Source organism: Hymenobacter plasmatis (assembly GCF_020711255.1).
GTDB lineage: Bacteria > Bacteroidota > Bacteroidia > Cytophagales > Hymenobacteraceae > Hymenobacter.
This window is the reverse complement of the sequence record NZ_JAJFAW010000020.1, coordinates 1-55689: the sequence shown is the minus strand read 5'-3', so window position 1 is coordinate 55689 and position 55689 is coordinate 1. Positions and strand designations below refer to the sequence as shown.

At 55.7% G+C, this 55689-nt stretch carries 62 protein-coding genes and 4 tRNA genes (1 of these 66 only partly in view); 61 read left to right on the top strand and 5 right to left on the bottom strand.

Translation table 11 applies throughout. The features are described from left to right. The 6 genes from LJ738_RS14810 to nadD form a co-directional block, all read left to right on the top strand. Nucleotides 1-388: the 3' portion of a glycosyltransferase family 2 protein gene (locus LJ738_RS14810; protein WP_227787172.1), read on the top strand. Its footprint begins 377 nt before the window's first position; 388 of the gene's 765 nt are visible here — the last part of the coding sequence; its start codon lies beyond the left edge, outside the window; it ends in the stop codon at nucleotides 386-388. Continuing rightward, complete coding sequence (locus LJ738_RS14805) at nucleotides 385-1428, top strand: glycosyltransferase family 9 protein (protein WP_227787171.1); 1044 nt, start codon at nucleotides 385-387, stop codon at nucleotides 1426-1428. The genes LJ738_RS14810 and LJ738_RS14805 overlap by 4 nt, the downstream gene beginning before the upstream one ends. 310 nt (nucleotides 1429-1738) lie before the next feature. Beyond that, nucleotides 1739-2383, top strand: a complete 645-nt coding sequence (locus LJ738_RS14800; protein ID WP_068191683.1) for a sigma-70 family RNA polymerase sigma factor — start codon at nucleotides 1739-1741, stop codon at nucleotides 2381-2383. Between the two features lie 78 nt (nucleotides 2384-2461). Continuing rightward, nucleotides 2462-2761, top strand: a complete 300-nt coding sequence (locus LJ738_RS14795; protein ID WP_227787170.1) for a hypothetical protein — start codon at nucleotides 2462-2464, stop codon at nucleotides 2759-2761. A 28-nt stretch (nucleotides 2762-2789) separates the two neighbouring features. After that, a complete protein-coding gene (gene gmk / locus LJ738_RS14790) occupies nucleotides 2790-3374 on the top strand; it encodes a guanylate kinase (RefSeq protein ID WP_227787169.1) in 585 nt (194 codons plus the stop codon). Continuing rightward, nucleotides 3371-3955, top strand: coding sequence for a nicotinate (nicotinamide) nucleotide adenylyltransferase (gene nadD, locus LJ738_RS14785; protein WP_227787168.1), 585 nt, complete (start codon nucleotides 3371-3373; stop codon nucleotides 3953-3955). Before gmk ends, nadD begins: the two co-directional genes overlap by 4 nt. Before the next feature lie 111 nt (nucleotides 3956-4066). Here nadD and frr read toward each other — a convergent pair whose 3' ends face one another. From frr to LJ738_RS14770, 3 genes are all read right to left on the bottom strand, one after another. Beyond that, nucleotides 4067-4630: a ribosome recycling factor gene (frr, locus tag LJ738_RS14780; protein ID WP_227787167.1), complete on the bottom strand. Its 564-nt coding sequence runs from the start codon at nucleotides 4628-4630 to the stop codon at nucleotides 4067-4069. Nucleotides 4631-4730: 100 nt separating this feature from the next. Further along, nucleotides 4731-5531 (bottom strand): UMP kinase, encoded by an 801-nt coding sequence (gene pyrH, locus LJ738_RS14775; protein ID WP_227787166.1) that lies wholly within the window; start codon nucleotides 5529-5531, stop codon nucleotides 4731-4733. Nucleotides 5532-5571: 40 nt separating this feature from the next. Continuing rightward, entirely contained in the window at nucleotides 5572-6075 is a 504-nt protein-coding gene (locus LJ738_RS14770; protein WP_068191693.1) for an acyl-CoA carboxylase biotin carboxyl carrier protein subunit, read from the bottom strand. A gap of 98 nt (nucleotides 6076-6173) precedes the next feature. On the opposite strand from LJ738_RS14770, the gene LJ738_RS14765 reads away from it, so the two are divergent. The 53 genes from LJ738_RS14765 to LJ738_RS14505 all read left to right on the top strand — a co-directional run bounded on the left by LJ738_RS14765 (nucleotide 6174) and on the right by LJ738_RS14505 (nucleotide 48234). Further along, nucleotides 6174-8762 (top strand): M1 family metallopeptidase, encoded by a 2589-nt coding sequence (locus LJ738_RS14765; protein WP_227787165.1) that lies wholly within the window; start codon nucleotides 6174-6176, stop codon nucleotides 8760-8762. Between the two features lie 170 nt (nucleotides 8763-8932). Then, a tRNA-Tyr gene (locus LJ738_RS14760) sits at nucleotides 8933-9015 on the top strand. 18 nt (nucleotides 9016-9033) lie between these two features. After that, a tRNA-Gly gene (locus LJ738_RS14755) sits at nucleotides 9034-9106 on the top strand. A gap of 14 nt (nucleotides 9107-9120) precedes the next feature. Next, nucleotides 9121-9192: transfer RNA gene (locus LJ738_RS14750), tRNA-Thr, on the top strand. 167 nt (nucleotides 9193-9359) lie between these two features. Then, nucleotides 9360-10550, top strand: coding sequence for an elongation factor Tu (gene tuf / locus LJ738_RS14745; RefSeq protein WP_068191696.1), 1191 nt, complete (start codon nucleotides 9360-9362; stop codon nucleotides 10548-10550). 148 nt (nucleotides 10551-10698) lie between these two features. Beyond that, nucleotides 10699-10769: transfer RNA gene (locus LJ738_RS14740), tRNA-Trp, on the top strand. A gap of 64 nt (nucleotides 10770-10833) precedes the next feature. Further along, entirely contained in the window at nucleotides 10834-11028 is a 195-nt protein-coding gene (gene secE, locus LJ738_RS14735) for a preprotein translocase subunit SecE (RefSeq protein WP_068191698.1), read from the top strand. Between the two features lie 12 nt (nucleotides 11029-11040). Continuing rightward, entirely contained in the window at nucleotides 11041-11607 is a 567-nt protein-coding gene (gene nusG / locus LJ738_RS14730) for a transcription termination/antitermination protein NusG (RefSeq protein ID WP_068191701.1), read from the top strand. A gap of 121 nt (nucleotides 11608-11728) precedes the next feature. Then, entirely contained in the window at nucleotides 11729-12172 is a 444-nt protein-coding gene (rplK, locus tag LJ738_RS14725; protein WP_068191703.1) for a 50S ribosomal protein L11, read from the top strand. Between the two features lie 19 nt (nucleotides 12173-12191). After that, entirely contained in the window at nucleotides 12192-12890 is a 699-nt protein-coding gene (gene rplA, locus LJ738_RS14720; RefSeq protein ID WP_068191704.1) for a 50S ribosomal protein L1, read from the top strand. Nucleotides 12891-12905: 15 nt separating this feature from the next. Beyond that, entirely contained in the window at nucleotides 12906-13454 is a 549-nt protein-coding gene (gene rplJ, locus LJ738_RS14715; RefSeq protein WP_068191706.1) for a 50S ribosomal protein L10, read from the top strand. A gap of 68 nt (nucleotides 13455-13522) precedes the next feature. After that, nucleotides 13523-13903 (top strand): 50S ribosomal protein L7/L12, encoded by a 381-nt coding sequence (gene rplL, locus LJ738_RS14710; RefSeq protein WP_068191708.1) that lies wholly within the window; start codon nucleotides 13523-13525, stop codon nucleotides 13901-13903. A 275-nt stretch (nucleotides 13904-14178) separates the two neighbouring features. Continuing rightward, complete coding sequence (rpoB, locus tag LJ738_RS14705) at nucleotides 14179-18048, top strand: DNA-directed RNA polymerase subunit beta (protein ID WP_227787208.1); 3870 nt, start codon at nucleotides 14179-14181, stop codon at nucleotides 18046-18048. A gap of 388 nt (nucleotides 18049-18436) precedes the next feature. Next, nucleotides 18437-22792: a DNA-directed RNA polymerase subunit beta' gene (gene rpoC / locus LJ738_RS14700; RefSeq protein ID WP_227787164.1), complete on the top strand. Its 4356-nt coding sequence runs from the start codon at nucleotides 18437-18439 to the stop codon at nucleotides 22790-22792. Nucleotides 22793-23088: 296 nt separating this feature from the next. Further along, a complete protein-coding gene (locus LJ738_RS14695; RefSeq protein ID WP_035567389.1) occupies nucleotides 23089-23412 on the top strand; it encodes a DUF3467 domain-containing protein in 324 nt (107 codons plus the stop codon). A gap of 180 nt (nucleotides 23413-23592) precedes the next feature. After that, complete coding sequence (gene rpsL, locus LJ738_RS14690) at nucleotides 23593-24024, top strand: 30S ribosomal protein S12 (protein WP_068191715.1); 432 nt, start codon at nucleotides 23593-23595, stop codon at nucleotides 24022-24024. 89 nt (nucleotides 24025-24113) lie between these two features. Next, nucleotides 24114-24581 (top strand): 30S ribosomal protein S7, encoded by a 468-nt coding sequence (gene rpsG, locus LJ738_RS14685; RefSeq protein ID WP_035567919.1) that lies wholly within the window; start codon nucleotides 24114-24116, stop codon nucleotides 24579-24581. Nucleotides 24582-24690: 109 nt separating this feature from the next. Then, nucleotides 24691-26829 carry an elongation factor G gene (fusA, locus tag LJ738_RS14680; protein ID WP_227787163.1) on the top strand — a complete coding sequence of 713 codons (2139 nt, stop codon included), beginning with the start codon at nucleotides 24691-24693 and terminating at the stop codon, nucleotides 26827-26829. A gap of 39 nt (nucleotides 26830-26868) precedes the next feature. After that, nucleotides 26869-27174: a 30S ribosomal protein S10 gene (gene rpsJ, locus LJ738_RS14675; protein ID WP_035567915.1), complete on the top strand. Its 306-nt coding sequence runs from the start codon at nucleotides 26869-26871 to the stop codon at nucleotides 27172-27174. A gap of 95 nt (nucleotides 27175-27269) precedes the next feature. Then, the gene (locus LJ738_RS14670) at nucleotides 27270-28538 is read left to right on the top strand and encodes an O-antigen ligase family protein (RefSeq protein ID WP_227787162.1); all 1269 of its coding nucleotides are present in this window, start codon (nucleotides 27270-27272) and stop codon (nucleotides 28536-28538) included. 158 nt (nucleotides 28539-28696) lie between these two features. Continuing rightward, complete coding sequence (gene rplC / locus LJ738_RS14665) at nucleotides 28697-29317, top strand: 50S ribosomal protein L3 (protein ID WP_068191721.1); 621 nt, start codon at nucleotides 28697-28699, stop codon at nucleotides 29315-29317. An 8-nt stretch (nucleotides 29318-29325) separates the two neighbouring features. Continuing rightward, nucleotides 29326-29964, top strand: coding sequence for a 50S ribosomal protein L4 (rplD, locus tag LJ738_RS14660; protein ID WP_227787161.1), 639 nt, complete (start codon nucleotides 29326-29328; stop codon nucleotides 29962-29964). Next, entirely contained in the window at nucleotides 29964-30251 is a 288-nt protein-coding gene (rplW, locus tag LJ738_RS14655; RefSeq protein ID WP_227787160.1) for a 50S ribosomal protein L23, read from the top strand. The genes rplD and rplW overlap by 1 nt, the downstream gene beginning before the upstream one ends. A gap of 52 nt (nucleotides 30252-30303) precedes the next feature. Next, a complete protein-coding gene (gene rplB / locus LJ738_RS14650; RefSeq protein WP_227787159.1) occupies nucleotides 30304-31131 on the top strand; it encodes a 50S ribosomal protein L2 in 828 nt (275 codons plus the stop codon). A gap of 3 nt (nucleotides 31132-31134) precedes the next feature. After that, nucleotides 31135-31413 (top strand): 30S ribosomal protein S19, encoded by a 279-nt coding sequence (gene rpsS, locus LJ738_RS14645; RefSeq protein ID WP_068191730.1) that lies wholly within the window; start codon nucleotides 31135-31137, stop codon nucleotides 31411-31413. 1 nt (nucleotide 31414) lies between these two features. Continuing rightward, nucleotides 31415-31837: a 50S ribosomal protein L22 gene (gene rplV, locus LJ738_RS14640; protein WP_227787158.1), complete on the top strand. Its 423-nt coding sequence runs from the start codon at nucleotides 31415-31417 to the stop codon at nucleotides 31835-31837. Nucleotides 31838-31843: 6 nt separating this feature from the next. After that, nucleotides 31844-32719 (top strand): 30S ribosomal protein S3, encoded by an 876-nt coding sequence (gene rpsC, locus LJ738_RS14635; protein WP_227787157.1) that lies wholly within the window; start codon nucleotides 31844-31846, stop codon nucleotides 32717-32719. Nucleotides 32720-32823: 104 nt separating this feature from the next. Further along, nucleotides 32824-33249 (top strand): 50S ribosomal protein L16, encoded by a 426-nt coding sequence (rplP, locus tag LJ738_RS14630; RefSeq protein WP_035567899.1) that lies wholly within the window; start codon nucleotides 32824-32826, stop codon nucleotides 33247-33249. A gap of 1 nt (nucleotide 33250) precedes the next feature. Beyond that, a complete protein-coding gene (gene rpmC, locus LJ738_RS14625; RefSeq protein WP_227787156.1) occupies nucleotides 33251-33463 on the top strand; it encodes a 50S ribosomal protein L29 in 213 nt (70 codons plus the stop codon). Nucleotides 33464-33468: 5 nt separating this feature from the next. Next, nucleotides 33469-33768, top strand: coding sequence for a 30S ribosomal protein S17 (gene rpsQ / locus LJ738_RS14620; protein WP_227787155.1), 300 nt, complete (start codon nucleotides 33469-33471; stop codon nucleotides 33766-33768). Between the two features lie 9 nt (nucleotides 33769-33777). Beyond that, nucleotides 33778-34146 carry a 50S ribosomal protein L14 gene (rplN, locus tag LJ738_RS14615; protein ID WP_035567895.1) on the top strand — a complete coding sequence of 123 codons (369 nt, stop codon included), beginning with the start codon at nucleotides 33778-33780 and terminating at the stop codon, nucleotides 34144-34146. A 3-nt stretch (nucleotides 34147-34149) separates the two neighbouring features. Next, on the top strand, nucleotides 34150-34494 hold the full coding sequence (rplX, locus tag LJ738_RS14610; protein ID WP_227787154.1) for a 50S ribosomal protein L24: 345 nt from the start codon (nucleotides 34150-34152) through the stop codon (nucleotides 34492-34494). Between the two features lie 15 nt (nucleotides 34495-34509). Then, on the top strand, nucleotides 34510-35058 hold the full coding sequence (rplE, locus tag LJ738_RS14605) for a 50S ribosomal protein L5 (RefSeq protein ID WP_227787153.1): 549 nt from the start codon (nucleotides 34510-34512) through the stop codon (nucleotides 35056-35058). Nucleotides 35059-35070: 12 nt separating this feature from the next. After that, the gene (rpsN, locus tag LJ738_RS14600; RefSeq protein WP_035567891.1) at nucleotides 35071-35340 is read left to right on the top strand and encodes a 30S ribosomal protein S14; all 270 of its coding nucleotides are present in this window, start codon (nucleotides 35071-35073) and stop codon (nucleotides 35338-35340) included. A 362-nt stretch (nucleotides 35341-35702) separates the two neighbouring features. Beyond that, nucleotides 35703-36101, top strand: coding sequence for a 30S ribosomal protein S8 (gene rpsH / locus LJ738_RS14595; RefSeq protein WP_068191741.1), 399 nt, complete (start codon nucleotides 35703-35705; stop codon nucleotides 36099-36101). Nucleotides 36102-36128: 27 nt separating this feature from the next. Then, nucleotides 36129-36683, top strand: a complete 555-nt coding sequence (gene rplF, locus LJ738_RS14590; RefSeq protein WP_227787152.1) for a 50S ribosomal protein L6 — start codon at nucleotides 36129-36131, stop codon at nucleotides 36681-36683. Nucleotides 36684-36692: 9 nt separating this feature from the next. Further along, nucleotides 36693-37043: a 50S ribosomal protein L18 gene (gene rplR / locus LJ738_RS14585; protein ID WP_227787151.1), complete on the top strand. Its 351-nt coding sequence runs from the start codon at nucleotides 36693-36695 to the stop codon at nucleotides 37041-37043. 90 nt (nucleotides 37044-37133) lie between these two features. Next, the gene (rpsE, locus tag LJ738_RS14580) at nucleotides 37134-37625 is read left to right on the top strand and encodes a 30S ribosomal protein S5 (RefSeq protein ID WP_035567955.1); all 492 of its coding nucleotides are present in this window, start codon (nucleotides 37134-37136) and stop codon (nucleotides 37623-37625) included. A gap of 5 nt (nucleotides 37626-37630) precedes the next feature. Further along, a complete protein-coding gene (rpmD, locus tag LJ738_RS14575) occupies nucleotides 37631-37810 on the top strand; it encodes a 50S ribosomal protein L30 (RefSeq protein WP_092676456.1) in 180 nt (59 codons plus the stop codon). Nucleotides 37811-37824: 14 nt separating this feature from the next. After that, complete coding sequence (gene rplO, locus LJ738_RS14570; protein ID WP_068191750.1) at nucleotides 37825-38274, top strand: 50S ribosomal protein L15; 450 nt, start codon at nucleotides 37825-37827, stop codon at nucleotides 38272-38274. Nucleotides 38275-38289: 15 nt separating this feature from the next. Continuing rightward, nucleotides 38290-39609: a preprotein translocase subunit SecY gene (gene secY / locus LJ738_RS14565; protein ID WP_227787150.1), complete on the top strand. Its 1320-nt coding sequence runs from the start codon at nucleotides 38290-38292 to the stop codon at nucleotides 39607-39609. A gap of 6 nt (nucleotides 39610-39615) precedes the next feature. Continuing rightward, entirely contained in the window at nucleotides 39616-40398 is a 783-nt protein-coding gene (gene map / locus LJ738_RS14560) for a type I methionyl aminopeptidase (protein ID WP_227787149.1), read from the top strand. Between the two features lie 5 nt (nucleotides 40399-40403). Beyond that, entirely contained in the window at nucleotides 40404-40622 is a 219-nt protein-coding gene (infA, locus tag LJ738_RS14555; protein WP_035567874.1) for a translation initiation factor IF-1, read from the top strand. Nucleotides 40623-40643: 21 nt separating this feature from the next. Further along, on the top strand, nucleotides 40644-40760 hold the full coding sequence (gene rpmJ / locus LJ738_RS14550) for a 50S ribosomal protein L36 (RefSeq protein WP_046246595.1): 117 nt from the start codon (nucleotides 40644-40646) through the stop codon (nucleotides 40758-40760). 108 nt (nucleotides 40761-40868) lie between these two features. Then, nucleotides 40869-41246 (top strand): 30S ribosomal protein S13, encoded by a 378-nt coding sequence (rpsM, locus tag LJ738_RS14545; RefSeq protein ID WP_046246596.1) that lies wholly within the window; start codon nucleotides 40869-40871, stop codon nucleotides 41244-41246. A gap of 87 nt (nucleotides 41247-41333) precedes the next feature. Further along, nucleotides 41334-41726: a 30S ribosomal protein S11 gene (gene rpsK / locus LJ738_RS14540; protein WP_035567868.1), complete on the top strand. Its 393-nt coding sequence runs from the start codon at nucleotides 41334-41336 to the stop codon at nucleotides 41724-41726. A gap of 26 nt (nucleotides 41727-41752) precedes the next feature. After that, nucleotides 41753-42358, top strand: a complete 606-nt coding sequence (rpsD, locus tag LJ738_RS14535; RefSeq protein ID WP_068191757.1) for a 30S ribosomal protein S4 — start codon at nucleotides 41753-41755, stop codon at nucleotides 42356-42358. Nucleotides 42359-42448: 90 nt separating this feature from the next. Continuing rightward, on the top strand, nucleotides 42449-43438 hold the full coding sequence (locus tag LJ738_RS14530; protein WP_227787148.1) for a DNA-directed RNA polymerase subunit alpha: 990 nt from the start codon (nucleotides 42449-42451) through the stop codon (nucleotides 43436-43438). Between the two features lie 180 nt (nucleotides 43439-43618). Next, entirely contained in the window at nucleotides 43619-44218 is a 600-nt protein-coding gene (gene rplQ / locus LJ738_RS14525; RefSeq protein WP_227787147.1) for a 50S ribosomal protein L17, read from the top strand. 273 nt (nucleotides 44219-44491) lie between these two features. Continuing rightward, nucleotides 44492-45763: a phosphopyruvate hydratase gene (gene eno / locus LJ738_RS14520; protein WP_227787146.1), complete on the top strand. Its 1272-nt coding sequence runs from the start codon at nucleotides 44492-44494 to the stop codon at nucleotides 45761-45763. Between the two features lie 279 nt (nucleotides 45764-46042). Then, a complete protein-coding gene (locus tag LJ738_RS14515; protein ID WP_227787145.1) occupies nucleotides 46043-47128 on the top strand; it encodes a T9SS type A sorting domain-containing protein in 1086 nt (361 codons plus the stop codon). Nucleotides 47129-47342: 214 nt separating this feature from the next. Then, complete coding sequence (locus tag LJ738_RS14510; RefSeq protein WP_227787144.1) at nucleotides 47343-47591, top strand: FtsB family cell division protein; 249 nt, start codon at nucleotides 47343-47345, stop codon at nucleotides 47589-47591. A gap of 91 nt (nucleotides 47592-47682) precedes the next feature. Continuing rightward, nucleotides 47683-48234: a hypothetical protein gene (locus LJ738_RS14505; protein ID WP_227787143.1), complete on the top strand. Its 552-nt coding sequence runs from the start codon at nucleotides 47683-47685 to the stop codon at nucleotides 48232-48234. Here LJ738_RS14505 and LJ738_RS14500 read toward each other — a convergent pair. Together LJ738_RS14500 and hscA are read right to left on the bottom strand one after the other, a co-directional pair. Next, complete coding sequence (locus tag LJ738_RS14500; protein ID WP_227787142.1) at nucleotides 48202-49527, bottom strand: O-antigen ligase family protein; 1326 nt, start codon at nucleotides 49525-49527, stop codon at nucleotides 48202-48204. The two genes, LJ738_RS14505 and LJ738_RS14500, sit on opposite strands and share 33 nt — an antisense overlap. Nucleotides 49528-49575: 48 nt before the next feature. After that, nucleotides 49576-51450, bottom strand: a complete 1875-nt coding sequence (gene hscA / locus LJ738_RS14495) for a Fe-S protein assembly chaperone HscA (RefSeq protein ID WP_227787141.1) — start codon at nucleotides 51448-51450, stop codon at nucleotides 49576-49578. 373 nt (nucleotides 51451-51823) lie between these two features. On the opposite strand from hscA, the gene LJ738_RS14490 reads away from it, so the two are divergent. Beyond that, nucleotides 51824-54013, top strand: coding sequence for a DUF4331 domain-containing protein (locus LJ738_RS14490; protein WP_227787140.1), 2190 nt, complete (start codon nucleotides 51824-51826; stop codon nucleotides 54011-54013). Between the two features lie 386 nt (nucleotides 54014-54399). Continuing rightward, a partial coding sequence (locus LJ738_RS14485; RefSeq protein WP_227787139.1) for a DUF4331 domain-containing protein occupies nucleotides 54400-55689 on the top strand: 1290 nt, incomplete at its 3' end.

Here is a 55689-nt window from a genome sequence, read left to right as displayed (position 1 = left end):
CGACCGCAAGCTGCGCCTCTACGACCGCCGCCTGGGCCGCTGGACCGGCCTGCTCCTGCACGAGCGCTACGAAGTGGCCGCCGGCCACACCACCGGCCAGCTCACTGGCGACGCCCTGCACTACAGCTACCATTCCATTGCGCAGCACGTCAGCCAGCTCAACAAGTTCACCAGCATCACGGCCCAGGAGCTGGCCCTGCGCGGCAAAACCAACGTCACCCTGTTTCACCTGCTGCTCAAGCCGCTCTGGAAATTCGTGCACGGCTACTTCTTCCGGCTGGGCTTACTGGATGGATTTGCCGGCCTCTGCATTGCGGGCATTTCGGCCTGGGGCGTTTTCCTGAAATTCGCGAAGCTGAAAACCCGCACCGAACGCGCCGAAGCATGAGCCAGACCTTCCTCGTGTCCCGCACCGATGCCATCGGCGATGTAGTGCTGACCCTGCCGGTAGCGGGCCAGCTCAAGCAGCACTTCCCGGGCTGCCGGGTGGTGCTTATCGGGCGCACCTACACCGCTCCCGTAGCGGCCGCCTGCCCGTGGGTCGATGATTTTCTGAATCTGGATGAGTTGCTCCAGCAGCCCGAGCCCGGGCAGGTGGCCACCCTGCAGGGCTATGCTGCCGCTGCCATCATCCACGTGTTCCCCAACCGCATCCTGGCCCGGCTGGCGCTCAAGGCCAAAATCCCCGTGCGCATCGGCACCCGCAACCGCTGGCAGCACTGGCTGACCTGTAACCGGCTGGTGGCCCTGAGCCGCCGGCACTCGCCCCTGCACGAAGCCCAGCTCAACCTCCTGCTGCTCCAGCCCCTGGGCGTGGCCCCGTTGCCCAGCCTCCTCGATGTGGCGAACCTCGTGCAGCTGCGGCCAGTTGAGCCGCTGCCTGCGCCGTTTCGGCAGTTGCTGCAAGCGCGCCAGCCGGGCCAGCTCAACGTCATCCTGCACCCGCGCAGCCGGGGCAGCGCCCGCGAATGGGGTCTCGACAACTTTGGCCACCTGGCCCAACTGCTGCACCAAGCCGGCCACCGCGTATTCCTCACCGGCACGGCGGCGGAAGGGGAGGAGCTCCGCGACTGGCGGCACCAGCACGCGGCCGCCCTCACCGCCGACCTCACCGGCCAGCTCAACCTGCCCCAGTTTATCTCCTTCATTGCTGCCGCCGATGGGCTGGTGGCGGGCAGCACCGGCCCGCTGCACCTGGCCGCCGCGCTGGGCCGGCACGCGCTGGGGCTGTATCCGCCCATTCGGCCCATGCACCCGGGCCGCTGGGGGCCACTGGGGCCGCACGCCGGGTTCATGGTCTTCGACAAGCCCACCTGCGACGACTGCCGCACCCAGCCCGCCGCCTGTAGCTGCATTCGGGCCATTGAGCCGGTGGCGGTGGCAGCGCGCGTATTGACGTGGCAACCGTTACTTTTGAAAGATGAATAAAGCGCATTAAGTAACAAACAATAGCTATTCTGCTTCGTTTGCTTGGTTGCTGCGGCTTGGCGCGCAACCTACCCGGCGCCCTAATCCGTACATCGGGCAGCGCTGCACGTGCAAAGCGCGGCTATTTTGGGCGGTTTGCCGGTGGTAGGCGCCCGGTGGCGGGCAGCAGGCCGGGGTTGCGTAGCAAGGGGTAGAGCCGGCGCGAAGCAACCCGGCCAGCCACCGCAGCCGAGTTGCAGTTTGAGCCAAATTTGTCCCAATCCCTTATTATTTCGTAGGTTTCGACCCACAATTTCCCCCGCCCACCTGTATGAGCGATTCTCCCGAACGGGTTAAGCTGAGCAAAGAGGAAAAGGACCGGCGCTTTCAAGCCGAGCTAATGCCTGTGCTCGACCCGCTCTACAACTTTGCCTATCGCCTCACCCTCGACGAGGATGATGCCAACGACTTGGTTCAGGAAACCTACCTGAAGGCGTACCGCTTTTTTGAGTACTTCGAGCCCGGCACTAATGCTAAGGCCTGGCTTTTTCGCATTCTTAAGAATTCGTTCATCAACGACTTCCGCAAGAAAAGCAAGCAACCGGCCAAGGTCGATTACAGCGAGATAGAGGGCTATTACAACCCCGACGACGTAGAGGCCGAGGGCGAAGTAGGCGCTTCGTCGTCCGACATGCGCCAGCAATCGGCCCGCGATTTAATCGGCGATGAAGTGGCCAGTGCGCTAAATTCTTTGCCGGTAGATTTTCGCACCGTAATCATCCTGTGCGACCTAGAGGGATTTACATATGAGGAAATGGCCAAAGTGCTTGATATTCCGATAGGTACCGTCCGTTCGAGACTGCACCGGGCCCGCAATTTCCTCAAGGATAAATTGGAGAAATATGCGCAGTCAATGGGATATGGCAATGATGGAATAGACGACGATGCGGAACTAACCGAGCCCGATAATAATTAACCTCCCCAGCAAGAGGATGCTACCGCAGCTCTGCATTTCATTCCATTGTCACTCACGCCCTTAAACCAATTTTCAATTATGGACCAATCTGCTACTACTAAAACCAATACGTCGGCTCCCGTTGCCATCGCCCCCGACAACGGCCCCGACTGCGAACGTGTGAATACTGTATTAGACCAACTCATCGAAGGCCAGTCCGTGACCGCGGAAGACGAGGACTACCTCTACGACCACGCCAGCGACTGCTCGCCCTGCTTCGACGACATCAAGAAGCAGCACATCTTCATCAATTTCCTGAACCAGGGTGTGTCGCGCCGGCCCATTCCGGCCAACCTGCAGGATTCAATCTTGGCGCGCGTGCATGCCGAAATGGCCTAATCCCGGTTGCTGTGGCTAGCTTTGCGCGATGCAAGGCAAAATCATTGTGTTTTCGGCACCTTCGGGCGCCGGAAAAACCACCATCGTGCATCGGCTTATGGAGCGGCTGCCCGAATTAAGCTTTTCCATCTCGGCTTGCACCCGTGACCGCCGCGGTCGCACCGAGGCCAACGGCAAAGACTATTATTTTATTTCCGTGCAGGACTTCCAGGACAAGATTCGTCACGACGAATTTGTGGAATGGGAGGAAGTGTACGAAGGTGCTTTCTACGGCACGCTAAAGTCCGAAATTGAGCGCATCTGGGACAGCGGCAAGCACGCCATCCTCGATGTCGACGTAAAAGGCGGCCTCAGCATCAAAGAGTTTTACAAAGACCGGGCCCTGGCGATTTTCGTCCGCCCCCCGTCCATTGAAGTCCTCGAGCAGCGCCTGCAGGCCCGTGCCACCGACTCCCAATCCAGCATCTCTTCGCGGGTATACAAGGCCAATTTCGAGTTGGCGTTTGAGGACCGGTTCGACGTAACCGTGGTCAACGACGACCTCGACGAAGCCACCGACCAGGCCGAAAAGCTGGTCCGCCAGTTCATCAGCACCGAGCCCGCCATCGTATGAGCGGCCGGGCGCGGATAGGCTTGCTGTTCGGGTCGTTCAACCCCGTGCACGTTGGCCACCTCATCCTAGCCGAATACTTCGCCACCCGCACCGATTTGGCCGAAGTCTGGCTCGTGGTCTCGCCGCATAGTCCCTTCAAGGAAGTGGCCGACCTGCTGCCCGATACCGAACGCCTGCGCCTGGTTGAGCTGGCCCTGGCAGGCAACCCGCACCTGCGCGCCGAGGACATTGAGTTTAGTCTGCCGCGGCCCAGCTACACCATTGCCACGCTCGACGCCCTGCGCCGGCGCCATCCCGCCCTCGAGTTTGTGTTGCTGATGGGCGCCGATAACCTGCCTGGCCTGCCGCGCTGGCAGGAATCGGCGCGTTTGCTTTCCGAGGTCGACATATACATCTACCCGCGCCCCAATGTTGAGCTGCCTGAACTGACGCCTTTTCCCCGCGTTCAGGTAATGGCAGCGCCGCTGCTGGATATCTCGGCCACCTACATCCGCGAAAGCCTGCGCGCGGGCCATAGCATCCGCTACCTGGTCCCAGCCGCCGTTGAGGCAGCCCTCTTGGCTCTGCAACCGTCCGTCTAGCTGCCTGAGTCCCGAAATTGAGCTATGTTGATTCCAGTAAAGAGATTTTAAACACAAAAAAGCCCCAGCTGCCTGACGCAGCCGGGGCTTTTTGATTATTCGCCATCCAAATCAGATGGTCATAATCTCCGTTTCCTTCTTGCTGAGCGTCCGCTCTACTTCGGCAATGTAGGTGTCGGTCGTCTTCTGTACCTTCTCTTCGGCGCTCTTGATGGCATCCTCCGAAGCACCTTCTTTCAGCAGTTTGCGCAGGGCCTCGTTCACATCCTTGCGAATGCCCCGGACCCGCACTTTGCCGGCTTCCGATTCGTTTTTGGCTTGTTTCACCAGCTCACGGCGCCGCTCCTCCGTCATGGCCGGAATGTTCAGGCGTACGCCGTCGGCGTCGGTTACCGGGTTCAGACCCAGGTCGCTGTTCTTAATGGCCTTGGCCACTTCGTTTACCATGTTTTTCTCCCACGGCTTGATAAGGAGCGAGCGAGCATCCGGAGCCGTGATGGTGGCAATCTGGCTGATGGGGGTGGGGGAGCCGTAGTAATCTACACGCAGGCCGTCGAGCATAGCCGGCGAGGCCTTGCCAGCCCGGATGCGGCTCATTTCCACGTTCACGTGGGCCAGCGCCTTGCCCATTGACTCAGCGAGGTCGTCGAGATAAAACTGAATTTCTTCGTCCATTTTGGTTTAGTTGTCAGTTGTTGGTTGTCAGTTGTGAGGAACAGCCAGCCAATTAGTAGTGCAAACTAACAACTGACAACCAACAACTGACAACTAAAAATTACGCCTGCTCCGGCTGGTTGCCCACCAGGGGCTGCAGCAGGCTGCGCTTGGGGTCCAGTACTGGCTTGCGGCCGTCGCGGGGGCCGTCGCCACCTCGGCTCACCAGCGTGCCCATCGACTCGCCGTCGAGCAAGCGCTGCAGGTTGCCGGGCGTGTTCATGTCAAACACGATGATGGGCAGGTTATTCTCTTTGCAGAGCGTGAAGGCCGTCATGTCCATCACGTTCAGATTCTTTTTCAGCACCTCGTCGAAGGTGATTTCATTGTAGCGGGTGGCCGTGGGGTCTTTCTCTGGGTCGGCGGTGTAGATGCCGTCCACGCGGGTGCCTTTCAGCACCACGTCGGCCTCAATCTCAATGGCCCGCAGCGAGGCAGCCGAGTCGGTAGTGAAATAAGGCGAGCCAATGCCGGCTCCGAAAATGACCACGCGGCCTTTTTCCAGGTGCCGCACGGCGCGCCGCCGGATGTAGGGCTCGCACACCCGCTGAATGGTGAGGCCCGACAGCAGGCGCGTGCTCACTTCCAGCTTCTCCAGGGCGCTTTGCAAGGCCATGGAGTTAATCACCGTAGCGAGCATGCCCATGTAGTCGCCCTGCACGCGGTCGAGGCCAAAGGCCTCCGCCTCTACGCCGCGGTAAATGTTGCCGCCGCCAATCACGACGGCCACCTGCACGCCCGTGGCGGCCACGGATTTAATTTCGGAGGCATATTGCATCAGCCGCTCGGCATCGATGCCGTACTGCTGCTGGCCCATCAGCGCTTCGCCGCTGAGCTTGAGGAGGATGCGGTGGTATTTCAAGTCGAAAGGATTGAGTAAGCGGGGATAATTAATTAGTGAGCTATGAAAACTGCACCAGTACCTGGCCTTTTTGCACGTTGTCGCGCAGGCTCACTTTGAGGCTGCCAACGGTGCCGTCGGCGGGAGCTTTCAGAATATTTTCCATCTTCATAGCTTCCAGCACTAGCAGTGGGTCGCCTTTTTGCACCGTCTGGCCGGGCTCCACTCGGATATCGACGATGAGGCCGGGCATGGGAGCCTTCAACTCGTTTACTTTCGCAGCGGCGGCGTTGCTCATGCCCAGGCGCTCGAGCAGCAGGTCGAACCGGTCTTTGGCGTTTAGCTCAATGCGCTGGCCGTTTATCTTCAGCACAATATTCTTGCTGGCGTAATCCGCCGACACCACCTCCGCATTATACGAACGACCTTCGTGCAGCACGTGAAACCGGCCTTCGCCCAAATCCGCAATATCCCAGGCAAATGCCTGGCCGTTGAGCGTAACAGTGTCGACGGCGCGGTAGTCAACTTCCCAGAGTTGTTCGGGGCTGGTGCTGATGTGAAGCATCTGAAGCGGATAGGGTGGGATGGAAGCGGGGGGTTAAAGGTAGCCCAAATCTCAAATTAATTCAGAAATTGAGGCGTTTTTCGCCCGTCCTTGTTGGCATGAAGTATTTGGTCCCAGGCTTCACCAGCCTGCTGTTGTTTATTCATTTACTGGCAGTAGCCCAATCTCCGGGGGCAGGTGTGCGCAAGCCGGCGGCCAAGGCATTGGCGAATAAAAAGACTGTTCCGGCGGTTGCGCCAGCGCCCGCACCCGCCGGCCTGGTGGTGCCCTCGTGGCTGCCCGCGGAAGCCCCGCTCCAGCCCGCCGCCACCATCCTGACCGATGTGGTAGACACCAAGCTCGACGTGCGCTTCGACTACAAGAAGCAGCAACTGCTGGGTACGGCCGTGCTCACGCTGCGCTCCCACTTCTACCCGCAGTCCGAAGTCGCGCTCGATGCCAAGGGCTTCGATATTCAGAAAGTTGAGCTAATAGGAGACAAAAAGAACAAGGGACTCAACTATAATTACAACCGGCGCAAGCTCGTAATAGCCCTGGACCACCCGTATCCGCGCACCACGCCCTACCAGGTGCGCATTGTGTACGTGGCCAAGCCCAACGAGCTGCCCCAGGGCGGCTCGGCAGCCATCACCTCCGACAAGGGCTTGTACTTCATCAACCCGTTAGGCCTGGAAAAGAACAAGCCCCGCCAAATCTGGACCCAGGGCGAGACGGAGTCCAATTCGTGCTGGTTTCCCACCATCGACAAGCCCAACCAGCGGATGACCCAGGAAATCAGAATGACGGTGGAAAAACAGTTCAAAACGCTTTCCAACGGTTTGCTGGTCTCTTCCAAAGCCAACGCCGATGGCACCCGCACCGATACCTGGAAGCTAAACGAGCCCCACGCGCCCTACCTGGCCACCATGGTCGTCGGCGACTTTTCCGTCGTGAACGATTCCTGGCACGGCAAGCCCGTCGATTATTATGTGGAGCCCCAGTACGCCGCTACTGCCCGCGCCGTGTTCGGCCACACGCCCCAAATGCTGGATTTCTTCTCCAAAAAGCTGGGCGTTGAGTACCCGTGGGAAAAGTATGCGCAAGTGGCCGTGCGCGACTACGTGAGCGGCGCCATGGAAAACACCACCGCCACCACCCACGGGGCCAGCATCCAGGCCACCCGCCGGGACCTAATCGACGCCAACTACCAAAGTGGCGAATCCACCATCGCCCACGAGCTGTTTCACCACTGGTTCGGCGATTACGTTACGAGCGAATCCTGGGCCAACCTGCCCCTGAACGAGTCGTTTGCCGACTATTCCGAATTCCTGTGGGCAGAGTACAAGTTCGGAGCCGATGAAGCTGGCTTGGTGCAGGAAATCAAACTCAATAACTACCTCGAAGAAGCCCAGTCCAAGCGCGAGCCGCTTATTCGCTACCGCTATGCCAACCGGGAGGACATGTTCGACCGCCACTCCTATGACAAGGGCGGGCGCGTGCTGCACATGCTGCGCAAGTATGTGGGCGACGAAGCCTTTTTTACGTCCCTGAACCATTACCTCGTTCAGAACAAGCAAACGCCCGTCGAAATCTCCAAGCTGCGCACGGCCTTTGAAGAAACGACCGGCGAAGATTTGATGTGGTTTTTCAATCAGTGGTTTCTCCAGCGCGGGCACCCGGAGCTGCGCATCACCCACTCGTATACCAACGGCCAGGTAACCCTGCGGGTGCAGCAGATGCAGGACACCCTGTTTCAGCCCGTTTTCCGCCTGCCCGTCACCGTAGCCGTCTGGACCAATAACAATCAGCCCACCGAGCACCGCATCACCGTCACCAAAGCCAACCAGACCTTCACCCTGCCCGCCAGCCAGAAGCCCAACCTAGTGAAATTCGACAACGAAAGCCAACTCCTGGCTCAATTTGACGAGGAGCGCACCCAGGACGAGCTGATATTCCAGTTCTACCATGCGCAGGGCTACCAGCAAAAAGCCGAGGCCATGGAGCTTCTGCATAATAAAACCACGGAGCTAAGCGTGAGCAGCCTGCTGCGCAATGCCCTAAACGATAAGTTCTGGGCTGTTCGTAGGGCGGCGCTCAGCCACCTGCGCCGTTACCGGGGCCCTGAGCCGGAAGGCATGCGCAAGGATATCCAGCGCCTGGCCACCACCGACGCCAATCCGCGCGTCCGGGCTCAGGCCATCAATACCCTGGCCAGCTTTCCCGATGGCACTTTCGGTCCCATTTTCAGCGCCGCCATCGGCGACAGTTCGGCCCTAGTCGCCGCCGCGGCCGTCGAGTCTTTGGCCAAGAAGCCCGACGTAAACACCAGCCAACAAGTAGCCGCGCTCGACAATACCTCGAGTAGCCCGCTAATGCTGGCCCTGGCAAATTATTATGCCACCAATGGTGGCTTGGACCAATACGCATGGTTCTTGCGCCGTCTGCCCGACGTGGCCGAAAGCGACCTGTACGCTTACTTCCAATCATTCGGCACGCTCATGACCCACATCCCGTCCGTAGAGCGCGACAAAGGCTTGAAAGTCTTGGAGGATTATGCCCGGACTGCTCCGCAGTACTACGTGCGTTTGGGGGCCTACCGTGGCTTAGCCCTGCTCGTGCCCACGACTCCCGAATTGAAGGCCAAGCTTCAAAATATCCGCGAAAAGGAAACCGATGACCGGCTCAAGGCATTTTATAACCTCATGTAAATGCCCGTAGAGGCACTTTTCTGAAAAAAACCACACCTTTTTTTGCTTCACCGCTTGCCTGGTGTCAGAAAAGCCTTAATTTTGCGACTCCTTACGAAACACTACTACTTCGGTAGCCGGTAAAACGAAAGGGATTTGCTTTCTGGCAATCGGCCAGCAAGCACCAAATTGGGGAGGTTCCAGAGCGGCCAAATGGGACAGACTGTAACTCTGTTAGTGTAAACTTTCGAAGGTTCGAATCCTTCTCTCCCCACTTTTATTGAGGCCAACTGCGGGAGTAGCTCAGCTGGTAGAGCGGCAGCCTTCCAAGCTGCAGGTCGCGGGTTCGAACCTCGTCTCCCGCTCATTTTTAGCATAAGCCGTTTTAGCTCAGTGGTAGAGCACTTCCTTGGTAAGGAAGAGGTCATGGGTTCAAATCCCATAAATGGCTCAGATTACAATACAAGTCCCGCCGCCTATATTTTCGGGCAGTGGGCACGGTTCTCTCAGGTAAGCGACGCACAGTTTTCTATTTCGTAGGGGCTGAGTCTCGCTTTCTTGTTGTAGGGTCGGATTTATCTTCAAATTCACTTCACCACCTCTTTTTTACTCTTTACAATGGCTAAAGAAAATTTCGACCGGTCCAAGCCGCACGTAAACATCGGTACCATCGGCCACGTCGACCACGGCAAAACGACCCTGACCGCTGCTATCACCATGGTGTTGGCAAACCAGGGCCTGGCCGAAAAGCGTGACTTCTCTTCGATTGACAATGCTCCCGAAGAAAAAGAGCGTGGTATCACCATCAACACCGCTCACGTAGAGTACTCGACCAAAAACCGTCACTACGCCCACGTTGACTGCCCCGGTCACGCTGACTATGTGAAGAACATGGTTACCGGTGCTGCCCAGATGGACGGCGCTATCCTAGTAGTAGCTGCTACCGACGGCCCCATGCCCCAGACCCGTGAGCACATCCTGCTCGCTCGTCAGGTAGGTGTTCCTCAGCTGGTGGTGTTCATGAACAAAGTGGACATGGTGGATGACCCCGAGCTCCTCGAGCTGGTGGAAATGGAAATCCGCGAACTCCTCTCGTTCTACGACTTCGACGGCGACAACATTCCGGTTATCCAGGGTTCGGCCCTCGGCGGCCTGAACGGCGATGCCAACTGGGTTCCCAAAATCAACGATTTGATGGACGCGGTTGACTCGTTCATTCCGATTCCTGCTCGTCTGACCGACCTGCCCTTCCTGATGCCTGTAGAGGACGTGTTCTCGATTACTGGCCGTGGCACCGTAGCTACCGGTCGTATCGAGCGCGGTATCATCAACTCGGGTGAGCAAGTTGACATCCTCGGTATGGGCGCTGCCCCAGGCCTGAAGTCGACGGTAACGGGTGTGGAAATGTTCCGCAAAATCCTTGACCGTGGCGAAGCTGGTGACAACGTAGGTCTGCTCCTCCGTGGTATTGAAAAAGAAGCCATCCGTCGCGGCATGGTTATCTGCAAGCCCGGTTCGGTAACTCCTCACCAGAAGTTCAAGGCTGAAGTTTACGTTCTCTCGAAAGAGGAAGGTGGCCGTCACACCCCGTTCTTCAACAACTACCGTCCGCAGTTCTACCTGCGTACCACCGACGTTACCGGCATCATCACCCTCCCCGAGGGCGTTGAAATGGTAATGCCCGGCGACAACATCACCATCACCGTTGAGCTCATCAACAAGGTGGCAATGGAGAAAGGCCTCCGCTTCGCTATCCGTGAGGGTGGCCGTACGGTAGGTGCTGGTCAAGTAACGGAAGTTCTCGACTAAGCTCCGGCTTATCAGTAAAAAAAGCCGCTCTCGTATTCTCGGGAGCGGCTTTTTTACGCTGAAACAGAAGGGCATATTTGTTTTGTCCGCTGTTTCTCTTACCTTTGCACTCCCTTTGGCGAAATGCGCTAAGCGGGAATGCCAATAAACGAGTGTAGTTCAAGGGTAGAATAGAGGTCTCCAAAACCTTTGATGGGAGTTCGAATCTCTCCACTCGTGCAATCTGGGCCAGTTGGCCCGCTCCATGTCGTTTTCAGCGGCAACGCTGTTTTTTCCTCAACCAATGGACAAACTGAGCAATTATTTCCGCACTACCATCGAGGAAATGCGCTACAATGTAACGTGGCCTTCGACGACGGAACTGCAAAAAAGCGCCGGTCTCGTGCTGATTGGTTCGCTCGTGTTTGCCGTAGTGGTAGGCGTTATGGACATCAGCTTTGAGACGGTACTTAAAGCTTTTTATAACTCGTTTCGCTAATCAACAATCAAGATGGGCGAATTGAAATGGTACGTGGTACGCTCCGTGAGCGGCCAGGAAAAAAAAGCCAAAAACTACCTCGAAACAGAGCTCGGCCGGCATAACCTGACCGAACTGGTGCCGCAGGTGCTGATTCCGGTAGAGAAGGTTTTCGAAATGCGCAACGGCAAGAAGCGCGTGCGCGAGCGGAACCTCTACCCCGGCTACATCATCATCCACGCCGACCTCGGCCACGGTGAAGTTGACCACATCATCACCAGCACGCCTGGTGTGATTGGTTTCCTCGGCGACAAAGACAAGAAGGACGCTGCTAACAACAAGCCCGTTCCCCTGCACATCTCCGAAGTGAACCGTATCCTCGGCATTGTGGACGAAGCCGAGCAGCAGACCACCGCTACCCTCGACAAGCCTTATGTAGTAGGCGAACTCGTGAAAGTAGTAGATGGTCCGTTCAACGGTTTCTCCGGCAATGTGGACGAAGTATTCGAAGAGCGCAAGAAGCTCAATGTAGTCGTGAAGATTTTCGGCCGCTCGCAGCCGGTAGAACTCAGCTATACCCAAGTAGAAAAAGAGGTGTAACCCTCTCTCGATTATACCACGCCGGCTAATTGCTCCGGGTCGGCGGGGCTTCCAACTAGGAGTTTATATGTACTGAGGCAAGCGCGAGTTACGACGCAGGAGCCGCAGCCAACACAATCAAATGGCCAAAGAAATCAGAGGTTATCTGCGTCTGCAGATAAAGGGAGGCGCCGCGAATCCTTCGCCGCCGGTAGGACCTGCACTTGGTAGCAAAGGCTTGAACATCATGGAATTTTGCAAGCAGTTCAATGCTCGCACCCAAGATAAAGCCGGCCAAGTTTGTCCTGTACTCATCACCATGTACACCGACAAGTCGTTCGACTTCGTGGTGAAGACGGCACCGGCTCCGGTGTTGCTCATGGAAGCTGCCAAGTTGCAGAGCGGTTCGAAAGAGCCCAACCGTAACAAAGTAGGCTCCGTGACGTGGGACCAAGTCCGCACCATCGCCGAAACCAAAATGGCTGACCTGAACGCCTTCAAGGTGGAAGCAGCTATGAAGCAGGTGGCTGGTACGGCCCGCAGCATGGGTATTACCATCAAGGGCGACTCTCCTTTTGCTGAATAATTAAAAGGAAAAACGACAGATGGCAAAAATCAGCAAAAAGCGCAAGGAAGCCCTTGCCAAGCACGACCTCACGGAAGTGCGCAGCCTCCTAGAGGCCGCCAAAGTGGTGAAGGACATTACCTACACCAAATTCGATGCTTCGGTAGATATTGACGTTCGCCTCGGCGTGGACCCCCGCAAAGCGGACCAGATGGTTCGTGGCGTGGCTACCCTGCCCCACGGCACCGGCAAAGTTGTGCGTGTACTGGCTCTGGTTACTCCCGACAAGGAGGCCGAAGCTTTGGCCGCCGGCGCCGACTTCGTGGGTCTGGACGACTATATCGCGAAAATCGAGAAAGGCTGGACCGACATCGACGTAATCATCACCATGCCCGCCGTAATGGCTAAGGTAGGTCGCCTGGGCCGTGTGCTCGGTCCCCGTGGTCTGATGCCGAACCCGAAGTCTGGTACCGTTACGACCGACGTAGCCAAGGCTGTACAGGAAGTGAAAGCTGGTAAAATCGACTTCAAAGTTGACAAAACCGGTATCATTCACTGCTCGGTGGGTAAAGTATCGTTCGACGAGAAAATGCTGGCCGAAAACGCCCTGGAGGTAATCCAGACGTTGGGTCGCCTGAAGCCTTCTTCTTCGAAAGGCACCTACATCCGCAGCATCACCTTGAGCAGCACGATGTCGCCCGCCGTTCCGGTGGACAGCCAAGTAAACTCCGCTAACTAATTAACCCAACCAAACATGACCAGGGAAGAAAAACAAGCCCTCGTGGATGAGTTGAGCGGAAAATTCCAATCGCACAACTCGTTCTACATTGTCGATGCTTCGGTAATGTCGGTAGCGAAAATCAACGATTTCCGTCGTCTGTGCTTCAACCGCGGTATGGAATACAAGGTGTACAAAAACACCTTCATCCGTAAGGCGCTGGACACCCTCGGCCACGATACTTCGGAGATGGATGCTGCGCTGAAAGGCTCTTCGGGCGTGTTGTTCTCTACGGAGAGCGGCTCGGCTCCCGCAAAGCTGCTGCGTGACTTCTACAAAGCTCAGGCTTATCCCCGTGGTGTTGAGCCCAAGCCCGTGCTGAAAGGCGCTTATGTGGATGCCAGCATCTACATCGGCTCGAACCAGCTCGAAGGTTTGACCACCATCAAAGGCAAGCAGGAACTGCTCGGTGAACTCATCGGCCTGCTGCAATCGCCTGCCAAAAATGTTATCTCGGCTCTTCAGAGCGGCGGCAACAAACTGGCCGGTATCCTCAAAACGCTTTCCGAAAAAGAGGCCGCCTAAGCGCCAATCTTCTTTTTCGACTTCAACAATAAATTTTCAACAACACATTTTTTTAACAATCTACAGAAATGGCAGATTTGAAAGCATTCGCTGAGCAGCTTGTAAACCTGACGGTGAAAGAAGTAAACGAATTGGCAACCATCCTGAAGGACGAGTACGGCATCGAGCCCGCTGCTGCTGCTCCCGTAATGATGGCCGGTGGTGGCGCTGCTGCCGCTGACGAGGCTCCCGAGGAGAAGACGTCGTTCGACGTTATCCTGAAGGCTGCCGGTGGTGCCAAGCTGGCTGTAGTTAAGCTGGTGAAGGACCTGACCGGCCTCGGCTTGAAAGAAGCCAAGGAATTGGTTGACGGTGCTCCCAAGCCCCTGAAAGAAGGCGTAACAAAAGACGAGGCTGAGTCGCTGAAGAAGCAGCTCGAAGAAGCCGGTGCTGAAGTAGAAGTTAAGTAATTTCTGCTCCTGAAGCATCTCCGGACCCGCTTCGAATAAGGATTAGACCTGGCAACTTAGCCAGGTCTTTTCCTGTTTGTGGTGTGTCAAAAGCGCGAGCTTTCTAGTTCGCGCTTCTTTGCGTCAGCTAATGCCACTGTTATTGTGCGCGTTAGGGAGTGCGGGTTCTGCCCCGCATTGCTGACCAGCCGCCACCCCGGCTTCCTTTTTTACGCTTCTGTGTCCATCTTTTAATCCCCATCGCATTGGCTACACCGAAAGCAAAGACGGCCGCCCTGAAGAAAACGGCCGCCGAGCGAATCAATTTCGCCAAGATTAAGAAGGTTATTGAATATCCGGACTTCCTGGACGTGCAAGTACGCTCGTTCCAGGAATTCTTTCAGTTGGAAACCGCTGCTGAGCGTCGTTCTAACGAAGGATTGTTCAAAGTGTTTGCCGAGAACTTTCCGATTTCCGACTCGCGCGAAAATTTCGTGCTCAACTTTATCGATTATCACGTCGACCCCCCGAAATATTCGGTTGACGAGTGCATCGACCGCGGCCTGACCTACTCGGTTCCCCTGAAGGCCAAGCTCCGGTTGATTTGCAATGATAAGGACAACGAGGACTTCGAGACGATTGAGCAGGAGGTGTTCCTCGGAAACATCCCTTACATGACCGTGAAGGGTTCGTTTGTTATCAACGGCGCCGAGCGGGTTATCGTATCGCAGCTGCACCGTTCGCCGGGCGTATTCTTCGCCCAGAGCAAGCACACCAACGGTACCAAGCTTTATTCGGCCCGTATCATTCCGTTCAAGGGTTCGTGGATTGAATTTGCCACGGACGTGAACAACGTGATGTACGCGTACATCGACCGGAAGAAGAAATTCCCGGTGACGACGCTGCTTCGCGCCATCGGCTACGGCACCGACAAAGACATTCTCGACCTGTTCGGTTTGTCAGAGGAAGTAAAGGCTGACAAGAAAAATCTCAAGAAAATCGTGGGCCGCAAGTTGGCTGCCCGGGTGCTGCGCACCTGGACGGAAGACTTCGTGGACGAGGACACCGGCGAAGTAGTATCCATCGACCGCAACGAGGTGTTGCTCGAGCGTGATGCTACCATCGAGGACGCCGACATCGACGTGATTTTGGAGGCCGGCGCCAAGTCGGTAATCCTGCACCGTGAGAACGTGAACATTGCGGACTTCGCAATTATCTACAACACGCTGCAGAAGGACAACTCCAACTCGGAGAAGGAAGCCGTTGAGCAGATTTACCGCCAACTCCGTAATACGGAAGCGCCGGACGAAGAAACTGCTCGCGACATCATCCAGAAGCTGTTCTTCTCAGACAAGCGCTATGACCTCGGCGAGGTGGGCCGCTACCGGATTAACAAGAAGCTGCAGATTGGCATGGAGCAAGAGTCGCGGGTATTGACCAACCAGGACATTGTTCTGATTGTGAAGTACCTGATTGGTCTCATCAACTCCAAGGCCATCGTCGATGACATTGACCACTTGAGCAACCGTCGTGTCCGCACGGTAGGGGAGCAGCTCTACGCTCAGTTTGGCGTGGGCCTAGCCCGCATGGCGCGTACCATCAAGGAGCGCATGAACGTGCGTGACAACGAGGACTTCAAGCCGGTTGACCTGATTAACGCTCGGACGTTGTCGAGTGTTATCAACTCGTTCTTCGGTACGAACCAGCTGTCGCAGTTCATGGACCAAACTAACCCGCTGGCCGAGGTGACGCACAAGCGTCGCGTATCGGCTCTGGGGCCAGGAGGTCTGTCGCGTGAGCGCGCTGGTTTCGAAGTACGTGACGTTCACTACACCCACTACGGTCGTCTTTGCACCATCGAAACGCCGGAAGGACCGAACATTGGTCTGATTTCGTCGCTGTGCGTGCACGCTCGCGTGAATGCCATGGGCTTCATCGAGACGCCTTACCGCGACGTGAAAGGCGGCAAGGTGGATATGAGCGAGAATGTGAAGTTCCTGACCGCTGAGGAAGAGGATACCCACCACATCGCTCAGGCCAACTCCCTGCTCGATGCCAACGGTAACCTGACGCAGGAGTTGGTAAAGGGCCGTTTCGAAGGTGACTTCCCCGTGGTTAATCCTTCGGAGTACTCCTACATGGACGTAGCCCCGAACCAGATTGTATCGGTAGCTGCTTCGCTGATTCCGTTCCTGGAGCACGACGACGCCAACCGTGCCCTCATGGGCTCGAACATGCAGCGCCAGGCCGTTCCCCTTCTCCGTCCGGAGGCTCCGATTGTGGGCACGGGTCTGGAAGGCCGTATTGCCAGCGACTCGCGTACCCTGATTATGTCGGAAGGTGAAGGCGTAATCGACTACGTTGACGCCAACAAAATCGTGGTGAAGTACGACCTCACGGAGGACGACATCATGGTGAGCTTCGACGCGGAGCGCATTACTTACGACCTCATCAAGTTCCGTCGCACCAACCAGGATACCTGCCTCAACCTGACGCCGCTCGTGAAGCGCGGTGAGCGGGTAACCAAAGGCCAGGCGCTTTGCGAAGGTTACGGCACAAACCAGGGCGAACTCGCCTTGGGCCGCAACATGCAAGTCGCCTTCATGCCGTGGCAGGGTTACAACTTCGAGGATGCCATCGTCATCTCGGAGCGCGTGGTTCGCGACGACATCTTCACCTCGATTCACATTGAGGAGTTTGAGCTGGAAGTGCGCGAGACCAAGCGCGGCGAAGAAGAGCTGACCTCGGAAATTCCGAACGTGAGCGAAGAAGCCGTGCGCAACCTCGACGACAACGGTATCATCCGCCTCGGCGCGGAGGTGAAGGAAGGCGACATCCTGATTGGTAAAATCACGCCGAAAGGCGAGACGGACCCGACTCCGGAAGAGAAGCTGCTCCGCGCCATCTTCGGCGACAAGGCCGGCGATGTGAAAGATGCTTCGCTTAAAGCGCCGCCCTCCTTGCAGGGTGTTGTTATCGGCACAAAACTCTTCTCACGTCCTAAGAAAGACAAAAACCTCCGGGCCAAGTCGAAGAAGGAAGTAGAAGATCTGAAGGCGACCTACGCGCAGGAACTGCGTGGCGTGAAAGCCATCATGATTGACAAGCTGGTGCAATTGCTGGAAGGCAAAACGTCACAGGGCATCAAACACCGCTTCGGCGAGGAGATGATTGCCAAGGGCGTGAAGTTCAACCGCAAGAACATCAACGAGGGGATGTTCCCCGAGAAGAACCCTTACAAGGACGAGAGCAACTACGCCGTTCCGGAAGAAGTGAACCTGTTTAAGGACCTGATTCTGGAAGGCTGGACGGCTGATGCCCGCGTAAATGGCTTGGTGCTGGAGCTGGTGCGTAACTACGCCAAGCGCCGCAACACCATCACCGCGAAGTTCAAGCGTCAGCGCTTCACCTTGGAAGTAGGTGACGAACTGCCTGCTGGTATCGTGCAGCTTGCCAAAGTTTACATCGCCAAGAAGCGTAAGCTGAAGGTGGGTGATAAAATGGCCGGCCGCCACGGTAACAAGGGTGTGGTAGCCCGCATCGTTCGCGATGAGGACATGCCCTTCCTGCCTGACGGCACCCCAATGGATATCGTGCTGAACCCGCTTGGTGTACCAAGCCGGATGAACATCGGTCAGATTTATGAGACCGTACTTGGTTGGGCTGGTCTGAAAATGGGTCGCACCTATGCTACTCCGATTTTCGACGGCGCTACTGAGGATGAAGTAGCTCACGAATTGACCGAGGCTGGCTTGCCCGATTGGGGCCGTGCTTACCTGCACGATGGCTTGACGGGCGACCGTTTCGACCAGCCGGTAACCGTGGGCGTGATTTACATGCTCAAACTAGGTCACTTGGTTGACGACAAGATGCACGCTCGTTCCATCGGGCCGTACTCGCTTATTACGCAGCAGCCGCTGGGTGGTAAGGCGCAGTTCGGTGGCCAGCGCTTCGGCGAGATGGAAGTGTGGGCATTGGAGGCCTTCGGTGCTTCCAACGTTCTCCAGGAAATCCTGACGGTGAAGTCGGACGACGTGGTGGGCCGTGCCAAAGCGTACGAAGCCATTGTAAAAGGCGACGTTCTGCCCAAGCCGAACATCCCTGAGTCGTTCAACGTGTTGCTCCACGAACTCCGTGGTCTGGCACTGGAAATCACCTTGGAATAATTACCAGCCGCTTGTTGCTTGTGGGGCCAACGCCTCGCAAGCAACAAGCGGCTTAATTGCCGGCAAGCCATACGAGCGGCTAGTTGAGTCGCTCATGTAACGAAGGGTGCGAAAACGCTTCGGTGACAGATAAAGGAGAGGTTGTTCCGAGATATGGTCAGGACAGCAATTCACTCTCTGAGTTTCCTAACCGAAGGCCTTCCCATCCGTCCGCTAGCCCGGCAACTAGATTACCAGACCTTCTAAAAGGTTTTTGCGCATCATACCTATCTGGTTCGTACCGGCACTTTTCTAAGAGTCACACTGTTGGGAACTCTTGCATTCTTCTGGCGAAGGATGAGGCGCCCAATAGCTCAAAGCCAACAGCTAACAGCTTAAAACCAATCAAATGGCTTTCGCAAAAAACAAGAAACTGGTACAGGACTTCTCCAAAGTCACTATTTCCCTGGCCTCGCCCGAAGCAATTCTGGAGCGCAGCACCGGCGAAGTGGTGAAGCCTGAAACCATCAATTACCGCACCTACAAGCCCGAGATGGGTGGCTTGTTCTGTGAGCGGATTTTCGGTCCGGTTAAGGACTGGGAATGCCATTGCGGCAAATACAAGCGCATTCGCTACAAGGGCATCATCTGCGACCGTTGCGGTGTGGAGGTGACCGAGAAGAAAGTGCGCCGTGAGCGCATGGGCCACATCGAACTGGTGGTGCCCGTTGCTCACATCTGGTACTTCAAGTCGCTGCCTAACAAAATCGGCTACCTGCTGGGCCTGCCCACCAAGAAGCTCGACCAGATTATCTATTACGAGCGGTACGTCGTTGTTCAGCCCGGTACCCTGGCTGAAGAAGGCGTGCAGATTCTCGACTTCCTCACCGAAGACGAGTACCTGGACATCATCGACAAACTCCCCCGGGAGAACCAGATGCTGCCCAACGAGGACCCCAACAAGTTCATCGCCCGCATGGGTGCTGATGCCCTGCACATGCTGCTGGAGCGCATCAACCTGGATGAGTTGAGCTACTCGCTGCGTGACTCCGCTGCTCACGAAACTTCGCAGCAGCGTAAAGCTGAGGCTTTGAAGCGTCTGCGCGTAGTGGAAGCTTTCCGTGATGCCGCTACCCGCGTGGAAAACCGCCCTGAATGGATGGTAATCCGCATGGTGCCGGTGATTCCGCCGGAATTGCGTCCCCTCGTTCCGTTGGATGGTGGCCGTTTCGCTACTTCCGACTTGAATGACCTGTACCGTCGCGTTATCATCCGTAACAACCGCCTCAAGCGCCTGATTGAAATCAAAGCGCCCGAGGTGATTCTGCGGAACGAGAAGCGCATGCTACAGGAAGCTGTTGACTCCTTGTTCGACAACTCGCGTAAGGTGAACGCCGTGCGCGCCGAAGGCAACCGGGCCCTGAAGTCGCTGTCCGATATGCTGAAAGGCAAGCAGGGCCGCTTCCGTCAGAACCTGCTTGGTAAGCGTGTCGACTACTCGGGTCGTTCGGTAATCGTCGTTGGTCCTGAGCTGAAACTGCACGAGTGCGGTCTGCCCAAGAACATGGCCGCCGAGCTGTTCAAGCCGTTCATCATCCGCAAGCTCATTGAGCGCGGCATTGTGAAAACGGTGAAATCGGCTAAGAAAATCGTGGACCGCAAGGACGCCGTGGTTTGGGACATCCTGGAGAACGTGCTGAAAGGCCACCCGGTATTGCTCAACCGTGCTCCTACGCTGCACCGCTTGGGTATCCAGGCGTTCCAGCCGCGCCTGATCGAGGGCAAGGCTATCCAGCTGCACCCCCTCGTTTGTACGGCCTTCAACGCTGACTTTGACGGTGACCAGATGGCTGTGCACGTTCCTCTGGGACCAGCTGCTATCCTGGAAGCCTCCATGCTCATGCTGGCGTCACACAACATCCTAAACCCCGCCAACGGCGCGCCCATCGCGGTACCGTCGCAGGACATGGTTCTGGGTCTGTACTACGTGACCAAAGGTAAGCGTAGCACTGAAAACGAGACCATCCAAGGCGAAGGCCGTGTGTTCTACTCGGACGAAGAGGTTGTGATTGCCCTCAATGAAGGCCAGCTCTCGAAGCATGCCTATATTAAGGTGCGGACGCAGATTCGCGACGAGAACGACGACTTGGTAACCAAGGTAGTTGAGACCGTAGCCGGTCGCGTGCTGTTTAACCAGCTCGTGCCTAAGGAAGTTGGTTTCGTAGACGAGCTGCTGACCAAGAAGAAGCTGCAGCAAATCATTTCGACGGTGTTCAAGCGCACGGGCATGGCTCGTACGGCTCAATTCCTGGACGACATCAAGACCCTCGGTTTCCAGTCGGCCTACAAAGGCGGCTTGAGCATGGGCCTCGGCGACATCCAGATTCCGAAAGAGAAAGACGAACTGGTGCTGCAAGCGCAGAACGACGTGAAGGCCGTGACTCAGAACTACCAGATGGGTCTGATTACCGACAACGAGCGTTACAACCAGGTTATCGATATCTGGACGCGTATCAACAACCAAATCACGGAAACGCTGATGGGTCGTTTGGAGCGCGAAAACCAGGGCTTCAACTCCATCTACATGATGATGCACTCGGGAGCCCGTGGCTCGCGCGAGCAGATTCGTCAGCTGGGCGGTATGCGTGGTCTGATGGCCAAGCCGCAGAAGTCGCTGCAAGGCTCGATTGGTGAGATTATCGAAAACCCGATTCTGTCTAACTTCAAAGAAGGCCTGGACGTAATCGAGTACTTCATCTCGACCCACGGTGCCCGGAAAGGTCTCGCCGACACGGCTCTGAAGACGGCTGACGCCGGCTACCTGACCCGTCGTCTGGTAGACGTTTCGCAAGACGTAATCGTGAACGAGCCGGACTGTGGTACCCTGCGTGGCATCGAGACCTTCGCGTTGAAAGACAACGAGGACATCGTTGAGCCACTTTCGGAGCGTATCCTAGGCCGCGTAACGGTTCACGATATTATCGACCCCATTACGGAAGAGGTAATCCTGACTTCCGGTTCGGAAATCAAGGAAGACACGACCCGTCGCATCGATGCTACCGGCATCGAGTCGGTGGAAATTCGCTCGGTACTGACTTGCGAAAGCAAGCGTGGTATTTGCGCCAAGTGCTACGGCCGTAACCTGGCCTCGGGCCGCATGGTGCAGCGTGGCGAGGCCGTTGGTGTTATCGCCGCACAGTCGATTGGTGAGCCTGGCACGCAGCTGACTCTGCGTACCTTCCACGTAGGTGGTACGGCTTCCAACATTGCGGTGGAAGCCAACATCAAGTCGAAGTTCGCCGGTGTGGTTGAGTTTGAAGACGTACGTACCGTGGCCACCACCACGCCCGAAGGCGTGAAGGGGGCCGTGGTAATGGGTCGCTCGGGCGAGATTCGCATCGTAGAGAAAGGCACTGGCAAAGTGTTCACTACCAACCACGTTCCCTACGGCTCTTTCATGCTGGTAGAGGAAGGTCAGGAAGTGGAGAAAGGCCAGGAGCTGAACAACTGGGACCCCTACAACGCCGTTATTTTGGCCGAGTTCGACGGTACCGTTCAGTTCGATGCCATCACCGAAGGCATTACGTATCGTGAGGAGTCGGACGAACAGACCGGTCACCGCGAGAAGGTAATCATCGAATCGAAGGCCAAGGACCAGAACCCGTCCATCATCATCCGCCCCGGTAAGAAGGGCGATGCCGAAGGCCAGAAGGCGTACAGCATTCCGGTGGGCTCGCACTTGAATGTGGAGAACAACGACAAAATCAAGGCCGGTCACATCCTGGCTAAGATTCCTCGCTCCGTGGGCAAGACCCGTGACATCACCGGTGGTCTGCCGCGTGTTACCGAGCTTTTCGAAGCCCGGAACCCGTCGAACCCCGCTGTGGTATCGGAAATCGATGGCGTAGTAACCTACGGCACCGTGAAACGCGGTAACCGTGAAATCTACGTGGAGTCGAAAGACGGTGTCAAGAAGAAGTACATGGTGCCGCTGTCGAAGCACATTCTGGTGCAGGACAACGACTTTATCCGCGCCGGCATGCCGCTGTCGGATGGTGCCATCACGCCTTCGGACATCCTGAGCATTCAGGGCCCCGGCGCCGTGCAGGAGTACCTCGTGAACGAGATTCAGGAAGTATACCGCTTGCAGGGTGTGAAAATCAACGATAAGCACATCGAGGTGGTAGTTCGCCAGATGATGCAGAAAGTTGTGATTCTGGATGCTGGTGACACGTCGTTCCTCGAAAACCAAGTGATTGATAAAATCATCTTCATGGCCGAGAACGACATGATTATCGACATGAAAGTCGTGACCGAAGCTGGTGACTCGACCAACATGAAGCCTGGTCAGATTGTGAACGCCCGCAAGCTGCGCGACGAAAACAGCAGCTTGAAGCGCCGTGACCTTGCCCTGGTGCAAGTGCGCGATGCCCAACCTGCCGTTTCGCGTCCTACTCTGCAAGGCATCACGCAGGCCTCACTGGGTACGGCCTCGTTCATCTCGGCTGCTTCCTTCCAGGAGACGACCAAGGTGCTGAGCGAAGCCGCCATCCGTGGCAAGGCCGACCAGCTCCTGGGCTTGAAGGAGAACGTAATCGTTGGTCACCTCATCCCGGCCGGTACTGGCTTGCGCGAGTACACGCGTCAGGTAGTAGGCTCGAAAGAGGAAATGGAGGCTGCTCAACTAGCCGCCAAGGCCGCCGAGGAAGTTGTGCCTGCCAAGCGGCCCAGCCGCGCTGGCAAGCGTGAAGTATCGGCAGAGTAACCCTTTGCTGAGGTAAGAAGAAGCCGACTGGTGCAAACCGGTCGGCTTTTTTGTTTCTTTGATGTATGAAATTCGTATGGGCGACAGAACTAGTGATTCGGGCTTTAATTGCTCTTGTAGTTCTTAGTTTTTATGGATTTGCTGTTTTCACCTTTACCTATAGCGTGTGGCGAGGCGGAGTTAGCAAAGGCTCGGTTGCCCTTTTTGCAATTATTACAATAATATTTCTGCCAGCATCTCTCGCTGCTGTACACTCCACCATGGACTATTTGCAGTCCAAGCCTAAATAATTACTAATGCAGCCAACCGACCAAAACCCAGACCCTAACGCAATCAACATCGAACTATCCGAAGCCATGGCCGAGGGCGAATACGCCAACCTCGCCATGATTGCGCATAGCAACAGCGAGTTCGTGATTGACTTCATCCGCATGATGCCCGGCTTGCCCAAGGCCAAAGTGAAAGCGCGAATTGTCGTTACACCTGAGCACGCTAAGCGCCTCCTGCAGGCGCTCACGGAAAATATCGAGCGGTTTGAAGCCGCCTTCGGCCCCATCAAAATGCAGAACGAAGCCCCGAGCTACCCGATGAACTTTGGTGGTGCGGTAGGGGAGGCCTAATGTTTTACATCAGCTCAACTTGCGAAAGCGTCTCCCTAACTAAGGAGGCGCTTTCTTTTTTAGCTCAATTCAGCTATCTCCAAATTAACATCCTCACTCTGTTTGCTATTGCGCCGAAATAATCTTACCTTTGCAAGCCAAATTTTAGGGGCAAACGGCTCCAAACAAACCATTCGCTAAATGCCAACCATCAATCAGTTAGTACGGAAAGGCCGTGAGGCTTTGACTACCAAGTCGAAGTCGCCCGCCCTTGATTCGTGCCCGCAGCGTCGGGGCGTGTGCACCCGTGTGTACACCACCACGCCTAAGAAGCCGAACTCGGCTATGCGCAAAGTGGCCCGTGTGCGCCTTACCAACGGTAAGGAAGTAAACGCATACATCCCCGGTGAAGGCCACAACCTCCAGGAACACAGCATCGTGCTGATTCGTGGTGGCCGGGTTAAAGACTTGCCAGGCGTTCGCTACCACATCATCCGTGGCGCCCTGGACACTGCCGGTGTAAGCGGCCGGACCCAGCGTCGTTCGAAGTACGGTGCCAAGCGTCCGAAGCCCGGTCAACCCGCAGCAGCAGCTGGCAAGGGTGGGAAAGGCGCACCAGCTAAAAAGAAATAAATCAGCTAGTAGTGAGTAGTCAGTGATGCGTGGCGCCGGAAATGGGCCGCGCATCCTTGATGCTGACTACTCAACATCAACTACCTATCATGAGAAAATCTAAACCAAAGAAGCGCATCTTGCTGCCGGACCCTAAGTACAAGGAGACGCTGGTAACCCGTTTCGTGAACTACATGATGTACGACGGTAAGAAAAACCTGGCGTACACCATCTTCTATGACGCTTGCGACCTTGTGGAGCAGCGCACCAAGGAGAGCGGCCTCGAAATGTGGCGCAAAGCGTTGAACAACGTGATGCCCACCGTGGAAGTAAAGAGCCGCCGCGTAGGTGGTGCTACCTTCCAAGTTCCGATTGAAGTGCGAGCTGACCGCCGCATTTCGGTAGGTGCTAAATGGATGATTCAGTACGCGCGTCGTCGTGGTGAGAAGACCATGAAGGACAAGCTGGCTGGCGAAATCATCGCTGCCGCCAAGGGCGAAGGTGCTGCCGTTAAGAAGAAAGACGACACCCACCGCATGGCAGAGGCCAACAAGGCCTTCTCGCACTTCCGTTTCTAAACTGGTTAATTGTTATTTGGGGTCTTAGGGACTTGGACTTATTTGACGGATTGTTCTGTTAAACGACCAAGAACCTGAGACCCCAAATTTCTAAGCCTTCAACATAATCATGGCCGTTAACAAAGACCTACAATACCTCCGGAACATCGGGATTATGGCGCACATCGACGCCGGTAAGACCACGACTTCGGAGCGTATTCTGTACTACACGGGTAAAACCCACAAAATTGGGGAGGTGCACGACGGTGCTGCCACAATGGACTGGATGGAGCAGGAGCAGGAGCGCGGCATTACGATTACTTCGGCTGCCACTACTACCTTCTGGAACTACCCTACCGACGTAAAGGGTGACCCAACGCCGGAAACCAAGCAATACAAAATCAACCTGATTGACACCCCCGGTCACGTTGACTTCACGGTGGAAGTGGAGCGTTCGCTGCGTGTACTGGACGGAGCCGTGGCCCTGTTCTGCGCCGTATCGGGTGTTGAGCCGCAGTCAGAGACTGTATGGCGCCAGGCTGATAAATATAGCGTGCCCCGCATCTGCTTCGTCAACAAGATGGACCGTGCCGGTGCTGACTTCTTCAAGGCCGTTGCCGAAATCAAAGACAAGCTCGGCGCTAACCCCGTGCCGTTACAGATTCCGATTGGTGCTGAAGATACGTTCCGTGGTGCCGTGGATTTGCTGACCGGCAAAGCCATTGTATGGGATGATGCTACTGAAGGCAAGTCATATAGCGAAATCCCCGTTCCCGAGGATTTGGTGGAGACTGTAGCCGAATGGCGTCAAAAGCTTGTTGAGAGCGTAGCTGAGTATGATGATGCGTTGCTGGAGAAATTCTTCGACAACCCTGATTCCATTACCCGCGAAGAAATGATGGTCGTTATCCGCCAGGCGGTAATCGACATGAAGTTCTCGCCTGTATTGTGCGGCTCGGCCTTCAAAAACAAGGGTGTGCAGACCATGCTGGATGCTGTTATGGCATACTTGCCGTCGCCCCTCGACATGCCCGCCATCATCGGTACCCACCCCGATACCGGCGCGGAAATTGAGCGTCACCCCGACAACGACGAGCCTTTCACCGCTCTGGCGTTTAAAATTGCTACCGACCCATTCGTAGGCCGTCTTTGCTTCTTCCGCTGCTACAGCGGCGTGCTGGAGTCGGGCTCCTATGTGCTCAACAACCGCACCGGCAAGAAGGAGCGTATCTCTCGCCTTATGCAGATGCACTCCAACAAGCAGAATCCGATTGATAAAATCCAAGCGGGCGACATTGCAGCAGGTGTTGGTTTCAAAGATATCAAAACCGGTGACACGCTGACCGACGAGAAGAACCCTATCGTTCTCGAATCGATGAGCTTCCCTGAGCCAGTAATTGGCTACGCCATCGAGCCGAAGACGCAAGCTGACGTAGACAAAATGGGCATGGCCATCGCCAAGCTCATCGAGGAAGACCCTACCCTGAAAGTAAACACCGACCCCGAGACCGGCCAGACCGTATTGCGTGGTATGGGCGAGCTTCACTTGGAAATCATCATCGACCGCATGCGTCGTGAATTCAAAGTGGAAATCAACCAGGGTGCTCCAATGGTAGCTTACAAGGAGGTGCTGACCAAGAAGGTCGACCACCGCGAAACCTACAAGAAGCAGACTGGTGGCCGTGGTAAATTCGGCGACATCGTCTTCGAACTTGGCCCGAAAGAAACCGAGCCAGAAAAGCCCGGTTTCGAATTTGACAACGCCATTGTAGGCGGTGTTATCCCCCGCGAATTCATCCAGCCAATTCAGAAAGGTTTTGAAGAGGCAATGAAGCAGGGCCCGTTGGCTGGCTTCCCGGTTGAAGGCATGAAGGTGCGTCTGTACCACGGTTCCTTCCACGACGTTGACTCGGACGCCCTGTCGTTCGAACTTGCTGCCCGTGGTGGTTTCCGCGAAGCTGCCCGCCAGGCTGGCCCGAAATTGCTCGAGCCCATCATGAGCGTGGAAGTTGTTTGCCCCGACGAATACACGGGTCCCGTAACTGGCGACTTGAACCGTCGTCGTGGTTTGATGAAAGGCATGGACACCAAAGGTGGTGCTCAGCTCATCAAGGCTGACGTTCCGTTGTCAGAGCTTTTCGGTTATGTAACTGCTCTGCGTACGATTTCGTCGGGTCGCGCTTCGGCATCGCTCACGTTCTCGCACTACGAGCAAGTGCCGAGCAACTTGGCTGAAGGCATCATTGCTAAAGTAAAAGGAAGTAAATAACACCGGTCACTAACTTGGTCAATCGGACCAAAACCCCCAATGAACCAGAAAATCCGTATTAAGCTGAAGTCCTACGACCACAACCTCGTAGACAAATCGGCCGAGAAAATCGTGAAAGCAGTGAAGGCCACCGGTGCCATCGTTAGCGGTCCGATTCCTTTGCCGACCCAAAAAGAGAAGTTCACCGTGTTGCGCTCGCCCCACGTGAACAAGAAGAGCCGGGAGCAGTTCCAGCTTTGCACCTACAAGCGCCTCGTGGACATCTTCTCGACTTCGTCGAAGACGGTAGATGCCCTGATGAAGCTGGAATTGCCCAGCGGTGTTGACGTAGAAATCAAAGTCTGAGGATTCGATTTCAGTCTTAATTAAGAAAAGCCCCACTGCGATTCGTCGCGGTGGGGCTTTTTCTTTGGAACTTGCGGCAGTACTACAATCCCTACATGCAATCTGTTTTCACTCAAGCCCGTTTGCACCGGGCAGCTATGTTCTTCTGTATTTGCATTATCATTGGCATTTTCATTGCCCATTGGTTTCGCATCTTGCCCAGCATCGGCATGGCTGGTATCGCACTCACCGGGCTAATATATGCGGGGGTGTACCGTCGAATAGCTAATTGGGACGAATGGCCGGTGTTTGGAAGCTTGTTTTTGGTGTTTCTACTTCACTTGGTTCAGGGATTGAATACCGATGCTTCCAATTATGATGAGTTTGGGAAAGACATGGTGCTCCAATTGCCTTTCTTGGCACTGGTGGTAGGGTTCTGGTTGCTGCCGGCACTACCAGCACGGTACCTGCGGGCTCTTTGGCTTATTCTAATAGCCATAACAACGATAGCAGCATTAGGGGCTACAATCAATTATCTAATGAATGTTGGCGAAATAAACGAGATGTATCTGCACTCGAAGGTGATGCCAACCGAGCCGGACCATATCCGCTTCAGCCTAATTATTACATTGGCAATTGCAGCTGGGGTCCTTTTAATATTACACAAAGCCATTCTACCGCTTTGGCGCCCTTGGTTGATTGTAGCCATAACGTTTCTCGCTCTTTTTCTTCATTTGTTGGCAGTACGGAGCGGAGAAATGACATTTTACGTCCTTGGTGGGCTGGCTGTGCTGCGTCTTATAACCCGCGCCAATCAGTGGAAGCGAGCAGCTACGCTAGCGGTAGTGCTGCTGCTGCTGCCCGCAATTAGCTTTATTGCTTTACCGACTTTCCGCAATAAGATATTTAATACGCAAGACGATGTGAGCAGCGTCAACCGCAGCTCGGTTGGTAAGACATACTCCATTTCCTCACGCGTATACTCATATAAAGTGGCCTTAGCGGTATGGAAGGATAATAAGCTAGTAGGAGTGGGGAAGCCAGACCTCAAAACTGAGATGGCGAAGCGCTACGCCATTTTATATCCTGAGCTAACTCCTGAGTATTACATACAGCCCCACAACCAATATCTATACAATTTAGCAGCTTACGGTATATTGGGTCTGCTAGTATTCTGTTTGGGCATCTTCTACCCGGCGTGGTGGGCTCGCCGGAAATATGCTCCCTTGTTGTTAGCTCAATATATCAGCATTGCCCTCTCATTCCTGGTTGAATACACCTTGGAAACTCAGATTGGGCTAGCCTATGTAGTGTTCTTCCTTCTCTTAGCCTTACAGGGCTCCCTTCCTACAAGTGAGGAGGACCCCCGATGGCTACCGGCTTGACATGGAAAAAGGCTGACCCAATAGTTAGCTAACAGCCTCACCTAGAAAATATTTCTAAGTGTGGTTGTGATTCCCGAGCCTTTTTTCCTATCTTTGCACTCCCTTAGCGAAAACGGCATTCGGTCGTTTTCTTTTTGTGTCATTTAATCAATAACAGAATGCCTGGCATCATCGGTAAGAAAATCGGTATGACAAGCCTCTTCACTCCGGATGGGAAAAACATTCCCTGTACGCTCATCGAAGCGGGTCCGTGCGTAGTGACGCAGGTTAAGACTATCGCGAATGACGGCTACACCGCCATTCAAATTGGGTACGGCGAGAAAAAAGCCAAGAACACCACCAAAGCATTGGTAGGTCACTTCGCTAAAGCCGGTACTACCCCCAAGAAAAAATTGGTTGAATTCCGCCTCGATGCCGAATCGACCTACGCCGCTGGCGCAACCATCGACGCTACCCTTTTTGAGGAAGGCGAGTTTGTTGACGTAGTTGGCACTTCTAAAGGCAAGGGTTTCCAGGGCGTTGTAAAGCGTTACAACTTCCAGGGTGTTGGTGGCCAGACCCACGGTCAGCACAACCGCCTGCGTCACCCCGGTTCTATCGGTGCTTGCTCTTGGCCTTCGCGCGTATTCAAAGGAATGCGCATGGGTGGCCGGATGGGCAATGACCGCGTGAAGGTGCAGAACCTGAAGGTGATGCGCGTAGTAGGCGACAAGAACCTGATTCTGGTGAGCGGCTCGATTCCCGGTGCTAAGAATTCTTACGTGGTAATCGAGAAATAGACGATACGATGGAACTCTCAGTTTATAGCCTCAAAGGCGAAGACACCGGCCGCAAGGTGACCCTGTCTGACGCCATCTTCGGTCTCGAAGTAAACGAGCACGTGATGTATCTGGACGTGAAGCAGTACTTGGCCAACCAACGCCAAGGCACGCACAAGTCCAAGCAGCGCAACGAGGTGCATGGCACCACGAAGAAGCTCAAGAAACAAAAAGGTACGGGCGGTGCCCGCGCCGGCAGCATGAAGTCGGGTGTGTTCGTAGGTGGTGGCCGGATGTTCGGTCCTCAGCCCCGCGACTACGGCTTCAAGCTGAACAAGAAGACTAAGCGTGTAGCTCGCCTCTCGGCTCTGTCGAGCTTGGCTAAAGATGGCAAAATATCCCTCGTGGAGAACATTGCCATGGATGCTCCACGCACCAAGGACTTCCTCGCCATCCTGGACGGCCTCAAGCTGAACAATGGCAAAAAGACCATGCTTGTTACCGGTGAGGTAAACAAGAACGTTGTTCTCAGCGCCCGTAACCTGCAGAAAGTGACTGTGTCGACGCCTATCGGCCTCAACACCCACGACCTGCTGAACACGGACACGCTGCTGATTTCGGAAGACGGCATGGCTTCATTGGTTGAACTCTATAGCACCGCCGAATAATGAGCACGCTGAAACGCCCCATCGTGACCGAAAAGGCCACCGGCCTCAACGAAAAAGGTCGCTACACTTTTGAAGTGGAGCGCACGGCCAACAAAGTGCAAATCAAGAAGGACATCGAAACGCTGTATGGCGTGACCGTGACCGAAATCAACACGATGCGCACTATAGGCAAAATGAAGTCGAAAGGCACCAAAGGCGGCCAGGTTTCCGGTCGTCGTGCTCACGGCAAGAAAGCCATTGTAGCCGTGAAAGAAGGCGACGTAATCGACTTCTACGGCAACCTCTAGGCCGCAAGCTTCGCCTCAAATTTTTTCGCCGCAAAAGCACAACTAGCTAGTAATGGCACTTAAAAAACTCAGACCAACCAGCCCAGGGCAACGTTTCCGCGTTGCGCCGGCGTTCGACGAGATTACCTCGTCGACCCCGGAGAAGTCATTGATGACTTCCCTCTCGAAATCGGGTGGCCGGAACTCTTCCGGTAAAATGTCTAACCGCTACATCGGCGGTGGTCATAAAACCCAGTATCGTATCGTGGACTTCAAGCGCGATAAAGCCGGTGTTCCGGCTACCGTGAAGACCATCGAGTATGACCCAAACCGTACCGCCCGCATCGCCCTGCTCAGCTACGCTGATGGCGAGAAGCGCTACATCATCGCGCCCGCCGGCATGACGGTAGGCACGACGGTAGTGTCGGGTCCTGGTGTAGCTCCCGAAGTTGGCAACACGTTGCTGCTCCGCGAAATCCCCCTTGGTACCATCCTCCACAACATCGAGTTGCAGCCCGGCCAGGGTGCGGCCATGGCCCGTTCGGCCGGCACGTACGCACAGCTGGTTGCTCGCGAAGAGAAGTATGCTACTTTGAAATTGCCTTCCGGCGAAATGCGCATGGTACTCGTTACCTGCATGGCCACGGTTGGTACCGTTTCAAATGGTGACCACATGAACGTCCGCATGGGCAAAGCCGGCCGGAATCGTTGGGCTGGTCGTCGTCCTCGCGTTCGTGGTGTAGCCATGAACCCTGTCGACCACCCCATGGGTGGTGGCGAAGGCAAATCGTCGGGTGGTCACCCGCGTAGCCGTAACGGCATTTTGGCTAAGGGCCAGAAGACCCGTAACAAGAATAAGTATTCGGAGAACCTGATTGTGAGCCGCAAAGGCAAGAAGTAATATATGGCACGTTCACTCAAAAAAGGGCCGTACATTGACTTCCGGCTGGAAAAGAAAGTCACGGCACTCGAAACGGCTGGTAAGAAATCGGTGGTAAAGACCTGGTCGCGCCGCTCGATGATTTCCCCGGATTTCGTTGGCCACACGTTCGCTGTTCACAACGGCAATAAGTTCATCCCGGTGTATGTGACCGAGAACATGGTAGGGCACAAGTTGGGCGAATTTGCCCCGACGCGTAACTTCCGTGGTCACGTCGCCAAAAAAGATAAAGGCAAGCGCTAAGATGGAAGCAGTAGCAAAACTCCGCAATGTGCCGACCTCGCCTCGCAAGATGCGTTTGGTGGCCGACCTCGTGCGCGGCAAGAAAGTGACTCAGGCCCTCGGGCTGTTGCGCTTCGAAGCCAACATCGGCGCCGAGAAGATTGAGAAACTGCTCCTTTCGGCCTTGGCCAACTGGCAGCAGCACAACGAAGAAGAGCGGATTGAGGACGCAAACCTCTACATCAGCGAAATCTTCGTGGACGAAGGACGTCAGCTGAAGCGCCTGCGCCCCGCCCCTCAGGGTCGCGGTCACCGCATCCGCAAGCGCAGCAACCACGTGACGCTGAAAATCGACACGAAAGTGGAGAAGCTTGGCAAGAAAACCACCGAGCACGCTAAGCAAGTTGGTACTACCGAAAACCCTAAGGCCGACGCCAAATCCTAATTTAATATGGGACAGAAAGTAAATCCGGTTGGCTTCCGCTTGGGAGTAATCAAAGGCTGGGACTCCAACTGGTACGGCGGCAAGGACTTCGCCGAGAAATTGGTGGAGGACGAAAAAATCCGCAAGTACATCAACGCTCGTATTCAGAAAGGTGGCATCAGCCGCATTGTGATTGAGCGCACCCTGAAGCGCATCACCATCACCATCAACACGGCTCGTCCGGGTGTGGTAATTGGTAAAGGCGGCCAGGAGGTTGACAAGATTAAGGACGAGCTGAAGCAAATCACCAGCAAAGACGTTCAAATCAACATCTTCGAAATTAAGCGTCCGGAGTTGGATGCCAAGCTGGTAGGCGAGAGCATTGCCCAGCAGTTGGCCGCTCGTATCTCCTTCCGTCGCGCCATGAAAATGTCGATTCAGGCTGCTATGCGTGTTGGTGCCGAAGGCATCAAGATTCAGTGCGGTGGCCGTCTCGGCGGTGCTGAGATTGCCCGTTCGGAGCAGTACAAAGAAGGTCGTACGCCGCTGCACACGCTGCGCGCCGATATCGACTACGCTTTGTCAGAAGCTCAGACCGTGTATGGCAAAATCGGCATCAAGGTGTGGGTAATGCGCGGTGAAGTGTTCGGCAAGCCTGACCTCTCGCCCAACCAGCAACTCACCAACCCCGGTGGCGATGCCGGCGGACGTCGTGACGACCGTGGCCCCCGTGGCGAGCGTCGTGAAGGCGACCGTGGCCCGCGTCGTGATGGTGGTGCTGGTCGTGGCAACGCTGGAGGAGGCGACCGTGCCCCCCGTGGCGCTGGCGACAACACTGGTCCCCGTCGCAATGGCCCCGCCGCTGGTGGTGGAGCCGGTGCCGCTCGCGGCCCGCGCCGCTAGAATAAGTCAAAGACATTTCACTTCGTTTGCACAGTGGGTGAACGAAGTGAAATGTTCGACTGTTCGCTCAATTCCTTTTAGAAAATCTCTTTTAATAAACTCAAATGTTACAACCGAAAAGGACCAAGTATCGCAAGATGCAAAAGGGTCGCGTAACAGGCCTCGCCTACCGCGGCAGCTCCATAGACTTCGGTTCGTTCGCTATCAAGTCGCTGGAAGTGTCTTGGATTACGGCTCGCCAAATTGAGGCTGCTCGTATTGCCATGACCCGCGCCATGAAACGCGAAGGGCAAGTATGGATTCGCATTTTCCCCGACAAACCTATTACCAAGAAGCCTGCTGAAGTGCGGATGGGTAAGGGTAAAGGTTCGCCCGAGTATTGGGTAGCCTGCGTGAAACCGGGTCAAATCATGTTCGAGTCGGACGGCGTATCGCTGGAAGTAGCTAAAGAGTCGCTGCGTCTCGCGGCTCAGAAGCTGCCGGTTCGTACTTCATTCGTGGTTCGCCGCGACTATACGGACGCCGCTTAAGATGAAAAACAAGACCGACCACAAAAGCCTTTCCGCTGAAGCGCTGAAAGAGCAACTCACCGCCGAGAAGGCCCAGGGCCAGCAGCTGCGTTTCGCTCACGCGATTTCGCCCCTGGAAAATCCTGCCCGTCTCAAGGCCAACCGTAAAAACGTCGCCCGCTTGCTCACCGAGCAGACTCGTCGGAACAACGAGCAGGCCTCTAACCCCGCTTAATTCCGATGGCAACCGACGTAACAACCCAAGACCAAACCGCTGCTGCTGAAGCCTCGCGCAACATGCGCAAGGAAATCACCGGCAAGGTGACGAGCTCCAAGATGGACAAGTCCATCACCGTAGCTGTGGTGCAGAAACAAAAGCACCCCATGTACGGCAAGTTCGTGACTAAAACCACGAAATTCCACGCCCACGACGAGAACAACGAGTGCGGCGAAGGCGATACGGTTCTCATCATGAGCACCCGTCCGCTGAGCAAGACCAAGCGGTGGCGCCTGGTGGAAATTATTGAACGCGCTAAATAATCTAATTCGATGATACAGCAAGAATCCCGCCTGACGGTGGCCGATAACAGCGGCGCTAAGGAAGTCCTCTGCATCCGCGTTTTGGGTGGCACGGGCAAGAAATACGCCAGCGTTGGCGACAAGATTGTAGTAGCTATTAAGTCGGCTATTCCTTCCGGTAACGCTAAGAAAGGCACTGTGAGCAAGGCCGTAGTTGTTCGCGTGAAGAAAGAAGTACGCCGTAAGGACGGTTCGTACATCCGATTCGACGATAACGCTGCCGTGTTGCTTAACAACAACGACGAGCCTCGCGGCACGCGCATCTTCGGCCCAGTAGCTCGTGAGTTGCGTGAGCGTCAGTTCATGAAAATTGTATCGCTGGCCCCTGAAGTACTGTAAGCTATGGCTATCAAAAAAGCAGCCCCCGTACAACTGCACGTGAAGTCGGGCGACACCGTTAAGGTGATTGCAGGCGACGAGCGCGGCAAGACCGGCGTTATCAAGTCGGTAAACCGGGTGACCCAGCGCGTAACCGTGGAGGGTTTGAACCTGGTGACGAAACACAACAAGCCTAGCGCCAAATCGCCTCAGGGCGGCATCACCAAGATGGAGGCGCCAATGCACGTGAGCAACGTGCAGGCTATTAACCCCACCACCGGTGAGCGGGTGCGCAAAGGCGCCGCAGCTGCCGCAGCTCCAGCTGCAGCGCCTGCAAAAGCCAAGCGCGCCTCTGCCAAAACGGCTTAATAAGCCCCCTGCATCATGGCCCGTCTCAAAGACATATATAAGAAAGACGTAGTACCCGCGCTCCAGGAGAAATTCCAGTTCAAGAGCATTATGCAGGTACCGCGCATCACCAAAATCTGCATCAACCGCGGTATTGGTGCTGCTGTTGCCGACAAGAAGCTTGTTGACAATGGTGTAGAAGAGCTGACGACCATCACCGGTCAGAAAGCAATTGCGACTATTGCTAAGCGTTCGGTGTCAAACTTTAAGCTCCGTGAAGGCATGCCTATCGGTGCTAAAGTGACCCTGCGTGGCGAGAAAATGTACGAGTTCATGGACCGTCTCCTGACAGTAGCCCTGCCCCGCGTACGTGACTTCAAAGGCATCAACGACAAAGGGTTTGATGGTCGTGGCAACTACACACTCGGCGTGAAGGAGCAAATCATCTTTCCCGAAATCTCGATTGACAAAATTAAAGGCATCTCAGGTATGGACATTACGTTCGTAACCACTGCCGAGAACGACGAGCAGAGCTACGAACTGCTCAAGGCTTTCGGTATGCCTTTCGCAAACGCTAACAAATAATCTCCCTGACTCATGGCTAAAGAATCCATCAAAGCACGGGAGCGCAAGCGCATTGCCACCGTGGCCCGCTACGCTGAGAAGCGCAAGGCTCTGAAAGCTGCCGGCGACTATGAAGGTCTCGACAAGCTACCCAAGAATGCTTCGCCCGTGCGCTTGCACAACCGCGACATGATTGATGGCCGTCCCCGCGGCTACATGCGTAAGTTTGGCATCAGCCGCGTGCGTTTCCGCGAAATGGCGCTGGCCGGGAAAATTCCTGGTGTGACCAAGTCGAGCTGGTAGTCCAGTCAGGCTTTCGCTAAATTTAAAAAGCCCCCAAGCGATTGGGGGCTTTTTTGTGTGCAAAGCTTAGGCCTGTTCACATACTACACCATATTCATAGTAGGGGGTGGAGCATAAGGTGGAAAGTTTAAGAGCGATTTATGCAGCGCGCTTGCATAAGTGTCACGTTTTCCGTTACCTTTGCACTCCCAAATCCTGAGGAAGGCCTCAAACCATTTGGCAGGTTGCCAAAAGAAACCATTGGCTGTACCGTCGCCGGGCAAGCCAAGTAGTCTTAACCGAAATTTCGTTGGTCCCGTTGGGCACCCGGCGAAATTTTCTTATCTTTGCGCTCCGAAAAAAGCGGACGCATTTAACACTCAATGAATACTGACCCCATTGCCGACTACCTGACTCGGGTGCGCAACGCCATCAAGGCGAACCACCGGGTGGTAGAAATCCCGGCCAGCAACATCAAAAAGGAAATCACGAAGGTGCTCTACCACAAGGGCTACATACAGTCGTACCGCTTTGATGATTCATCGGTTCAGGGCACCATCAAAATTGCTCTGAAGTATAACCCGACCACCAAGGCTCCCGCCATCACTAAACTGCAGCGCGTTTCGACGCCCGGTTTGCGTCAGTACGTGGCAGCCGACAACCTGCCCCGCGTACTCAGCGGCCTGGGTGTCGCCATCATCTCGACCTCGAAGGGTGTGATGACGGAGAAAGAGTGCAAAACCGAGAACGTGGGCGGCGAGGTGCTGTGCTACGTGTACTAATCCGGAACCGCTTTAGCTAACTCAATTATGTCACGTATTGGTAAACTCCCGATTTCCGTCCCTGCTGGGGTCGCTATCTCGGTTGAGAAAGACAACGTGGTAACGGTGAAAGGCCCTAAGGGCACGCTAACCACGCAAGTGGACCGCGATATCAACGTTGCCATCGAAGACGGTACCCTCACGGTAACCCGTCCCACGGAGCAGAAGCGCCACAAAGCCATGCACGGCCTATACCGCTCGCTCATAAACAACATGGTAGAAGGCGTGAGCAACGGCTTCACCAAACAGCTGGAGTTGGTAGGTGTAGGTTATAAAGCCTCTCTCGCTGGTACCACGTTAGAATTGGCCTTGGGCTATTCGCACAACGTGTTTATCGCGCTGCCGAAAGAGGTAACTGCTACTGCTGTTACTGAAAAAGGCAAAAACCCGATTGTTACGCTGACCAGCATCGACAATCAACTGCTGGGCCAGGTGGCCGCTAAAATTCGTTCGTTGCGTAAAGTTGAGCCTTACAAAGGCAAAGGTGTACGTTTCGTGGGCGAAATCATCCGTCGCAAAGCTGGTAAAACGGCCTCTAAATAAGTTCGCATCATGGCATTTGATAAGGCACAACGCCGCAAGCGGATTCAGCGCATCATCCGTACCAAGGTGGCTGGCACGTCCGAGCGGCCGCGGCTCTCGGTGTTCCGTAGCAACACGGGCATCTACGCTCAGATTATCGACGATACCACTGGACGCACACTGGCGGCAGCAACGTCGAAAAAAGTATCGGCCGAAGGAGGCAATGGCGTAGCTTTGGCTGCTGCTGTAGGTCGGCAGGTCGCCGCCGTAGCCCTTGAAAAAGGTATCACCAAAGTGGTTTTTGACCGCTCGGGTTACCTCTATCACGGTCGCGTAAAATCATTGGCTGAAGGAGCCCGCGAAGGCGGCCTCAATTTCTAAAATATCATGGCGCAAGAACGCGACAATAATCGTCCTGGCGGAGACCGTCAGCGCAGCAACGACCGCGACCGGAACAAGGACAACTCCCGCATGGGTGCTGACTCCGATTTCAAAGAAAAAGTAGTAGCCATCAACCGCGTAGCGAAGGTGGTGAAAGGTGGTCGCCGCTTTAGCTTCTCTGCTATCGTGGTAGTAGGGGATGGCAACGGCAATGTAGGCTACGGCCTAGGCAAAGCCAACGAAGTAACCGACGCCATTGCCAAAGGCATTGACGACGCTAAGAAGAACGTGGTGAAAGTGCCAATGTACAAGCACACCGTTCCTCACCTTATGGAAGGCCGTTATGGCGGTGGTTTCGTGCTAATTCAACCGGCTGCTGCTGGTACGGGTGTAATCGCCGGCGGTGCAATGCGTGCCGTGTTCGAGAGCGCTGGTATCAAGGATGTGCTGGCGAAGTCGAAAGGCTCGTCGAACCCCCACAACGTGGTAAAGGCTACCTTTGCTGCCTTGGCCAAAATGCGTGACCCGTTGCAAATTGCACAGGCACGTGGTATCTCTCTTGCCCGCGTTTTTAACGGTTAATTGACATGGCACAAATTCAAGTAAAGCTCGTGCGCAGCGCCATTGACCGCCCCGAGCGTCAGAAGCGCACGGTTCAGTCCCTCGGCCTGAACAAAATGAACAGCACCGCTCAGCACGAAGTAAACCCGTCCATCATGGGCATGGTAAACAGCGTGAAGCACCTGCTAGAAGTAACCGAACTGTAAGACTATATATCGTCATGCTTAATCTCAGCAATCTATCGCCAGCCTACGGCTCGACTAAAAACGAGAAGCGGATTGGCCGGGGCGAAGGCTCCACGCGTGGTGGCACGTCGACCCGTGGTCACAAAGGCGCCAAGTCGCGTTCGGGCTACAAGCGCAAGTCCGGCTTTGAAGGTGGTCAAATGCCCCTCCAGCGCCGTGTGCCTAAGTTTGGTTTCACGAACATTAACCGTGTAGAGTATAAAGCCATCAACCTTGATGCGCTTGCTACCCTGCTTGAGAAGAACAGCGCTACCACTATGGATGCTGCTTACTTCGTAGCAAACGGTTTGGTATCGAAAAACGCCAAAATCAAAATCCTCGGTCGTGGCGAAGTATCCACTGCCTTGGAGGTTCACGCCCACGCATTCTCGAAGTCGGCTGTTGAAGCCATCGAGAAGGCCGGCGGCAAAGCCGTAACGCTCTAAAGCCTACCTTCGGCAATGAATAAGTTTATCACGTCGATAAAGAACATTTTTGCGATTGAGGATTTGCGTACGCGAATCCTCAATACGCTTTTCTTCATTGCCATCTATCGCCTCGGCGTTTACGTGGTGTTGCCGGGTGTAGACCCGACTCGCCTCAAGACCGGTGCTCAAGGCTTGTTTGGCATCTTGGATACACTGCTCGGTGGTGCATTCAGCCACGCGTCAATTTTCGCGTTGGGCATTATGCCTTACATATCTGCATCAATCGTATTGCAACTGCTTACGATTGCTGTTCCTTATTTCCAAAAGCTCCAAAAGGAGGGCGAATCAGGACGTAAGAAAATTAACCAGTATACCCGGATTCTGACGATTCCAATTGTATTGGCCCAATCAGTTGGTTTTATTGCCACGATTAATGCCGAAGCCATCATCAATCCCGGCACTTTCTTCACCGTTTCGACCATGATTATCATCACGGCCGGTACGCTGTTTTGTATGTGGTTGGGTGAGAAAATCACAGATAAGGGTATTGGCAACGGTATCTCCATGATTATCATGATAGGTATCGTTTCGCGTCTTCCAGGTGCTATTATTGGTGAGGCAGCAGCTAAGGGGGTTAACAAATCACTAATTTTCCTGCTGGAAATGGTGGTGCTGTTCCTTGTAGTAATGGCGGTAATCGTGCTTACGCAGGCTGTTCGCCGCATTGCGGTGCAGTATGCTAAGCAAGTAGGCGGCACTACCCAGCTTGATGCCCAGCGTCAGTTCATCCCTCTTAAGGTGAATGCCGCTGGTGTAATGCCCATCATTTTCGCGCAGTCGCTGATGTTCGTGCCAGCTATTGTGGCTTCGGTATGGCAGAACCAGAGTGATACTGCCAGCTACATCGGCGTGAAGTTCTCGGACTATACCTCGTGGCAGTACAATTTAACCTTCGGCTTGCTGATTATCATCTTCACTTACTTCTATACAGCTATCAGCGTCAATCCTAATCAGATTGCTGATGACTTGAAACGCAGTGGTGGTTTTGTGCCAGGCGTTAAGCCAGGTCGTGATACTTCGGAGTTCATTGATGAAATCCTTACCCGTGTGACGCTGCCTGGTGCAATAGCCCTTGCATTGATTGCCATTTTCCCAGCCATCGCCTTATTGCTTGGTGTAACTCGTCCGTTCTCGGCATTCTACGGTGGCACGTCACTTATCATCATGGTAGGTGTAGTGCTAGATACCGTAAACCAAGTACAGAGCTACTTGCTGATGCAGCATTATGATGGCATGATGAAGTCGGGCAAGCTGCGCGGTCGTACGGCACAGCCTATTTCGATAGCCTCTTAAGGAGCAATGGCCAGCGGCAGCATCCAATATAGAACCGAAGAAGAGATTGACCTTATCCGCGCCAGTGCGTTAGTGCTGGCCAAGGCTCACGGCGAAGTCGCGGGTATGGTAAAGGAAGGAGTGACAACGCGGCAGCTTGATAAGCGCGCGGAGGAATTCATCCGAGACCATGGTGGAGTTCCTTCTTTCAAAGGCTACAATAAGTTTCCCTATAGCTTATGCCTCTCGCCGAATTCGGTGGTAGTGCACGGGTTTGCTACCGACGAGCCGCTGAAAAGCGGCGACATTTTATCGGTAGACTGTGGGGTTTACCTGAATGGCTTTCATTCAGACAGTGCTTACACTTACCCGATAGGGGAGGTGGCTCCCGAAGTACTAACGCTCTTGGCTGAAACCAAGGCGTCGCTGTACAAAGGCATTGAACAAGCCGTTAGCGGCAACCGTGTCGGTGACATCAGCTACGCAATCCAGAACCATGTTGCTCCATTGGGCTACGGGGTGGTGCGTGAGTTAGTCGGCCACGGAGTTGGCGCTAATTTGCATGAAAAACCCGAAGTGCCAAACTATGGCAAGCGGGGTTCGGGGCCGCTTTTGCAAACCGGTTTGGTATTGGCAATTGAGCCAATGGTAAACTTGGGCAAGAAGGACGTGATACAAGAGGCAGATGGCTGGACCATTCGCACTAAAGACCGCAAGCCTTCTGCTCACTTTGAGCACACGGTAGTAGTTAGAAAAGATAAGGCGGAGATTCTCACCTCCTTTGAGTACATAGAAAAAGCACTGCAGTAGCCCTTATGGCCAAACAAGCCTCGATTGAGCAGGACGGAACCATCCTGGAAGCCCTCTCTAACGCCATGTTTCGCGTGGAGCTGGAGAACGGTCACCAGTTGATTGCCCACATTTCGGGCAAGATGCGGATGCACTACATCAAGATTCTGCCCGGCGACAAGGTCAAGCTGGAAATGTCTCCCTACGACTTGTCGAAGGGCCGGATAAAGTATCGTTATAAATAAACCCGTTTCCCTTCACAGGTCATGAAAGTAAAAACCTCGGTGAAAAAGCGTAGCGTGGACTGCAAATTGGTCCGCCGTAATGGCAAGCTCTACGTCATCAACAAGAAAAACCCCCGCTTCAAGCAGCGCCAGGGTTAATCCTATTTTAGAATCCCGGAACCTTGGGTACTGAGGAGTTGGTTTAACCTACTTCCCGCCTTCCAAGTAGTTGCCGGGTTTCTGTCCGCAAACACATAACCACACAAAATGGCTCGTATCGCAGGGGTTGATATCCCGGACAACAAGCGCGGCGAAATCGCCCTGACTTACATTTTCGGCATTGGCCGGAGCAATTCTCAGAAGATTCTGGTGAAAGCCGGGGTTGACATCAACAAGAAGGTGAAGGACTGGACCGACGAGGAGTCGGGCGCTATCCGTGCCATCATTGCTGCTGAGCACAAGACGGAAGGCGTGCTGCGCTCGGAAGTAACCACCAACATCAAGCGTTTGATGGACATCGGTTGCTACCGTGGCTTGCGTCACCGCAAGGGTCTACCAGTTCGCGGTCAGCGCACCAAGAACAACTCGCGTACCCGCAAGGGCAAGCGCAAGACGGTAGCCGGCAAGAAGAAGGCAACCAAATAATCTCACACGGGAATCGGCGCTGGCGGCTGCGAGTAATGTACTTGCGCTGCCAGCGCCAACACCTCCCGCATTTTTTGCGATAACCAAATGGCACAAAAAAGAAAAGACAAAGCCAAGAAGCGCGTTGTCGTGGTGGAGCAGGTTGGCCAGGTACACATCCGTGCCTCGTTCAACAACATCATCATCTCCATCACCAATAATAACGGTCAAGTTATTTCGTGGGCTTCGGCTGGCAAAATGGGCTTCCGTGGTTCGAAGAAAAACACGCCCTACGCCGCCCAAATGGCGATGAGCGACTGCGGTAAAGTAGCCCATGACTTGGGCATGCGCAAAGCCGAAGTATTCGTTAAAGGTCCGGGTTCGGGCCGTGAGTCGGCCATCCGCGCCCTCGGCAACGTGGGTATTGAGGTGACCACCATCCGCGACGTAACGCCGCTGCCGCACAACGGCTGCCGCCCCCCCAAGCGTCGTCGCGTTTAGTTTTTCACTTCTGATATTAGATTAAGATGGCACGTTATACCGGCCCTACCTCAAAAATTGCCCGTCGCTTCAACGAGCCGATTTTCGGCCCCGACAAAGCGCTCAACAAGAAAGCCTATCCTCCGGGCCAGCACGGCCGCGGCCGCCGCAAGAAGCAGTCGGAGTACGCTGTCCAGCTGATGGAGAAGCAGAAGGTGAAGTACATGTACGGCATGTTGGAGAAGCAATTCGAAAACCTATTCCACAAAGCAGCGACCATGCCCGGCATCACCGGTGATAACTTGCTTGCTCTGCTGGAAGCCCGTCTGGACAACGCCGTGTACCGTTTGGGTATTGCCTCGACGCGTCGCGCTGCTCGCCAGCTGGTGGGCCACAAGCACATCACCGTTAACGGCGAAGTTGTAAACATTCCTTCGTACCACCTCCGGGCTGGTGACGTGGTGGGTGTTCGCGAGAAGTCGAAGTCGTTGGAAGCTATCAACACGAGCCTCTCGGTTCGCAACTCGCGCCAGTTCTCTTGGTTGGAGTGGGACGGCAAGGAGATGGTTGGTAAGTTCATCAACGCCCCAGCTCGCGAGCTGATTCCGGAGAAAATCACGGAGCAGCTCATCGTCGAATTGTATTCGAAGTAATTAACGCTACTGGTAGCGGCCCGGCAATTTGTCGGGCCGCACTTGTGCTTATACTTCACCTAATTTTTTCAAATTTTTTACGCCCCACATATGTCAATCTTAGCTTTTCAGATGCCGGAGAAAGTGGTTATGGAGAAATCCGACGACTTCACCGGGACGTTTGAATTTAAGCCGCTCGAGAAGGGCTACGGCGTCACCATCGGCAATGCGCTGCGTCGCATTCTGTTGTCGTCGCTGGAGGGTTTCGCCATCACGTCGGTTCGCACGAACAGCGTGTTGCACGAGTTTTCGACCATCGAAGGTGTGATTGAGGACATGTCCGAAATCATCCTGAACCTGAAAATGGTCCGGTTCAAGAAGACCAGCGACGCCATTGCTGATAAAATTACGGTGCGCGTGAAAGGTCAGGAGACCTTTTCGGGCAGCGACATTGGCAAGTTTGCCAGCGGCTTCGAGGTGCTCAACCCCGACCACGTGATTGCGCACATCGACCCCAGCAAAGAGTTGGAGTTCGAATTGACAATTGCTCGTGGCCGTGGCTATGTGCCCGCCGATGAGAACAAGCCGGCTGACCAGGTTTTTGGTCAGATTGCTATCGATGCTATCTACACGCCTATCAAGAACGTGAAGTACAGCATCGAGAACACCCGTGTGGAGCAAAAGACCGACTACGAGAAACTTATCATTGAGATTCAGACCGACGGTTCGATTCATCCGGAGGAAGCACTGAAAGGTGCGGCCAATATCCTCATTCAGCACTTTATGCTGTTCTCTGATAACACGATGACCCTCGAAGGTCCTCGCGTGACCGAAGACGAGCCGATTGATGAGGAAACCATGCAGATGCGCAAGATGCTCAAGACTCCGTTGGAGGACATGGAGCTCAGCGTACGCGCCAAGAACTGCCTCAAAGCTGCCGACATCAAAACGATGGGTGAATTGGTACAGCTCGAAATCGCTGACATGATGAAGTTCCGCAACTTTGGCAAGAAGAGCCTGACTGAGTTGGAGAACCTCGTTGAGGAGCGCGGCCTGGAGTTCGGCATGGACTTGGGCAAGTACCGCCTCGAAGAAGACTAGTCGTAATGGCTGAACCGTTAGAAAGTTGACTGTGTTGCAGTCGGCAGCTAACGGTTCAGCCATTCGCTTTTTAATAAACCTTTATTTTTTACCAGTGCGCCCAAGGGGCAGCGGTTCTAATGAGGCCTTCAAGGCCCGCCGTGGTCGCCGCCCGCAAGCGCACATCTTTTCAAACGTCCAATGAGACACGGAAGAAAAATCAACCACCTGGGCCGGACCACCGCCCACCGTCACGCGATGCTGTCGAACATGGCTTCGTCGCTCATCCTCCACAAGCGCATCACGACTACGGTTGCTAAAGCCAAAGCCCTGCGCAAGTACGTGGAGCCCATGCTGACCAAGTCGAAAGAAGACACCACGCACTCGCGTCGGATGGTTTTTGCCGCGTTGCAGGACAAGGAGTCTATCAAGGAGTTGTTCGGTAACATTTCGAGCAAAATTGCTACCCGCCCCGGTGGCTACACCCGCATTCTGAAGCTGAGCGATACCCGTCTGGGCGATAACGCTGAGATGTGCATCATTGAGCTGGTTGACTTCAACGAAACCCTGCTCGAGGCTAAATCGGCCGCTGCTGAGAAGACTACCACGACCCGTCGTTCGCGCAGCCGTGGTGGTAAGAAAGCTGCTGGCGACGCTGCTACTTCGGCTATCGAAGTAAAAGGCGAAGCGATTGCTCCTGCTGCTGTAGTAGAGACGTCGGCTCCGGCTGATACCGCTACCGAAACCGTTAAAGAAGGCGAAAGCCGCGATGAAGCGAAGGCTGACGAGGCTGGCGCTTAATTAGCATTAACTGTTACGATTGAAAGGGACGCGCCATTAGGTGCGTCCCTTTTTCGTTTTGGTACTTACCGAAATACGTGGTAAGCACCTGAACGAAGAATCAACTTGAGTCCATAGCCCAAGCTTTCAACAACGCACGCGAGTTACTTAGCTGCGCCGGGTTTAGGTTCGCTCCGCTCGGCCGTAGGACGGTCTTTAATGGTGAGGTTGTGCTTATGCCGGCTGATTCGCGTAGGTTTGTAGCTCATTCAACTGTTTTAAAGACGACCTATTATGAGCTTCATTTCGCAAATTCACGCCCGCCAAATTTTTGATTCCCGTGGTAATCCGACCGTCGAGGTCGACGTAACCCTTGATTCTGGGGTAATGGGCCGTGCCGCGGTGCCTTCGGGCGCTAGCACAGGCAAACACGAGGCGGTGGAGCTGCGCGACGAGGATAACTCGAAGTACATGGGTAAGGGTGTACTGAAGGCAGTAGACAATGTGAATTCGCGCATTGCGGAGGAACTGGTGGGCTTCTCTGTATACGAGCAGGCGCTGCTGGACAAGATTATGCTGGAAATGGATGGTACGCCCAACAAAGCTAATCTGGGTGCTAATGCCATTCTGGGCGTGAGCTTGGCAGCCGCACGGGCAGCGGCACTGGATGCCAACATGCCGCTGTACCGCTACGTGGGTGGGGTGGGAGCTTCGACGCTGCCGGTGCCGATGATGAACATCTTGAACGGCGGCTCACACGCCGACAACTCCATTGACTTCCAGGAGTTCATGATTATGCCTACTGGCGCATCGTCGTTTTCAGAAGCGCTGCGTTGGGGCACAGAGATTTTCCATCACCTGAAGAACGTGCTCAAGAAGCAAGGCTTCAGCACGAACGTGGGCGATGAAGGTGGCTTTGCGCCGAACATCAAGTCCAACGAGGAGGCTATCCAGATTGTGTTGCAAGCCATCGAGACGGCTGGCTACCGGCCGGGCGAAGACGTTTTTATTGCCATGGACGCCGCTGTTTCGGAGTTTTACGAGGATGGCATGTACCACTTCAAGAAAAGCACCGGTGATAAACTGACTTCGTCGCAAATGGTGGAGTACTGGGCCGATTGGGTCAAGAAATACCCCATCATCAGCCTGGAGGACGGCATGGACGAGGACGACTGGAGCGGCTGGAAGGCACTCACAGACCGGGTGGGCAAGCAGACGCAGCTAGTGGGCGACGATTTGTTTGTGACCAACGTGGACCGGTTGCAGCGCGGCATCGACGAGGGTATTGCCAATTCCATTCTCATTAAGGTAAACCAGATTGGCACCTTGACGGAGACCATCGCGGCTGTGAATCTGGGCCGTCGCAATGGCTACAAGAGCATCATGAGCCACCGCTCGGGTGAAACGGAGGACAGCACGATAGCCGACCTGGCCGTAGCGTTGAACACCGGCCAGATTAAGACCGGCTCGGCTTCGCGTTCTGACCGCATGGCCAAGTACAACCAATTGCTGCGCATTGAGGAAGAGCTCGGTGAGGTAGCATACTTCCCTGGGAAGAAGATGTAGGTATCGCCAGTAGCAACTGCTATTGGTTCTGATAAAGCCCATTCGATAGCTATCGGATGGGCTTTGTTGTGAAAAACGTCTTGACACTAGAACAAGTCGATGTGGCACGGGGAAGTCTTATACCTTTGGCCCCATCTGCTTTAGCTCAATATTTATTGAGCAAGTTGAGCTTGAGCAAGTTGAGTCATTTTGCTAGCGGCTCAACTTGCTCGACTCACCGTGCACTGTTTATCGCGGAGAAGTATATTCAAGTCAATTGACCATCTCTTTCCGAGGTATATGAAAAAAGTTTTAAGCTGCGCATTATGGGTTCTCCTGTGCTGGTTGCCGTATCGGGTACAGGCCCAAGTAAAGCCGGACCTGGTAATCGTGGCACCATTTAACATCCCTAGCAATGTGCTGAGTGGGGGCATTTATCAGATGTCCGCGGTGATAAAAAACCAAGGAACCAACGGGTCGCAATTCAATTGCATTGGGTATTACTTGTCGGCCGACAACGTGTGGGATGCTACGGATGCGTACATGGGTGCGAGTTGCCAGGCATTGCTATTTCCTGGCCAGTCTGGCACCTGCAGCGTGATGGGCACAATTCCGCCCCTGACGGCTACTGGCAACTATTACTTACTGCTGGTAGCCGACCCGCTAAACGCTGAGCTGGAACTAGACGAGACCAACAATGTAGTTAGCTTCAGCCTGGCCGTTACCAAGGGGAACAGTGCGCTGCCCGACTTGGAGCTGTGGCGCCCTTCGATTTCATTCGATGCGGTGCCGGCTGGCGGGAGCACGGGGGCGTTTACGTTCATCTTTAACCGAGGCCCGGGCGCGGTTGGAGGCTACGAACTTGGATTTTATTTGTCGGCCGATACCGTGTTTTCGGCTGGTAATGATGTGTTTCTAGGGCTTGTTACCGGAGGTGGGCTTGTGTTGAATAACGGCACCATACACTCGGCACCCGTGCTCACGGTCCCGGGCTCGACGGTCCCGGGGAATTACTACCTGCTGCTAGTGGCTGACCCGCGTAATGCGGTGGCGGAATCAAACGAGAACAACAATTCGCGCGCCCTGGCCTTGCGCGTAACGGGGGCTATAACGGCAGTTACGCCCAGTGCCGCTACAGAAATGAGCGTGTATCCTAATCCCGTAGCTCTCGGCGGCCGCCTTGGCGTGTATTTGAATGGCGCCGAAAATGGCAAACCATTGCAGCTAGCTTTCTACGATGCCCTGGGGCGGGAAGTGTCCCTCAGTAAGTCAATTGCTACGGGCCGGCAAGTGGCTTTTGACACTCCGGACTTGCCAGCGGGCGTATATTGGCTGCGAGTAGTGGGAGATAATGCGACTGCTACGCGCCGGCTAGTGATAGAATAGCCCAACGGATTTAACGGATATAGGAAACTCTTGCTGCCTAGGCTAGCGGAGTATTCGGCTATGAATAAGCTGCTTTTTATGAAGCAGATGCTTAGAGGTTGGTTCGGCTATAGGAAGCTAAGCGTGCTAGTCCAGTATCTTTACCCTGATGCAACTACCTTCTTTTGTTAGTCCGGTTCTGCGCGTTGTCCGCAGCTTTTATTTCCTTACGGGCATGGGCTTTTTAGTCTGGATGTTGGTTTTTGATGCCAACGATTTGGGCAAGCAGTTTGACATCTACCAGAAGTGGAAGGAGCTACGCAACGAGAAGCAGTATTACCTCGATAACATTGAGGTAGTGAAGCGGGAGCGGGCAGAGCTGATGAGCTCGCCGGCCCTGCTCGAAAAATTTGCACGGGAAAAGTACCTGATGAAGCGCCCCGGAGAGGACGTATTTGTGCTGGTGCCCGCGACAGTAGAATAAAGCAGTTCAACTTGGCAGAACAAAGCTGCTCATTGCCTGCCCAATGCATCGGTAACTGAGCTGCTTGGGCTGCTGCCGCTTAATTTTGGCCATGCAAGAATTTGTCAGTCGCGGGCCAGGATTTCTATGGGCCCAGCAGCCGCGGCTGAAGGCATTAAGCTTGGCGCTGGCAACATTGGCGCTGGTGATAGGGGGAAGCGCAGCCCAACAGCCGGCCCCGGCACCAAAGACCGCGAAGTTGAGCCAAGGGCAGGTGGCGTGGCAGTTTCTGCGCGCAGTGCTGCGGGCTAACTACACGGCCGCTTATGCGCGGCTGGCGCCGGAAATGCACCGAGCCGTGAGCCTCGAACGCTTCGAAGCAGCGGCGCGGCCCATCTGGAAAACCGGGCAGCGGCACGGGCAGCAAATTGAGCTGTATAAGCTCGGGGTACGGCTCGGCGCGGGCGGTTCCTCGCGTATGTTTTATGCGTTTACATTCGCGTCGGATTCGGCCTCAAAATCGCCATCGGCGGTGCTGGAGGTCACTTTTCGAGACACTACCGCCCGCACCGTGCTGGGATTTGCCCAGCGCTTGGCGCCGCCGGCCACACCCAAACGCCCTCGCAAGCCATCAGGCCGCAACGGCAGCGGCAGCAGACGCTGACGACACGCGGGACTTCTCGTAGAAGCGCTGCAGGCCCACGGCCAGCCAAAACGCCACCATCACGCGAGGTTCCTGCCAGAAATCCTGGGTGAGGGAGTGTAGCAGGAAAAACAAAAAGTACACGGTGAAGCCTACGCGGCCGGGGGTGCGACTCCAGCGGAAGGCCCACCGCAGCTGCCGCCACACCAGATACCCCAGCAGCATCACGCCCGTGGCAAAGCCCAGCGCGCCGGCCTCTACCAGCCAATCCAGATACAGGTTGTGGGCATTCATGCGCCGCAGGGTGGTGTAATACGTGGGGTGGGAAGGCGAATGCCGCACGAAATCGAGGTAGCGGTCGGGAAAGGTGCCCGGGCCTACGCCCACCACCGGCTCCTGCTGGTAGAGGTCAATGCTGAACAGCCAGCGGCTCTTGCGCTCGGCATTGGATTCGTTGGCTGGCGAGAAGTCGCTTACAGAGCTGAGCTCGTGCAGCAGCTGGGGGTCGGAGGGCTGTGAGACGTTGGGGTGCACGCCTTCGACTGCCTGCCAGGCAGCCAGAACGAGCAGGCCCGATACTGCCCAGGGCAGCAGGATGCGGCGCCCTATCGTCCAGCCGGCATTGGCGAGCAAGAGCAGGGCCTGGGCTGAAAGGGACACATAAGACGCCCGCGAATAAGAAAAGGCCACCACCATGAGCACGCCCGTGAGCACCGCCGTGGTCAGCACGCGGACCCGTGTGCGCTGCATAAACGGATGGTACAGCAGCGCGAGATTGAGCAGAAGCACCAGCGGCTCCAGCATCACCGTGAGGTTGGTGTGAGCGTGCTCCAGGAAGGGCTGAGCAATGGTGTAGGAAAGCTGATAGGAGATGCCCTGCAACACCTGCTGGGTGAGCACATATGCTACCAACACCACCGTGCCCGCTGCAATAGCGGCCACCGCCCGCATCCATTCGCCTCGCTGCAGGCGCAGCACGCGGGGCACGCCATAGGCAAAGGCCACGTAGAGCACCATAGTGGCCAGGTACTTCACCGACACAATGGGGGCATCCGAAAACACCGTGGCTAGCAGCAACGCCCCAAAATGCAGCCCAATAAGCTTGTCGAGTTTCTGGGTTTTATTGGGCCAAGGCAGGTGGACGGAAAGCAGGCCCACTCCGAGCACGCCCACGGTGAGCAGCATCAGGGGCTCAGAAACCATCAGCATCCCAAAATGCCACTGTCCCGACAACCAGTTTACGGACAAGGGCACGCTAAACAGCGCACCGTAAAACAGCAGCAACAGCCGCGAACGGAAACGAGAAGGATTCATGCGGAAAGGAAGAGGACACGCCTATACATGGCGTACGCAGACAAGCCGCTAACCGATTTTTTTTCCGGCCATGGCTTGCTGAATGGAGATGTTCATCACGCGCTCGGCGTAGGGGCGGGTGAGTTCGTCGAGCTCGTCCATGGCCTTGAGGATGGGGTCGCGCTCGGTGCCGGCCAGGGCGGTACGCAGGCGCTCGACCTGGGCTTCGGTGGCGGTCAGCTCCTCTTCGGTGAGGTGCTGACGGTTTTTCTTGGTGAAGTTACCCACTTGGTAGAGCAACTGCTCGGCAGCAGTACGGGCCTCGATGAGCAGGCGGGCCGACACGTCTTCTTTCGCGTGCACCAGCGAGTCCATCAGCATTTGCTCCACCTGCTCGTCGGTCAGGCCGTACTGGGGCTTGATTTCGACCTGCTGGCGCGTGTTGGAGCGCAGCTCAATGGCCTCTACTTGCAGAATGCCATCGGCATTGAGCAGGAAGTTAACGTCGACTTTGGGCAGGCCGGCGGGCATGGCCGGAATGCCGCGCAAGGTGAATTCGCCGAGCTTGCGGTTCTGGCTCACCAGGTCGCGCTCGCCTTGGTACACGGCGATTTTCAGGTTCACCTGGCCGTCCACACTGGTGGTGTACTGGCGGCCGGCTTTGGTGGGGATTTTGGAATTGCGCGGGATGATGGGGTCGAGCAGGCCGCCCAGCGTTTCGATGCCCAAGGTGAGCGGCGTCACGTCGAGCAGGAGCACGTCGCGCCGGTTGCCGGCCAGGATGTCGGCCTGAATGGCGGCGCCCAGCGCCACCACTTCGTCGGGGTTAAGGGAATTGTTGGCCGGCTGGTCGAAGAATTCCGATACGGCGTCGTACACCAGCGGTACCCGCGTGGAGCCGCCCACCAGCAGTACGGCGTCCAGGTCGGAAGCGGCCAGGGTGGAATCTGCAAGGGCCTGGCGGCAGGCCGCAATGGTGCGGTCCACCAGCGGGCGAATCAGGTCGTTGAACTGCGCGCGGGTGAGCGTAACGGGGAATACTTGCCCGGCTTCGTCGGTGAGCTGGGTCGTGAAGTCATCGTGCTGGCTGAGGTACTTCTTGGCCATTTCGGCGGCCAGGCGCAACTGCTGCTGCAGGTGTGGGTTGGTTTGGAAGGTGGCGGGCAGCTGGAAGGTGGTGGTCCAGTGCTCGGCAACTACCCGGTCCAGGTCGTCGCCGCCGAGGTAGGTGTCGCCGTTGGTGCTCAGCACTTCAAAAATGCCCTGCTGAATGCGCAGAATGCTGATGTCGAAGGTGCCGCCGCCCAAGTCGTACACGGCCACGGTTTTCTCGTCGCTGGGGTCGAGGCCGATGCCGTATGCCAGGGCGGCCGCGGTGGGCTCGTTTACTATGCGCAGCACCTCCAGGCCGGCCAGGCGGCCAGCGTCGCGGGTGGCCTGGCGCTGCGAGTCGTTGAAATACGCCGGCACCGTAATCACGGCGCGGTTCACGGGTGTTTTGAGGGCGTGCTCGGCGCGGGCGCGCAGCTCTTTCAGGATATCGGCCGACAGCTCAATGGGCGAGTAAAACCGGTCGTCGACGCGGATTTTGACTAAGCCTTCGGAGTTGTCGTCGATGACCTTGTAGCCTAACTGTTCGGCGTGGTTGCCGAGGTCGCGGTAGCTTTTGCCCAGCAGGCGCTTCACCGAGTAAATGGTGCGCTGGGGGTCGGTGAGCAGGAATTCGCGGGCCTCGGTGCCCACCACGGGCTCGCCGCCATCGGCGGGGAAGTGCACCACCGAGGGCACGATGGTGCCGCGCCCCTGGTCGTTGATGGCCAGCGGCTGGCGGGTGTCGGGGTGCACGTAGGCCACCAGGCTGTTGGTGGTGCCCAGGTCAATGCCGACGATGATTTCTTCTTGCTGGAACGTGCCGGTGGCAAGGTTGATAGCTACAGTAGCCATAGTTGCACGGAGCCAACGATTCCGCAAGCCCCCATAAGTAACGGGTAATTGGCAAATGCTTGCCTAAAAAGGATGTACAAAAGTAGTTTATAAACAGGCTTGGGCAGGAGCGAAGGGTAGCCGTGGCGCTGGTGAATACAACTGCTGAGATTATCGATAAATGACAAAATTTTATAAATAAAATTTATAAACAAATGCAAATCCAGCCTTTTTATAAAACCGTAAATTTATGGTAATGAGATACATATATAACCACAGCTGTAACACCGGGTTGGGTGAACGTGCGCCTCCTACATGTAGCAGTCTTTGAATATTTCAGTTTCTGCCCGCTGCTTAACGCGCTATCCCTATTTTCTCACTTACCCATATTTCTATGAAGAACCTGCTTACCAACCCCCTGTTGCAGATTGCGTTTTTTGCAACCTCGGTAGGGGGGATGCTCGCCTGGAGTGGCCAGCACAACACGCTGGAGGCCTCGAGCCACCGCGAAGCCCCGCGCATTGCCGACGACCCGCTGGCTGATAACACCGACGTCTACGCCTTCCGCAGCCCCGACGCGCCGGCCAACGACGCCAACGCCACGGTCACCATCATCGCCGATTACATTCCCTTTGAACTGCCGCAGGGCGGCCCCACCTATTACACGTTCGGTGAAAATATTCAATACGATATCCACGTCAAGAACAACCCGACTAGTACCGGCGACGACATTATCTACCGCTTTACCTTCACCCGCACCAACGAGGACCCTTCCACATTCTTCCGCGTGCGGTTGGGCAAAGAAAATTTGCGGACCTTCTACTCGTTGGATGAAATTCGGGGCGGTGCCACCACCCGGCTGCTGAGTTCGGTGCCCGTGCCGGCCCCCAACATCGGGCCCCGCTCCATTGAGTCGCCGGTTGGGCTGAACCAAACCAATGGCTACGCAGCTTACCAGCGGCGGCACATTCAGCAGCTAAGCAACGGCATGAAAGTGTTTTGTGGCCAGACCGACGACCCGTTTTTTACCGACATTGGGGCCATTTTTGACCTGGGTAGCGTGCGGGGCCGTGGCAAAGCCCGCGACGGCCTGGCCCGCTTCAACACCCACGCCATTGCGATGCAAATTCCGGTGCGGCTGCTGGCCAGAACCGGCGCCAATCTGACGGCGGCCACCAATATTCTGGATTCCAACTACATCATCGGCGTGTGGGCGTCGGCCAATCGGCAGGCGCTGCGCACCATCGTCAACGGGTCGGATGTGCAATCGGGCAATTTCGTGCAGGTCTCGCGCCTGGGCATGCCCCTCACCAACGAGGTAATCCAGCCGATTGGGCTGAAAGACGAATGGAACTCGGCCACGCCCTTTGGCACGCCGCTGCCCGCGGCCGGCTCCCAGCAGTTCCGCTTCGACGAAAACCTTATGAACCCCGAGCTGGGCCTGTACGTGGCCGACAACGCGCCCAGAAACGGGGCCGCGCCCAAGCCGGCCGGGCAGACCTATTTCGGCGAGGCCGTGCCCGGCCTCAGCCCGCTGCGCGTGCAAACCCGGTCGCTGGCGGGGCTGCTGCCTTCGGTGCCCAATGGGTTCGACTTCCGCAACGGGGCCAATGGCCTGGCGGGGCTGGCTGGCTCTTCGGCGGTGGCGGGCACGGCGCTGGCCCCGATAGCGGCCGGTGGGTTTGGCGAATTTCTGCTGCGCCCGGGCAAGCCGCGTTCGGTGGACTTGCTGCCCATTTTCCACACGGGCGTGCCCAACCTGCGGCCGTACCAGCTGGCCACGGGCAAAAACGGCAACCCGTTGGCGGCCGGCAAGCCGTTCATCAACAACTTCCTGCCCACCTTTGGCGACATGCTGCGCCTGAACATGGCCGTGCCCCCCACGCCCCGTAACTCGCCCGACTTCAGCTCCGAGGGCCTGCTGGCCGCGGCGGTGCTGGGCCTGACCGACCCGCGTTTCAATAGCAGCCCGGCGCTGCAGTTTATTCCGAACATGGACGGCTTCCCCAACGGGCGCCGCCTAGAAGACGACGTGACCCGCATCGAGCTGCAGGCCGTGGGCGGCGTGGTGCTGGCCGCCATCGGCCTGTGGTACGACGACTACGTGGTGGGCCGCAGCCCGAGCCCGCTCACCCCGCAATTGCTGCGGGTGCTGAATTTTACCACCAATGTGGAGCAGAACGATAAGGCCTTTCGTGGGGCTTTTCCTTACTTGCCCATTCCGTGGAACGGGCTCGAAGGCGGCGACCTCGCCCGGCGGAACACGGGGTATCTGGGCAACGGCAACGGGGCCGGCGGCTTAAACATGCAGCCCAGCCTGATTGTGGTGAATTGCTACCCCAACCCCTTCGCCGACCGCACGACGTTCTTCTTTAACCTGGCGTTTGCTACCAACGTGACCATCGTCGTAACCGACGTGATATCGGGCCACCAAGTAGCTACCGTGGTTGCGGGCACAAGTTGCGCCGCCGGCACCAACCAGGTAGTATGGCAGCCGGGCAACAACGTCCGCCCCGGCCAATACAATGTGACGCTGTACAGCGGCAATACGGTGCTGGCCTCGGCGCGAATTGAGCGGCAATAAGAACAGATTGAGCTATCTAAAAAGCCGTCCGCCGGTCTGGAACTGCACCGGCGGGCGGCATCTTTCAGAGGCTGCTGCACCATGTGCAATGGGGCTGGTCCAATATGCCCACTGCATAGCTCGCTGCGATGATAATGTTGCAGTAAAAGCTGAAGTACTTTGAGATAATGGCACTATTGCAGCGGTTTTGATGACTGATTTTCATGAATGCGTTGACATTATTATAAAATTATTGACAAGTTTAAAAACTGGTCAAAGGGAATATTCGTAGGTAAGTAAAGAGGGCGCTATCTCGTTGCAAGCCAAAGATTTTAGCTGATTTCCGGCGTGCTGCCCGCATCGCTCTGTGTTGTTCATTTTTTTCACCTACAGCCCTTTTCATTCTTATGAAAAACCTGTTTACTCGTCCTCTCTTCCACGTTGCTCTGCTCGCAACGTCGATAGGGGGAATGCTCGCCTGGAGTGGCCAGCATAACACGCTGGAGGCCTCAAGCCACCGCGAAGCTCCCCTCATCGCCGACGACCCGCTGGCCGACAATACCGACCTCTACGCGTTCCGCAGCCCGGATGCGGCGGCCAACGACGCCAACGCCACGGTGACCATCATTGCCAACTACATACCGTTGGAGCTGCCCCAGGGCGGACCTATTTACAACACCTTCGGCGAGAATATCCAATACGATATCCACGTCAAGAACGACGCGACTACCACCGGCGACGACATTATCTACCGCTTTACCTTCACCCGCACCAACGAAGACGGTTCCACTTTCTTTCGGGTGCGCTTGGGCAAGGAAAACCAGAAGACTACCTACCGCCTGGATGTAATCCGGGGCGGCAACACCACCAATCTGGTGCAGGCGGGCACGGTGCCGGCGCCGAACATTGGCCCCCGGTCCATTGAAGGCGCGGCGGGGCTCAACAAAACAACCGGCTACACGGCCTACATGGCCAGTGCCGTGCAGACGCTCAGCAACGGTATGAAGGTGTTCTGTGGGCCTACGGACGACCCTTTCTTTACGGACCTGGGCGCCATCTTCGATTTGGGTGGGGTGCGCGGCCCGCAAACGCCCACGGGCAACAACAACGGCACTGCCCGCGACGGCTTGGCCCGCAAGAATACCCACGCCATTGCTCTGCAAATCCCGGTGCGCCTGCTGGCTAAAACCGGAGCCGATTTGACGGCCGCTACCAACATTCTGGATTCTAACTACATCATCGGGGTGTGGGCTTCGGCCAGTCGCCAGTCGCTGCGTACCATCAACACCGACGGCACCCAGACGCATTCGGGCAACTTCGTGCAGGTATCGCGCCTGGGCATGCCGCTCACCAACGAAGTAGTGCAGCCCATTGGGCTGAAAGACGAGTGGAACTCGGCCACGCCCTTTGGCACGCCGCTGCCCGCGGCCGGCACCCAGCAGTTCCGCTTCGACGAGAACCTGATGAACCCCGAACTGGGCTTGTACCTGGCCGATAACACGCCGGTGAACGGCGCGGCGGCCAAGCCCACCGGCCAGACCTACTACGGCGAGGCCGTGCCCGGCCTGCGCCCCCTGCGCATCCAGTCCAAGTCGCTGGCCGGTGCGGCTGGCCTGCCGCCTGCGGGCTTTGACTTCCGCAACGGGGCCAATGGCCTGGCGGGCCTAGTCGGCAACGCGGCCCTCAACGGCACCGCG

Bases quoted from the DNA above. Each gene is read 5' to 3' on its own strand.
- LJ738_RS14805 (WP_227787171.1), top strand. From the start codon at position 385: ATGAGCCAGACCTTCCTCGTGTCCCGCACCGATGCCATCGGCGATGTA.
- LJ738_RS14800 (WP_068191683.1), top strand. From the start codon at position 1,739: ATGAGCGATTCTCCCGAACGGGTTAAGCTGAGCAAAGAGGAAAAGGAC.
- LJ738_RS14795 (WP_227787170.1), top strand. From the start codon at position 2,462: ATGGACCAATCTGCTACTACTAAAACCAATACGTCGGCTCCCGTTGCC.
- gmk (WP_227787169.1), top strand. From the start codon at position 2,790: ATGCAAGGCAAAATCATTGTGTTTTCGGCACCTTCGGGCGCCGGAAAA.
- nadD (WP_227787168.1), top strand. From the start codon at position 3,371: ATGAGCGGCCGGGCGCGGATAGGCTTGCTGTTCGGGTCGTTCAACCCC.
- frr (WP_227787167.1), bottom strand. From the start codon at position 4,630: ATGGACGAAGAAATTCAGTTTTATCTCGACGACCTCGCTGAGTCAATG.
- LJ738_RS14770 (WP_068191693.1), bottom strand. From the start codon at position 6,075: ATGCTTCACATCAGCACCAGCCCCGAACAACTCTGGGAAGTTGACTAC.
- LJ738_RS14765 (WP_227787165.1), top strand. From the start codon at position 6,174: ATGAAGTATTTGGTCCCAGGCTTCACCAGCCTGCTGTTGTTTATTCAT.
- tuf (WP_068191696.1), top strand. From the start codon at position 9,360: ATGGCTAAAGAAAATTTCGACCGGTCCAAGCCGCACGTAAACATCGGT.
- secE (WP_068191698.1), top strand. From the start codon at position 10,834: ATGGACAAACTGAGCAATTATTTCCGCACTACCATCGAGGAAATGCGC.
- nusG (WP_068191701.1), top strand. From the start codon at position 11,041: ATGGGCGAATTGAAATGGTACGTGGTACGCTCCGTGAGCGGCCAGGAA.
- rplK (WP_068191703.1), top strand. From the start codon at position 11,729: ATGGCCAAAGAAATCAGAGGTTATCTGCGTCTGCAGATAAAGGGAGGC.
- rplA (WP_068191704.1), top strand. From the start codon at position 12,192: ATGGCAAAAATCAGCAAAAAGCGCAAGGAAGCCCTTGCCAAGCACGAC.
- rplJ (WP_068191706.1), top strand. From the start codon at position 12,906: ATGACCAGGGAAGAAAAACAAGCCCTCGTGGATGAGTTGAGCGGAAAA.
- rplL (WP_068191708.1), top strand. From the start codon at position 13,523: ATGGCAGATTTGAAAGCATTCGCTGAGCAGCTTGTAAACCTGACGGTG.
- rpoC (WP_227787164.1), top strand. From the start codon at position 18,437: ATGGCTTTCGCAAAAAACAAGAAACTGGTACAGGACTTCTCCAAAGTC.
- LJ738_RS14695 (WP_035567389.1), top strand. From the start codon at position 23,089: ATGCAGCCAACCGACCAAAACCCAGACCCTAACGCAATCAACATCGAA.
- rpsL (WP_068191715.1), top strand. From the start codon at position 23,593: ATGCCAACCATCAATCAGTTAGTACGGAAAGGCCGTGAGGCTTTGACT.
- rpsG (WP_035567919.1), top strand. From the start codon at position 24,114: ATGAGAAAATCTAAACCAAAGAAGCGCATCTTGCTGCCGGACCCTAAG.
- fusA (WP_227787163.1), top strand. From the start codon at position 24,691: ATGGCCGTTAACAAAGACCTACAATACCTCCGGAACATCGGGATTATG.
- rpsJ (WP_035567915.1), top strand. From the start codon at position 26,869: ATGAACCAGAAAATCCGTATTAAGCTGAAGTCCTACGACCACAACCTC.
- LJ738_RS14670 (WP_227787162.1), top strand. From the start codon at position 27,270: ATGCAATCTGTTTTCACTCAAGCCCGTTTGCACCGGGCAGCTATGTTC.
- rplC (WP_068191721.1), top strand. From the start codon at position 28,697: ATGCCTGGCATCATCGGTAAGAAAATCGGTATGACAAGCCTCTTCACT.
- rplD (WP_227787161.1), top strand. From the start codon at position 29,326: ATGGAACTCTCAGTTTATAGCCTCAAAGGCGAAGACACCGGCCGCAAG.
- rplW (WP_227787160.1), top strand. From the start codon at position 29,964: ATGAGCACGCTGAAACGCCCCATCGTGACCGAAAAGGCCACCGGCCTC.
- rplB (WP_227787159.1), top strand. From the start codon at position 30,304: ATGGCACTTAAAAAACTCAGACCAACCAGCCCAGGGCAACGTTTCCGC.
- rpsS (WP_068191730.1), top strand. From the start codon at position 31,135: ATGGCACGTTCACTCAAAAAAGGGCCGTACATTGACTTCCGGCTGGAA.
- rplV (WP_227787158.1), top strand. From the start codon at position 31,415: ATGGAAGCAGTAGCAAAACTCCGCAATGTGCCGACCTCGCCTCGCAAG.
- rpsC (WP_227787157.1), top strand. From the start codon at position 31,844: ATGGGACAGAAAGTAAATCCGGTTGGCTTCCGCTTGGGAGTAATCAAA.
- rplP (WP_035567899.1), top strand. From the start codon at position 32,824: ATGTTACAACCGAAAAGGACCAAGTATCGCAAGATGCAAAAGGGTCGC.
- rpmC (WP_227787156.1), top strand. From the start codon at position 33,251: ATGAAAAACAAGACCGACCACAAAAGCCTTTCCGCTGAAGCGCTGAAA.
- rpsQ (WP_227787155.1), top strand. From the start codon at position 33,469: ATGGCAACCGACGTAACAACCCAAGACCAAACCGCTGCTGCTGAAGCC.
- rplN (WP_035567895.1), top strand. From the start codon at position 33,778: ATGATACAGCAAGAATCCCGCCTGACGGTGGCCGATAACAGCGGCGCT.
- rplX (WP_227787154.1), top strand. From the start codon at position 34,150: ATGGCTATCAAAAAAGCAGCCCCCGTACAACTGCACGTGAAGTCGGGC.
- rplE (WP_227787153.1), top strand. From the start codon at position 34,510: ATGGCCCGTCTCAAAGACATATATAAGAAAGACGTAGTACCCGCGCTC.
- rpsN (WP_035567891.1), top strand. From the start codon at position 35,071: ATGGCTAAAGAATCCATCAAAGCACGGGAGCGCAAGCGCATTGCCACC.
- rpsH (WP_068191741.1), top strand. From the start codon at position 35,703: ATGAATACTGACCCCATTGCCGACTACCTGACTCGGGTGCGCAACGCC.
- rplF (WP_227787152.1), top strand. From the start codon at position 36,129: ATGTCACGTATTGGTAAACTCCCGATTTCCGTCCCTGCTGGGGTCGCT.
- rplR (WP_227787151.1), top strand. From the start codon at position 36,693: ATGGCATTTGATAAGGCACAACGCCGCAAGCGGATTCAGCGCATCATC.
- rpsE (WP_035567955.1), top strand. From the start codon at position 37,134: ATGGGTGCTGACTCCGATTTCAAAGAAAAAGTAGTAGCCATCAACCGC.
- rpmD (WP_092676456.1), top strand. From the start codon at position 37,631: ATGGCACAAATTCAAGTAAAGCTCGTGCGCAGCGCCATTGACCGCCCC.
- rplO (WP_068191750.1), top strand. From the start codon at position 37,825: ATGCTTAATCTCAGCAATCTATCGCCAGCCTACGGCTCGACTAAAAAC.
- secY (WP_227787150.1), top strand. From the start codon at position 38,290: ATGAATAAGTTTATCACGTCGATAAAGAACATTTTTGCGATTGAGGAT.
- map (WP_227787149.1), top strand. From the start codon at position 39,616: ATGGCCAGCGGCAGCATCCAATATAGAACCGAAGAAGAGATTGACCTT.
- infA (WP_035567874.1), top strand. From the start codon at position 40,404: ATGGCCAAACAAGCCTCGATTGAGCAGGACGGAACCATCCTGGAAGCC.
- rpmJ (WP_046246595.1), top strand. From the start codon at position 40,644: ATGAAAGTAAAAACCTCGGTGAAAAAGCGTAGCGTGGACTGCAAATTG.
- rpsM (WP_046246596.1), top strand. From the start codon at position 40,869: ATGGCTCGTATCGCAGGGGTTGATATCCCGGACAACAAGCGCGGCGAA.
- rpsK (WP_035567868.1), top strand. From the start codon at position 41,334: ATGGCACAAAAAAGAAAAGACAAAGCCAAGAAGCGCGTTGTCGTGGTG.
- rpsD (WP_068191757.1), top strand. From the start codon at position 41,753: ATGGCACGTTATACCGGCCCTACCTCAAAAATTGCCCGTCGCTTCAAC.
- LJ738_RS14530 (WP_227787148.1), top strand. From the start codon at position 42,449: ATGTCAATCTTAGCTTTTCAGATGCCGGAGAAAGTGGTTATGGAGAAA.
- rplQ (WP_227787147.1), top strand. From the start codon at position 43,619: ATGAGACACGGAAGAAAAATCAACCACCTGGGCCGGACCACCGCCCAC.
- eno (WP_227787146.1), top strand. From the start codon at position 44,492: ATGAGCTTCATTTCGCAAATTCACGCCCGCCAAATTTTTGATTCCCGT.
- LJ738_RS14515 (WP_227787145.1), top strand. From the start codon at position 46,043: ATGAAAAAAGTTTTAAGCTGCGCATTATGGGTTCTCCTGTGCTGGTTG.
- LJ738_RS14510 (WP_227787144.1), top strand. From the start codon at position 47,343: ATGGGCTTTTTAGTCTGGATGTTGGTTTTTGATGCCAACGATTTGGGC.
- LJ738_RS14505 (WP_227787143.1), top strand. From the start codon at position 47,683: ATGCAAGAATTTGTCAGTCGCGGGCCAGGATTTCTATGGGCCCAGCAG.
- LJ738_RS14500 (WP_227787142.1), bottom strand. From the start codon at position 49,527: ATGAATCCTTCTCGTTTCCGTTCGCGGCTGTTGCTGCTGTTTTACGGT.
- hscA (WP_227787141.1), bottom strand. From the start codon at position 51,450: ATGGCTACTGTAGCTATCAACCTTGCCACCGGCACGTTCCAGCAAGAA.
- LJ738_RS14490 (WP_227787140.1), top strand. From the start codon at position 51,824: ATGAAGAACCTGCTTACCAACCCCCTGTTGCAGATTGCGTTTTTTGCA.